49 protein-coding genes and 1 tRNA gene (1 of these 50 running past the window's edge) are annotated in these 57,671 nt (G+C 60.0%); 31 read left to right on the top strand and 19 right to left on the bottom strand.

The annotated features are described in order from the left end of the window. A protein-coding gene (locus ACP7B9_RS00840) for an MFS transporter (protein ID WP_425859892.1) crosses the window boundary here: on the bottom strand, positions 1–8 show its start. It extends 1,543 nt beyond the left edge of the window; only the first 8 of its 1,551 coding nucleotides appear in the window; the start codon lies at positions 6–8; the stop codon falls past the left edge of the window. 78 nt (positions 9–86) lie between these two features. Between ACP7B9_RS00840 and ACP7B9_RS00845 the strand changes: the two genes are divergently transcribed. The 8 genes from ACP7B9_RS00845 (at position 87) to ACP7B9_RS00880 (ending at position 7,741) form a co-directional block, all read left to right on the top strand. Further along, positions 87–653: a TetR/AcrR family transcriptional regulator gene (locus ACP7B9_RS00845; RefSeq protein WP_425859894.1), complete on the top strand. Its 567-nt coding sequence runs from the start codon at positions 87–89 to the stop codon at positions 651–653. Positions 654–691: 38 nt separating this feature from the next. Next, a complete protein-coding gene (locus ACP7B9_RS00850; RefSeq protein WP_425859896.1) occupies positions 692–1,141 on the top strand; it encodes an FAS1-like dehydratase domain-containing protein in 450 nt (149 codons plus the stop codon). Next, complete coding sequence (locus tag ACP7B9_RS00855; protein WP_425859898.1) at positions 1,141–1,581, top strand: MaoC family dehydratase; 441 nt, start codon at positions 1,141–1,143, stop codon at positions 1,579–1,581. The genes ACP7B9_RS00850 and ACP7B9_RS00855 overlap by 1 nt, the downstream gene beginning before the upstream one ends. Beyond that, positions 1,578–2,921: an MFS transporter gene (locus ACP7B9_RS00860; protein ID WP_425859900.1), complete on the top strand. Its 1,344-nt coding sequence runs from the start codon at positions 1,578–1,580 to the stop codon at positions 2,919–2,921. Before ACP7B9_RS00855 ends, ACP7B9_RS00860 begins: the two co-directional genes overlap by 4 nt. 9 nt (positions 2,922–2,930) lie before the next feature. Beyond that, positions 2,931–3,998, top strand: coding sequence for a UDP-N-acetylmuramate dehydrogenase (locus tag ACP7B9_RS00865; protein ID WP_425859902.1), 1,068 nt, complete (start codon positions 2,931–2,933; stop codon positions 3,996–3,998). Between the two features lie 195 nt (positions 3,999–4,193). Beyond that, on the top strand, positions 4,194–5,195 hold the full coding sequence (locus tag ACP7B9_RS00870; RefSeq protein ID WP_425859904.1) for a type IV toxin-antitoxin system AbiEi family antitoxin domain-containing protein: 1,002 nt from the start codon (positions 4,194–4,196) through the stop codon (positions 5,193–5,195). A 248-nt stretch (positions 5,196–5,443) separates the two neighbouring features. After that, positions 5,444–6,568: a fatty acid desaturase family protein gene (locus ACP7B9_RS00875; RefSeq protein WP_425859906.1), complete on the top strand. Its 1,125-nt coding sequence runs from the start codon at positions 5,444–5,446 to the stop codon at positions 6,566–6,568. Between the two features lie 27 nt (positions 6,569–6,595). Next, positions 6,596–7,741, top strand: a complete 1,146-nt coding sequence (locus tag ACP7B9_RS00880) for a winged helix DNA-binding domain-containing protein (protein ID WP_425859908.1) — start codon at positions 6,596–6,598, stop codon at positions 7,739–7,741. A 50-nt stretch (positions 7,742–7,791) separates the two neighbouring features. On the opposite strand, the gene asd is transcribed toward ACP7B9_RS00880, so the two are convergent. The 10 genes from asd to ACP7B9_RS00930 all read right to left on the bottom strand — a co-directional run bounded on the left by asd (position 7,792) and on the right by ACP7B9_RS00930 (position 19,112). Continuing rightward, the gene (gene asd / locus ACP7B9_RS00885; protein WP_425859910.1) at positions 7,792–8,928 is read right to left on the bottom strand and encodes an aspartate-semialdehyde dehydrogenase; all 1,137 of its coding nucleotides are present in this window, start codon (positions 8,926–8,928) and stop codon (positions 7,792–7,794) included. A 66-nt stretch (positions 8,929–8,994) separates the two neighbouring features. Then, positions 8,995–9,570: a dihydrofolate reductase gene (locus tag ACP7B9_RS00890; protein ID WP_425859912.1), complete on the bottom strand. Its 576-nt coding sequence runs from the start codon at positions 9,568–9,570 to the stop codon at positions 8,995–8,997. Continuing rightward, positions 9,567–10,391: a thymidylate synthase gene (locus ACP7B9_RS00895; RefSeq protein ID WP_425859913.1), complete on the bottom strand. Its 825-nt coding sequence runs from the start codon at positions 10,389–10,391 to the stop codon at positions 9,567–9,569. Before ACP7B9_RS00895 ends, ACP7B9_RS00890 begins: the two co-directional genes overlap by 4 nt. 16 nt (positions 10,392–10,407) lie before the next feature. Beyond that, positions 10,408–10,785 (bottom strand): GntR family transcriptional regulator, encoded by a 378-nt coding sequence (locus tag ACP7B9_RS00900; RefSeq protein ID WP_425859915.1) that lies wholly within the window; start codon positions 10,783–10,785, stop codon positions 10,408–10,410. A 6-nt stretch (positions 10,786–10,791) separates the two neighbouring features. After that, positions 10,792–12,402, bottom strand: a complete 1,611-nt coding sequence (locus ACP7B9_RS00905; protein WP_425859917.1) for a hypothetical protein — start codon at positions 12,400–12,402, stop codon at positions 10,792–10,794. A 206-nt stretch (positions 12,403–12,608) separates the two neighbouring features. Beyond that, complete coding sequence (locus tag ACP7B9_RS00910; protein ID WP_425859919.1) at positions 12,609–13,625, bottom strand: isopenicillin N synthase family dioxygenase; 1,017 nt, start codon at positions 13,623–13,625, stop codon at positions 12,609–12,611. 199 nt (positions 13,626–13,824) lie between these two features. After that, on the bottom strand, positions 13,825–14,790 hold the full coding sequence (locus ACP7B9_RS00915) for an NUDIX hydrolase (protein ID WP_425859921.1): 966 nt from the start codon (positions 14,788–14,790) through the stop codon (positions 13,825–13,827). Then, a complete protein-coding gene (locus ACP7B9_RS00920; RefSeq protein ID WP_425859923.1) occupies positions 14,790–17,033 on the bottom strand; it encodes an RNA degradosome polyphosphate kinase in 2,244 nt (747 codons plus the stop codon). The genes ACP7B9_RS00915 and ACP7B9_RS00920 overlap by 1 nt, the downstream gene beginning before the upstream one ends. A gap of 73 nt (positions 17,034–17,106) precedes the next feature. Continuing rightward, entirely contained in the window at positions 17,107–18,090 is a 984-nt protein-coding gene (gene mshD, locus ACP7B9_RS00925; RefSeq protein ID WP_425859924.1) for a mycothiol synthase, read from the bottom strand. 323 nt (positions 18,091–18,413) lie between these two features. Further along, the gene (locus tag ACP7B9_RS00930) at positions 18,414–19,112 is read right to left on the bottom strand and encodes a winged helix-turn-helix transcriptional regulator (RefSeq protein WP_425859926.1); all 699 of its coding nucleotides are present in this window, start codon (positions 19,110–19,112) and stop codon (positions 18,414–18,416) included. A 145-nt stretch (positions 19,113–19,257) separates the two neighbouring features. Here ACP7B9_RS00930 and ACP7B9_RS00935 point away from each other — a divergent pair, with 145 nt between their 5' ends. The 5 genes from ACP7B9_RS00935 to ACP7B9_RS00955 all read left to right on the top strand — a co-directional run bounded on the left by ACP7B9_RS00935 (position 19,258) and on the right by ACP7B9_RS00955 (position 24,225). Further along, on the top strand, positions 19,258–19,992 hold the full coding sequence (locus tag ACP7B9_RS00935; RefSeq protein WP_425859928.1) for a permease: 735 nt from the start codon (positions 19,258–19,260) through the stop codon (positions 19,990–19,992). A gap of 183 nt (positions 19,993–20,175) precedes the next feature. Next, on the top strand, positions 20,176–20,778 hold the full coding sequence (locus tag ACP7B9_RS00940; protein WP_425859930.1) for an FABP family protein: 603 nt from the start codon (positions 20,176–20,178) through the stop codon (positions 20,776–20,778). A gap of 151 nt (positions 20,779–20,929) precedes the next feature. Further along, positions 20,930–22,027, top strand: coding sequence for a YgfZ/GcvT domain-containing protein (locus ACP7B9_RS00945; RefSeq protein WP_425859931.1), 1,098 nt, complete (start codon positions 20,930–20,932; stop codon positions 22,025–22,027). An 88-nt stretch (positions 22,028–22,115) separates the two neighbouring features. Further along, a complete protein-coding gene (locus tag ACP7B9_RS00950) occupies positions 22,116–22,679 on the top strand; it encodes a PadR family transcriptional regulator (RefSeq protein ID WP_425859933.1) in 564 nt (187 codons plus the stop codon). 40 nt (positions 22,680–22,719) lie between these two features. Continuing rightward, positions 22,720–24,225 carry an MFS transporter gene (locus ACP7B9_RS00955; protein ID WP_425859935.1) on the top strand — a complete coding sequence of 502 codons (1,506 nt, stop codon included), beginning with the start codon at positions 22,720–22,722 and terminating at the stop codon, positions 24,223–24,225. Here ACP7B9_RS00955 and ACP7B9_RS00960 read toward each other — a convergent pair. From ACP7B9_RS00960 to ACP7B9_RS00975, 4 genes are all read right to left on the bottom strand, one after another. Continuing rightward, positions 24,164–24,895 (bottom strand): GNAT family N-acetyltransferase, encoded by a 732-nt coding sequence (locus ACP7B9_RS00960; RefSeq protein ID WP_425859937.1) that lies wholly within the window; start codon positions 24,893–24,895, stop codon positions 24,164–24,166. The two genes, ACP7B9_RS00955 and ACP7B9_RS00960, sit on opposite strands and share 62 nt — an antisense overlap. A 57-nt stretch (positions 24,896–24,952) precedes the next feature. Next, complete coding sequence (locus ACP7B9_RS00965) at positions 24,953–25,978, bottom strand: 6-phosphofructokinase (RefSeq protein ID WP_425859939.1); 1,026 nt, start codon at positions 25,976–25,978, stop codon at positions 24,953–24,955. Positions 25,979–26,104: 126 nt separating this feature from the next. Beyond that, positions 26,105–26,353 carry a hypothetical protein gene (locus ACP7B9_RS00970; RefSeq protein ID WP_425859941.1) on the bottom strand — a complete coding sequence of 83 codons (249 nt, stop codon included), beginning with the start codon at positions 26,351–26,353 and terminating at the stop codon, positions 26,105–26,107. Between the two features lie 59 nt (positions 26,354–26,412). Continuing rightward, complete coding sequence (locus ACP7B9_RS00975; RefSeq protein ID WP_425859943.1) at positions 26,413–27,753, bottom strand: PspC domain-containing protein; 1,341 nt, start codon at positions 27,751–27,753, stop codon at positions 26,413–26,415. Positions 27,754–27,867: 114 nt separating this feature from the next. Here ACP7B9_RS00975 and ACP7B9_RS00980 point away from each other — a divergent pair, with 114 nt between their 5' ends. Both ACP7B9_RS00980 and ACP7B9_RS00985 read left to right on the top strand, forming a co-directional pair. Continuing rightward, positions 27,868–29,148 carry a PspC domain-containing protein gene (locus ACP7B9_RS00980; RefSeq protein WP_425859944.1) on the top strand — a complete coding sequence of 427 codons (1,281 nt, stop codon included), beginning with the start codon at positions 27,868–27,870 and terminating at the stop codon, positions 29,146–29,148. Further along, on the top strand, positions 29,145–29,801 hold the full coding sequence (locus tag ACP7B9_RS00985) for a LuxR C-terminal-related transcriptional regulator (RefSeq protein WP_425859945.1): 657 nt from the start codon (positions 29,145–29,147) through the stop codon (positions 29,799–29,801). Before ACP7B9_RS00980 ends, ACP7B9_RS00985 begins: the two co-directional genes overlap by 4 nt. A gap of 156 nt (positions 29,802–29,957) precedes the next feature. Here ACP7B9_RS00985 and ACP7B9_RS00990 read toward each other — a convergent pair whose 3' ends face one another. After that, on the bottom strand, positions 29,958–31,190 hold the full coding sequence (locus tag ACP7B9_RS00990; protein ID WP_425859946.1) for a pyridoxal phosphate-dependent aminotransferase: 1,233 nt from the start codon (positions 31,188–31,190) through the stop codon (positions 29,958–29,960). 255 nt (positions 31,191–31,445) lie between these two features. On the opposite strand from ACP7B9_RS00990, the gene ACP7B9_RS00995 reads away from it, so the two are divergent. The 9 genes from ACP7B9_RS00995 (at position 31,446) to rplL (ending at position 37,499) form a co-directional block, all read left to right on the top strand. Then, positions 31,446–31,518: transfer RNA gene (locus ACP7B9_RS00995), tRNA-Trp, on the top strand. Positions 31,519–31,633: 115 nt separating this feature from the next. Then, complete coding sequence (gene secE / locus ACP7B9_RS01000) at positions 31,634–31,924, top strand: preprotein translocase subunit SecE (RefSeq protein WP_425859947.1); 291 nt, start codon at positions 31,634–31,636, stop codon at positions 31,922–31,924. A gap of 87 nt (positions 31,925–32,011) precedes the next feature. Further along, positions 32,012–32,839, top strand: coding sequence for a transcription termination/antitermination protein NusG (gene nusG / locus ACP7B9_RS01005; RefSeq protein ID WP_425859949.1), 828 nt, complete (start codon positions 32,012–32,014; stop codon positions 32,837–32,839). A gap of 128 nt (positions 32,840–32,967) precedes the next feature. Continuing rightward, positions 32,968–33,399 (top strand): 50S ribosomal protein L11, encoded by a 432-nt coding sequence (gene rplK, locus ACP7B9_RS01010; protein WP_269937587.1) that lies wholly within the window; start codon positions 32,968–32,970, stop codon positions 33,397–33,399. 159 nt (positions 33,400–33,558) lie between these two features. After that, positions 33,559–34,266: a 50S ribosomal protein L1 gene (gene rplA, locus ACP7B9_RS01015; protein WP_425859951.1), complete on the top strand. Its 708-nt coding sequence runs from the start codon at positions 33,559–33,561 to the stop codon at positions 34,264–34,266. A gap of 158 nt (positions 34,267–34,424) precedes the next feature. Continuing rightward, a complete protein-coding gene (locus ACP7B9_RS01020) occupies positions 34,425–34,988 on the top strand; it encodes a GNAT family N-acetyltransferase (protein WP_425859953.1) in 564 nt (187 codons plus the stop codon). Positions 34,989–34,995: 7 nt separating this feature from the next. Continuing rightward, entirely contained in the window at positions 34,996–36,078 is a 1,083-nt protein-coding gene (locus ACP7B9_RS01025) for a GNAT family N-acetyltransferase (RefSeq protein ID WP_425859955.1), read from the top strand. A gap of 355 nt (positions 36,079–36,433) precedes the next feature. Next, positions 36,434–37,021 carry a 50S ribosomal protein L10 gene (rplJ, locus tag ACP7B9_RS01030; protein ID WP_425859957.1) on the top strand — a complete coding sequence of 196 codons (588 nt, stop codon included), beginning with the start codon at positions 36,434–36,436 and terminating at the stop codon, positions 37,019–37,021. Between the two features lie 103 nt (positions 37,022–37,124). Beyond that, positions 37,125–37,499, top strand: a complete 375-nt coding sequence (gene rplL / locus ACP7B9_RS01035) for a 50S ribosomal protein L7/L12 (RefSeq protein ID WP_110483661.1) — start codon at positions 37,125–37,127, stop codon at positions 37,497–37,499. A gap of 107 nt (positions 37,500–37,606) precedes the next feature. On the opposite strand, the gene ACP7B9_RS01040 is transcribed toward rplL, so the two are convergent. Further along, positions 37,607–38,092 (bottom strand): aminoacyl-tRNA deacylase, encoded by a 486-nt coding sequence (locus tag ACP7B9_RS01040; RefSeq protein WP_425859958.1) that lies wholly within the window; start codon positions 38,090–38,092, stop codon positions 37,607–37,609. Further along, a complete protein-coding gene (locus ACP7B9_RS01045) occupies positions 38,089–39,288 on the bottom strand; it encodes an acetyl-CoA C-acetyltransferase (RefSeq protein WP_425859960.1) in 1,200 nt (399 codons plus the stop codon). Before ACP7B9_RS01045 ends, ACP7B9_RS01040 begins: the two co-directional genes overlap by 4 nt. 490 nt (positions 39,289–39,778) lie before the next feature. On the opposite strand from ACP7B9_RS01045, the gene rpoB reads away from it, so the two are divergent. The 7 genes from rpoB (at position 39,779) to ACP7B9_RS01080 (ending at position 56,370) form a co-directional block, all read left to right on the top strand. Then, on the top strand, positions 39,779–43,297 hold the full coding sequence (gene rpoB / locus ACP7B9_RS01050; RefSeq protein WP_425859962.1) for a DNA-directed RNA polymerase subunit beta: 3,519 nt from the start codon (positions 39,779–39,781) through the stop codon (positions 43,295–43,297). Positions 43,298–43,395: 98 nt separating this feature from the next. Continuing rightward, positions 43,396–47,298, top strand: coding sequence for a DNA-directed RNA polymerase subunit beta' (locus tag ACP7B9_RS01055; RefSeq protein WP_425859964.1), 3,903 nt, complete (start codon positions 43,396–43,398; stop codon positions 47,296–47,298). A 457-nt stretch (positions 47,299–47,755) separates the two neighbouring features. After that, the gene (gene rpsL / locus ACP7B9_RS01060; RefSeq protein WP_038464715.1) at positions 47,756–48,130 is read left to right on the top strand and encodes a 30S ribosomal protein S12; all 375 of its coding nucleotides are present in this window, start codon (positions 47,756–47,758) and stop codon (positions 48,128–48,130) included. Between the two features lies 1 nt (position 48,131). Further along, positions 48,132–48,602 carry a 30S ribosomal protein S7 gene (rpsG, locus tag ACP7B9_RS01065; RefSeq protein ID WP_038464713.1) on the top strand — a complete coding sequence of 157 codons (471 nt, stop codon included), beginning with the start codon at positions 48,132–48,134 and terminating at the stop codon, positions 48,600–48,602. Positions 48,603–48,674: 72 nt separating this feature from the next. Then, on the top strand, positions 48,675–50,789 hold the full coding sequence (fusA, locus tag ACP7B9_RS01070; RefSeq protein ID WP_425859967.1) for an elongation factor G: 2,115 nt from the start codon (positions 48,675–48,677) through the stop codon (positions 50,787–50,789). Positions 50,790–50,946: 157 nt separating this feature from the next. Further along, positions 50,947–52,137 (top strand): elongation factor Tu, encoded by a 1,191-nt coding sequence (gene tuf / locus ACP7B9_RS01075; protein ID WP_425859968.1) that lies wholly within the window; start codon positions 50,947–50,949, stop codon positions 52,135–52,137. A 201-nt stretch (positions 52,138–52,338) separates the two neighbouring features. Then, positions 52,339–56,370, top strand: a complete 4,032-nt coding sequence (locus ACP7B9_RS01080) for a hypothetical protein (RefSeq protein WP_425859970.1) — start codon at positions 52,339–52,341, stop codon at positions 56,368–56,370. Between the two features lie 30 nt (positions 56,371–56,400). Here the strand turns inward: ACP7B9_RS01080 and ACP7B9_RS01085 are convergent, their stop codons facing one another. Continuing rightward, positions 56,401–57,657, bottom strand: coding sequence for an MFS transporter (locus ACP7B9_RS01085; protein WP_425859972.1), 1,257 nt, complete (start codon positions 57,655–57,657; stop codon positions 56,401–56,403). Between the last annotated feature and the right edge of the window lie 14 nt (positions 57,658–57,671).

The raw sequence follows: 57,671 nt of genomic DNA on the forward strand, positions 1-57,671 counted from the left end.
GACGCCATGCTCATAGCCTATACCGTCCAGCCGGTACAGTAAACCGTCTGGACGGTGCAGTTCATCACCTCTTGTAGGGTGGATACATGACTACACTGACGTCCACACGCGAGCGAATCCTTGGTGCTTATGAGGATCTGCTCATTGACGACGGCCCCCGGGCCGCCACCTTGGATGCGGTGGCGGCGGCGGCCGGCGTCTCGAAAGGTGGATTGCTGTACCACTTCAAGAGCAAGGAAGCGCTGACAGAGGGATTGCTGGTCAAGCTGCGAGAATACGCCGAGCTGGATTTCGCAGCGATGGCCTTGGACCCGGAGGGGTGCGCCAGCTACTACGTGCGCACCAGCGTCTTTGGCGATACGCCCTTTGACCGGGCCATCGTGGCCGCCCACCGCCTCATTCAAAGCGACGAAGATGTGGTGCGGCTCGTCTTTTCCGAAATTCACTCCCGCTGGTTTGAGCTGATCCAAAGCGACATCGCCGATCCCGCCGTTGCTCGGGCCGTCATGCTGTTGGGGGACGGGCTGTACTTCAACGCAACACTTTTCGGCTTCCAAACGGGGGTGGGAAACGCCGCGAACCCGCAAGAACGTGTTGACGTTGCCTCGCTCCTTGAAGTTGTCGCCAGAATGAAGTCCGGCACACGGTCGTAGTATGCGCCGGGCCCCGTCCGGGCTATAGGCTTGAAGGTATGAGTATCAATCCCGAACTGCAGGGGCGCAGCTACCAATCAAGCGACATTTACAGCGTGGGCAGAGAGTCCATCCGTGAGTTCGCCCGGGCCGTCAAGGCCAGTCACGCGGCCCACTTTGATGTTGCCGCCGCACAGGCCCTGGGCCACGCCGATCTGGTGGCTCCGCCTACCTACGCCATCATCGTGGCCCAGCGTGCGGACGCGTTGCTGATCAACGATCCCGAATCCGGCATCGACTTTTCCCGTGTGGTCCACGCAGAGCAGCGGTTCACCCACCACAAGGCCATCGTGGCCGGCGACGAGCTCGTTGCGGAACTGCACGTGGACACCGTCCGCGGAATGGGAGGCGGGGCCATGATTACCACTCGCGCAGAAATTTCAACGGTCGACGGCGCTGCTGTCGCCACCACCGTCTCGGCCATCCTGGTCCGCGGGGAGGGACAGTAATGAACGCTCCAACCATAAATATTGCAGATTTGGCTGTGGGCACCGAAATTGGCTCACGCACTATCGAAATCTCCCGCGCCGATCTGGTCAAGTACGCCGGGGCTTCGGGTGACTTCAACCCCATTCACTGGAACGAACGCTTTGCACGTGAGGTGGAACTGCCCGGCGTGATTGCCCACGGCATGTTCACCATGGGAGCGGCAGTGCAGTTGGTGACCGACTGGATTGGCGACCCTGGCGCCGTCGTCTCTTACGGAACGCGTTTCACCAAACCCGTGCCCGTAGCTGATCTTGATGGCGAACCCGGTGCCGTTGTGAACGTCGTTGGCGTTGTCGGCGCCCTTGATTCCGACGCCGGGACCGCCCGAATCGATTTGACGGTCACCTTGGATGGTCAGAAAGTCTTGGTCAAGGCCCAAGCCATGGTTCGCGTGGCGTGAATCAAGTCGCTGCCTGGCGCAACGGGGTAGTCACCGCGTACGCCGGTTCCGGGTTGGTCTTTGCCGCCTGGGTTTCCCGCATTCCGGCCGTCCGTGACGATCTTGGCCTGACCCCGGGCCAGGTGGGACTGATGCTGCTCTGCATGTCGTTGGGGTCGTTCATCTCGGTGGCGGCCTCCGGCCTTATCGTGTTGCGTCTTGGCTCAAAGCTGACGACCCGGCTGGGCAGCGTCATCCAGGCACTTGGCGTGGTCATCATGGGGCTGGGCGCCACCGTTTTTTCGGATTCGCTGGTGGTGGGGATCGGGCTTGTCCTTGTCGGGCTTGGCACCGGCTGCTGGAATACGTCCTCAAATATTGAAGGTGCGGCCGTTGAACGGGCGCTGGGCAGGCACATCATGCCCCGGCTGCACGGCGCCTTTAGCGTTGGCACGGTGGTGGGCGCCGGTGTTGGTGCGTTGGCTGCGTCCGTCCACCTGCCCGTTGCCATTCACCTCTCCATCATTGCCGTAGCCGTGTGCATCGCTGTCATGATCGGCGCGGGCCACTACCAGGCAGACAGGCTCGGCTCTCCCGGGATCATGGTGGATGTGACCGACGCAAGTGCGGTGCCGGGGACCGGTCCCATCCCGATTATTACTAAGCAAACTGGCCAGAACGTAGCTTCCGGAAAAAATGCGGCCGCCAGGGAATCAGCAGTTGGTTCCGCAAAGGCGGCCAAGGCCGCCAAGCGAGATGGCAAGGCGAAGATCGCGGCGGCGTGGCGCGATCCTCGCACGCTGATGCTCGGCGCCTTGGCGCTGGGACTGGGCCTTGCTGAGGGGGCGGCCGGCGACTGGGTGGCCCTGGCCATGGTTGATGGACACCACTCCACGGCGGCACTCGGCGCCGTTGGCTACGGCGTCTTTGTCTCCGCCATGACCATCGGCCGCTTCGCCGGAACGGTCGTCTTGGACAAGTTCGGCCGCGTCATTGTGCTGCGCGTGGGCGCTGCACTGGCTGTCATCGGCCTGGGATTTTTTGTTTTTGCACCATCTCCTGGGATTGCCATGGCAGCCTTGGTCTTCTGGGGCCTTGGCTCGGCGCTGGGCTTCCCCGTGGCAATGTCCGCAGCCTCCGACGATCCCGACCAAGCGGCCGCTCGCGTATCGGTCGTTTCAACTGTCGGATACGGTGCCTTCCTTGGCGGCCCGCCGCTGCTGGGTCTGCTGGCCGAGCACGTGGGCGTGCTGCATTCGCTCCTGGCTGTGCTTGTCATGCTCGTTATCGCTTTCTTCCTGACCCCCGTTGTGCGCAGGCCAGCGTATCTGGACGTCGGGGAGCGCTCGCTCAAGGGATAGTCTGGACTGGTGAATGAGCAAAAATTCCTTAGTTCCCTGACAACCCTTGCCGTGGGCGGTCCTGCCCGGAAATTCATTGTCGCTTCCACCGAGGCGGAAATCATTGCCGCCGTTCGGGAGGCCGACGACGCCGGCGAGCCCCTGCTGATCATCGGCGGTGGTTCCAACTTGATTGTTTCCGATGAGGGCTTTGCCGGAACCGTCTTGCAGATCGCCAGCCAGGGCTATTCCACGGAGTCACAGGACAGCTGCGGGGGCGCCTCCGTTGTGGTTCAGGCCGGTCACAACTGGGATGACTTTGTCCACCAAACCGTGCTTCATGCGTGGAGCGGACTTGAAGCTCTCTCAGGTATTCCGGGTAGCGCCGGGGCCACTCCCGTGCAAAACGTTGGTGCCTACGGTTGCGAAGTCGCCCAGACCATTGCCTCGGTGCGCACCTGGGACCGGGAAAATAATGCCGTGCGCACGTTCACCAATTCCGAGCTCAAGTTCGGGTACCGGGAATCACTCCTCAAAGCCGCCACAGTCAACGGCTCGCCGCGCTACGTGGTCCTCACGGTTGAATTCCAGCTTCTCTTGGGCCGAATGAGCGCCCCCGTGAAGTACGCAGAGTTGGCCCGCCGCCTTGGTGTGGAGCCCGGCCAACGCGCGAACTCGTTGGAACTGCGCCGCACCGTCCTAGCCCTTCGAGCCTCCAAGGGCATGGTCCTGGACCCCGCCGACCGCGACACCTTCTCCACGGGTTCCTTTTTCACCAACCCCATTGTCACGGCCGAAACCGCTGCGACTTTGCCCGAGGACGCCCCGAGCTGGCCTGCCGGCGAGCTCGTGAAGCTCAGCGCCGCGTGGCTCATTGAACACGCCGGATTTACCAAGGGATATGGCCTTGCCGGAGAGGTGCAGCCCGGAACCCCCACCGCTTCGCTGTCCACCAAGCACACCCTCGCCATCACCAACCGTGGCGGGGCCCGCGCCGAGGACGTCTTGGCGGTTGCGCGGGAGGTGCGGGACGGCGTCGTACGCCAATTCGGCATCACCCTGGTGCCCGAACCGGTGCTGGTGGGCTGCTCCCTGTAACCGCCATAGCCGCCGAATTTGAAGAATGCCGCCGATCCTGATAATTGCCGCCGTTACATGACCGGCGATTCTCAGGATCGGCGGCATTTTTTGGCTGAGGGGACGTGAATTGGCCCCGCATAGCGTCATACGGAGTTATCCACAATCACGAATTTGTGACTTACACGCGGCTCCCGACGGTGCAAGGCTTGAGGGATGAACACTTTGCGACTGATTCAGCCGGCCGACCTAGGGCGTCTGGGGCAGGACACGACGAAGCTTGCAAGGCTCTGCACCAAGGGAGAACTGGTGCGCATTCGCCGTGGCGTCTATGCGAGCTCCGAAGAATGGAAGCAACTGGTGCCGCTGCAACGGTACGGTGCGCACGCCGCCGCGTTCCAGTCGGTGGTGGCGAAACAACCAGTGTTATGCCATGCCACTGCTGCACTCTTGTGGGGTCTGTGGATTGTGGGGGTACCGAGCAAACTGCACGTTGTGACGGAAGTCGTGGCCAGTGGGCGTAGTTCCAAAGATGTTGTCCGCCATGTTGGCTCGAGTATGGACAACACGGTGGGTTGCGGGTCGTTCCTCGTGACCGACAAGCTGCGGACCACGATGGCGCTCATTAGGGAGCTGGCCTTTCCCTATGCGGTGGCAGTCTGCGACTCCGCACTCCGAGAACCCGATGCGCGGCAAGCCGTAAACCGATTTGGGCCCGCCGGTGTCGAGGCCGGTCTTCATGAGCCTTCGTGGGTGACTGATGGTCCGCAAGGGCCCGCCCTCTCCGTTGATGAACTCCGGGCGGCGACTTCCCTGCTGCCCAGCAAAGCCGCCCGTGAACGCACCCTTGCTGTCATCAACTTTGCGTCAGCCCTGTCAGGATCGGCCGGGGAATCCATCAGCCGCGCGAAAATGCATCAGCTGGGATTTCCTGCGCCCGTCCTGCAGAAGAAATACATCCTGCGGGACGGCACAACCGCTTTGGTTGATTTTTGGTTCAAGGAGCAGAACGTTGCCGGTGAATTCGACGGAAAGGCAAAGTACCTGCGTGCCGATTGGGGCGGTGGTTCCATGGAGGAACGCCTATGGAAGGAAAAATGTCGAGAGGACGATATCCGCGGTCAGGGCGTTTCTTTTGTTCGGTGGACGTGGCGTGAATTGCAGGACCGGAGGTTGTTTGCGGCGCTGCTGCGTCGGGCAGGCATACCGCAAGTATGACGTCGGCCGCCCGTCATGCGGAGAATGCCGCCCGTCCTGACAATTGCCGCCGTTGCATGACCGGCGATTGCCAGGATCGGCGGCATTCTTCGAGTGGACGGTTTACTGCTCCCCATACCCGGGTAGGGGGGCAAGACGGCTCCCGGGTGTGATGTGCGCTGCAGCTGCCCTACGTAACGTAGTAGGTAGATTCAGACTTTTTCGTTTACGTGATGATTGGGCATCCGTGAGGCACCAAGAGGAGCACAATGTCATCCGCAACGCTCGACTCGATCGATCTATTGAACGAGACGCCGGCCGAAAAGGCCGCGCGGAAACGTCCTGCCCGTGATCGCCATGTCACAGACTTCATTGCGCTGACCGAGCAGGTCCGTGCAGCTGGCTACATGGAGCGCGACATCAAGTGGTACGTGTTGAGGATCGTCCGCCAGAGCATTGGTTACTTGGCCGTGTTGGCGCTATTCCTGACACTGGGCCAGAGCTGGTGGCAGATGGTCACCGCCGTGTTGTTTGCTTTCATGTGTACCCAGACCGCCTTCATTTCACACGACGCCGCGCACCGTCAGGTGTTCGCTTCCGCAAAGAAGAACGCCTGGCTGGCCCGCATTGCCGGCAATCTCTTCGTCGGCCTGAGCTACGGCTGGTGGATGAACAAGCACGGTAAGCACCACCTCAACCCGAACAAGATCGGCGTGGATGGCGACATCGATCCCGGCGCGCTCGTGTTTGACCCCGAGAATGCCGCCAAGCGGACCGGCTTTGCCAAATGGTTTGCTCGCCGCCAGGGTGCCTTCTTCTTCCCGCTGTTGACCCTCGCCGCGCTTGATCTGCACATCGCCGCCGTGAAGCGCGTGCTGGACCGCAAGCAGGTTGTCCCCGAGCGCGCAGCGGAGATCGGACTTCTCGTAGTCCGCCTAGTGCTGCTCCCCGCTTTCACTGTCTGGTTCCTCGGTTGGGGCATCGGCCTGGCATTCGTTGCCGTGCAGATCATGGGCCTTGGCCTGTACATGGGTTGCGCGTTCGCCCCGAACCACAAGGGCATGCCGCTGGTCCCCAAGGACGTCAAGATCGACTTCATGCGCCGCCAGACGCTCATGAGCCGCAACATCTCAGGCGGTTGGTGGGTTGATGTTGGTATGGGTGGCTTGAACTACCAGATCGAACATCACCTGTTCCCCACCATGTCCTCCAAGAACCTGAAGGCCGTCCAGCCCATGGTCCGCGAGTACTGCGCAGAGCGCAACATCGCGTACACGGAAACCACGCTGGGCCAGTCGTACATGATCGTGATGCGTTACCTGAACCGTGTTGGCTTGGGCCAGCGCGATCCGTTCGAGTGCCCCATCACGGCAAGCATGCGCACCGCCCGCTAACGCTGTCGTTTGGGCTAGATTTGGGGCATGACAACTAGCGTCACCCCACCCGTTCTGGCCAGGCTCCGGCTCGCCGCGCAGCTGATCCTCCCAACGTCCACCAGTCCCACACCGGGACCGGTGGACGTTGTGCGTTGGCTGACGGCGCTGCAGGGCCAGGATTTCCCCGGAGCGTTGTTCTCCATCGGATTGCGGTCACCGGGAAGCACCCGCGCCGACGTTGAGGGGGCGTTTAACCGCGGCGAAATTGTCCGCTCTTGGCCCATGCGCGGGACTTTGCATGTCACGCCGGCCGAGGATCTGGGCTGGATACTCTCACTCACCGCCGAGCGAATGATCGCCGGCATGGCATCCCGTCATCGGCAGTTGGATATTACGACGCCGGACGTCGAGAAGGCGCGAGAGCTTGCCATTGCACTGTTGGAACAGTCGGGCGGCCGCGTCACGCGTGAGGGACTCTTTGCCGCCTTTGAGCAGGAAGGGCAAGCGACAAAGACCCAGCGGGGGATTCATCTCTTGTTTATGCTCTGTCTTCAAGGAACGCTGGTGCAGGGTCCCATCAACGGTGGTGCCGGCAACGGTAATACCCAGTTCTTTGTACTCAGCGAAACATGGACCAAGAACCCGCGGGTGCTTGAACGTGAGGATGCGCTGGCAGAACTGGCCCTGCGCTACTTCCGCAGCCACGGCCCCGCTACGCTCAAGGATTTTCAGTGGTGGTCCAAGCTGACGCTGAAAGACATCAGGACAGGGCTCGAGCGGGTAAAGAACCAGCTGGAATCGGTGGAGTGCAACGGGGAGACCTACTGGCAGGCGCCCGAAACCGCTGAGTTGCTGGGTGGCCAAGGCAACAAGAAAACCGTCAACGGCGCCCGCTCCGTGCTCCTGCTCCCCGGCTTTGACGAGTACCTGCTGGGCTACACAGACCGCAGCGCGGCGCTTGCTCCGGAACACGCACCCTTGACGGTGCCGGGCAACAATGGGATGTTCAAGGCGACAGTTGTTGCAGGCGGCAAGGTGGCCGGGACCTGGCGTAAAGCGCAAAGTACAGCTGAAAAACAAAGGCAACGGGCCGGCGTCGTACTTCCGGAATTCTTCACGGAGCTCAGCCCAACCCAGGACAAGGCGCTGGACTCGGCGGCGAAGAAATATGCCACATTCCTCGGGAAATGACAAAGGACGGGCCCGACCATTGCTGGTCGAGCCCGTCCCATTTGCCGGAGTTAGAGCGTGCCGACGGCTATCTTCAGCATGCGGCGCAGCGGCTCGGCGGCACCCCAGAGGAGCTGATCGCCTACGGTGAAGGCGCTGATGTACTCGGGGCCCATCTCCATCTTGCGGATACGGCCCACGGGAACATCGAGCGTGCCGGAAGCGGCCACGGGGGTGAGGTCAGCCATGGAGGCTTCCTTCGTGTTGGGAACCACCTTGGCCCACTCGTTGTCGTTGGCCAGCAGGGACTCGATCTCGGCCACGGAGAGGTCCTCGCGGAGCTTCAACGTCAGGGCCTGCGAGTGGGAGCGCATGGCGCCGATGCGTACGCACAGGCCGTCCATGATGATTTTGTTCTCGGCGGTGGTGCCGAGGATCTTGTTGGTCTCGACCCCGGCCTTCCACTCTTCCTTGGACTGACCGTTGCCCATGTCCGCGTCAATCCAGGGGATCAAGGAGCCGGCCAGCGGTACGCCGAACTGTGAGGAGTCAACGCCTTCGCGCTGGTGGGCCAGGACCTTGCGGTCAATTTCAAGGATGGCCGACGCCGGGTTGTCCAGTTCGCTGGAGACCTCGGAGTTCAGCGTGCCGAACTGGTTCAGGAGCTCGCGCATGTGGCGCGCGCCGCCGCCGGAGGCAGCCTGGTACGTCATGGACGTGCCCCACTCGACGAGGTTGTTCTTGAACAGTCCGCCCAAGCCCATGAGCATGCAGGAAACGGTGCAGTTGCCGCCCACGAAGTCCTTGACGCCGGACGCCAGGCCCGCATCGATGACGGCCCGGTTGACGGGGTCCAGCACGATGATGGAGTCGTTGTTCATGCGCAGCGTGGAGGCGGCGTCCATCCAGAGGCCGTCCCAGCCGCGGTTACGCAGCTCGGTGTGCACGCGAGAGGTATAGTCGCCGCCCTGGGCGGTCACAATAATGGGAAGTTTGGCCAGAGTGTCAATATCAAAGGCGTCTTCGAGCTTGCCGGCATCGCCAGCGCCGGTAATCGTCGGGGCATTGCCACCGGCGTTCGAGGTCGAGAAGAAGACGGGGTTGATATCGCCGAAGTCGCCTTCGTCCTGCATACGCTGCACCAGGACGGAACCGACCATGCCGCGCCAGCCGACAAGGCCGACGGAAGGAACACTGTTATTGGTCATAAGGCCAGTTTAGGTGCTGGGGCGAATCGGGCGAAGTTAGTGTCACTCAGTGAACAAGTCCGACGGTTACTCGGGCGCCTCAAACTCCGTGTCGCCCTTGGCCCACAAGGTGATCCGGTACTCGGTGCCATTCTTGGCCGTGTGCCAACCCTCCGCAGGTGTTGCCCCGCGGAACGACCACTCCTGGCCCAGCGTGGGCGCCTGCGTATCGCCGGCAACATCCGTGTTGATCACCGTGATGACAGCAACATTGCAGTGCTCCTGGGCCTGCGCGTACACCTGCCCACCGCCGATAACCCACACCTCGTTGCCGCCGGGGGAGAACTGCGCCTCAACTAGCGCCTCCTCTACAGAATCAAGAACGACGGCGCCACTCGCCTCAGGCGTGCTGGCCCACGTGGCCTGGCGGGTCACCACGATGTTGGTGCGGTCCGGCAGTGGACGGAACTTCTCCGGGAAGGATTCCCAGGTGCGCCGCCCCATGACCACGGGGTGGCCTGTCGTGACGCGCTTGAAGTGTGCCATGTCCTCGGGCAGGTGCCAAGGCATACCGCCGTCGGCCCCGATAACGCCTTGGTTGGTCTGTGCCCAGATCATGCCAACGATGGGCTGGCTGAAGCGGTAGCTCGCGGGGGTGCTCATACGGCGATCGGTGCCTTAATCGTCGGGTGGTGCTGGTAATCAACCAGTTCAAAGTCTGCAAAGTCGTAATCGAAGATGGAGTCCGGCTTGCGCGTGAAACGCAGCTTCGGGTACGGGTACGGATCGCGCGTCAGCTGCTCGGCGACCTGTTCCAGGTGGTCGTCGTAGATGTGTACGTCGCCGCCGGTCCAGATGAATTCGCCCGGCTCCATGTCCAGCTGCTGAGCGACCATCATGGTCAGCAGCGCGTAGGAGGCAATGTTGAACGGGACACCCAAGAAGGTGTCGGCCGAGCGCTGGTACAGCTGGCAGCTGAGCTTGCCGCGGCCATCTTCGGTCGGGGCAACGTAGAACTGGAAGAAGGCGTGGCACGGCGGCAGCGCCATGTTCTTGAGCTCGCCAACATTCCAAGCCGAGACAATGTGACGGCGCGAATCCGGGTTGCTCGCCAGCGACTCCATGACGGTGGCAATCTGGTCGATGTGCTCGCCGTCCGGCGTGGGCCACGAGCGCCACTGGACGCCATAGACGGGACCCAGCTCGCCGGCGTCGTCCGCCCATTCATTCCAGATCTTCACGCCATTCTCCTGCAGCCACGCCACGTTCGAATCGCCGCGCAGGAACCACAACAGCTCCATGGCGACCGACTTGAAATGCACGCGCTTGGTGGTGATCAGCGGGAAGCTCTCGCTCAGATCAAAGCGCAGCTGGCGGCCAAAAACGCTGCGCGTGCCGGTGCCGGTGCGGTCCGATTTCGCGGTGCCGTTCGCTTTTACATCCCGCAGTAAATCTTCGTATGGGGTCTGGATCTTAGCAGTCACGCCCAACAGTCTACTTCTAGTTGTCTCGCTGGTTCAGGCGCCCCTCGAGCAATGTGACGATTATCCTGCCGTCCAGCCCGGCCCGTTTGCCCTCTTCTATGAGATGTTCGACGGCGGCCATCACCTCCGCGGGCACGTCGGCGTAGTCGGTGGAATAGGCGATCACGGTTCCCTGTCTGCGGTTGGTGGTGACAAGTCCGGCGGCCTCGAGCTCCTTATAGGCTCGGGCCACGGTGCCGGCGGCAACACCGAGGTCGGCGGCGAGGCTGCGAACGGTGGGCAGGCGCGTCCCGGGGCGCAGCTCACCGATAGCAATCAGTGAGGAGATCTGTTTCTGGACCTGTTCATACGGCGGGGTGGCCGTCGCCAGGTCGATGACGATGTGTGTTTCCACGGTGGTCTACTTGCTCACGCTGTGGTTAGTGGGCGCCGTTGGCATGAAGTCGTTCGGGGTGAATCCCTTGACCGGGTAGAAGCACAATACGGCTGCCGCCACGATGAACGCCGCGCCAACCATGACAAGACTGGAATCTGCCGACGGCCCGCCATAGGTGGGTGCCGTGCCGAGATTGATCAGTACTGCTGCTAAAACGGCGAGTAAGCCTCCGGCCGATGTGCGCATGACACGGAAGAGGGAACGTCGGCGTAGGGTGCGGTCCAGCAGCTCGGCTGCATTATTCAGGCCGGGACGACGAATAACAGCAACTGCGGCTCCGGCGCTGACGCCAAGGATAACGAGGGCGCAGAGCAAGGGAATGAGAAAGCGCGGTGAGGAGCGACTAAATCCGGGCCAGTCGTACATCCCGCCCGTGTTCAGGTTAGTTGCGGCAATGAGGGCCGGGATGAGGGCAAGGATGGCCAGGCCAGCGACTATCAGGAGACCGCGAGGGACTGCCGCCTTGAGCTGGGTGCGTGCGGTTCCAGGCCTGGCGTAGTTGTGCCGCAACAAAAGTTCCAGTCCCCAGTGGGCAAGCAGGATAAACACGACGACAAGCGTGAGCGGACCCAACCACCCGAACCACTTCGTCGTCAACAGGCCGACACATAGGCCGACGAGGCCCGCCAGTGGGGTGATGGAAGTAAAGCTGTCGCTGAGCTTGGCGACAGCGAAGCCGTCACCCGAGGCGAGTTTCGAGGAAGTGCCCGGGACATGCAAAATGTTGTATCCGGCGTCGTCCGTGGGGGAGTCGAGGAACGGCGGCTTCCAGAACAACATGGCGACGAGCACTGCCACGTTGAAGAGTCCTATCCAATTTGTAAAGGACAAGACGTCCGAGCCCGGCATTGGCTGTACGAGGTAGTTCCCGGCAATTGCGGCAAGGCCGGACGCTACCGTGGCGCTTACACGTAAAAGTCGGTTGATGCCGATGATCCGCAGCGTCTTATTTTGCTCAGGAGTCAGTGCTTCGAGGGATCTGCGGGAGGTGATGAGCCGCATGACGAGCAGGGTGCCTGCCGCCAACAGGACCAAGGCGAGAGTTAGGACGAGCGCAAGCGGTCCACCGTTCATGCGGCCTGCAGTCCAGGGGCTCATGCTGTCGGGAGCTGGGCTAGTGATGGCCTCAACGCCGGGACTAGCAGCCACAAGGGGCATGACGGCTGCGCTGAGCAAGAAAACGCCAAGGACAGTCCAGCCAAGGGCGTTGGGCACGTAGTCGCGGATCCTGCGGAATTCTAGAACGGCCGTGCGCTTGGTGGCCTTCGGTGCCGGCCACGTTGCTTGTCCGATGGCATGGACGCTTACGACTGCCACCACGGGAGCGAAGATCGCAAACCAAGGAATGGCGTGCCAGTGACTGGGGTAGAACATGTGGGAATCGTAGATGCCGGCGCGGTTGGCACCGGCCAGGCTGCTGAATGCCCATGCAATGAAACCCGTCCACAGGGCGTGCCTGCGGATGTACTCAAGGGATTTGGATGCGGCGCTGGTCCACACGAACAGGCGTAGAGCCAGGTAGGCCACCACGACGACAACGACGCCGACCGTCCCTATAAGGACGAGACGTTCCATCCAATTGACGCCAAACATATGCTGCCCCCAAAACTCCGGAATCTTTGTACGGAGCGTACGGTACAAAGATTCCAGGGGAAAGGGGGCGAGTGATCGAAACAGCAGATATTGCGAAATGGTGCCCCGATGCAACTCGAGGGTGCAGATCACGGGACTTCCGGGTCTGGAAGTCGCTTGATCTGCACCCTCGGTTTACTCAGGCGCTATTACTTCGACAGGAGATCCGTGTGGTGCGCTTCCACGACGTTCGGGTGGGCGCGGAAGCGGTAGCGGAGGGCGTTGTCACCGTAGGTTTCCAGGATGGGGCTATTTCCGGGATCGGCAGAAACGCCGCGGGCTTTGGCCTGAAACTCCGGGCTGACCGCAAGCTGGGGCATGGTCGCGTCCAGTGCCGGGTTGTAGAAGAACGGCAGGGAGATTCGGTCCGTCCCTCGTAGGGGAGAAATGACGCGGTGCAGGGTGGCCTTGAGGTAGCCATTCGTGGCCAGCTCCAGCATCTCGCCAATATTGACCACAAACGTTCCAGGTACCTGAGGGGCGTCGATCCACTTGCCCTGGTATTCCACCTGAAGCCCACCCTTGTCGGGTTCAACAAGCAGGAGAGTCAGGACGCCGCCGTCACGGTGTGAACCCACGCCCTGTACGGGATCAGGGTTGGACTCACCTGGGTAACGGACAATCTTCAGCATCGGGAAGGCGTGCTCTGCGAAAGCGGCGTCAAAGGTGTTCTCCGGGGCGCCGAGAGAAACAGCAAGCGCTCGCAGGAGGTCGAGGGAGATCGCGCTGAGGCGTTCGGTCCACTCGGAAACAACGGAGCGCATCTCCGGCAGCCCTTCCGGCCAGAGATTGGGTCCTTCAAGGCGCCAGTAGTCCGGAACTCCGTCGCCGGGTGCCACCGTATCGCGCTCTACGCCGATGTCGATCTGTTCGCGCCAGTCAACGCCACCATCGGTGATTTCGCCACCCATACGGGTGTATCCGCGGAACTGCGGGCTGTTTACATTTTCAACGGCCAGCTTGAGATCGTCGGGGAGGTCAAAGAAGCGACGGGAAATTTCCAACATGGAGTCCGTTAGCTCCTGCGGAATGCCATGGCCGCCCAAGTAGAGGAAGCCGACCTCGTGCATGGCGTCGCGCAATTCATTGCGGAATGCGGTGGCTTCTTCAGCTCCGGCGCTGAGGCGGGAGAAATCGAGGACTGGCAGTGAATCTAGTGACGGCATGCTTTATATCCTTTGCGGTAACGTTGGCAAGCTGAATCCCTTATTCAGTCCAACATTACGCAGCTTTTGTCCTCTATGACGAAGAAGATGTCGAAATACTACGGTTGGTGCATGAAAAATGCCCGGAACATCGCACTATGCGATGTTCCGGGCATTGGTCGATAGCCGCGGCTATCTCAGGTCTCAACGAAGTCGATGGCTAATCCTCAAAGGGCTTGTGCTGCTCCAGGGCAACGATCCGTCCTGGATCTGCGAGTGACACGTGGACCAGAAGCACCTCGCCGGGGGCCAAATGCGGATCGTGCAGTGGAAGCGAATCAGCCATATCCCGGGGCATCCGTTTGGCAAGCGTCGCCAGAACGGTGGGCAGCACCGGCCTATGGGTGCACAGGGCCGTTGCGCTGTTACGCGTCAGGAGCTTTTCAACCACAGCCTCAACCTTGGCAGGGTGACGCTTGTGATCTGCCTCGGTCAGCCAGGACACCACCTTCACCTTGGCCTTCGTTGCCTGGGCGTAAGGGGAAATTGTGGAGATGCAGCGCATCCAACCGCTCGTATAGATCCGCCCTGGATGCCACGACATCAGCAACCGCTGCAGGTATAAAGCCTGGCGCTTACCGGTTGCAGCCAGGGGCCGTTCACCTTCGGCGCGGGTCCATGCCGCCCGGGGCTTGGCCTTGGCATGTCTGACAATCAACAGCGGCCACGTGCTCAAGGATTCGGACTCGTAGGCGGCCACCAGTGCATCGAGTGGTTCCACATCGGAGGGGTTGGAAAGCAGGCCCCGGGCCTTGTTGGGGCTGCACCAAATGACGGAGTCCACTTCTTTCCCGTCCGCGATGGCTGGCATGTCATCGGCGGATGAAGCCCAGTAGTGAACTTCCTTCACGCCCGGCTTTACGGCATAGCGAATGGAGGGTAGCGGAATGCCCAAGGTGATGGGCAGGCCAACCTCTTCAAAGACTTCCCGTACAGCGCATTCGGGCAGCGTCTCGCCCTTGTCCAACTTGCCCTTGGGCCATGACCAATCGTCATAGCGTTGGCGATGAATCAGCAGAACTTCCAGCTTCTTCTTCTTGACCCGCCAGCACAGGGCGCCAGCAGCGTAGACGGAGGCAGTGGAGCCTGCGTCGATTTCGTCTTCTAGGTGTTCAGTGGTGCGCATTACCGGAGCAGTGTTGATCGCGGACGTGAACGGTTGGCGAGCAACCACGACTGGACATCAAGCAAGGGATTTCCCTCGGCGTCTTGGTGGTGGCGTTGCCACTCGCCCTCGTTGTCCAGATGCCAACTGGCGGTTCCTGGATCAAGATAGCGGGTGAGCAACGCGTTCACATCGGCAATATCGTCCTTGTTGGAGAGCTTCACGAGCGCCTCAACCCTACGGTCAAGGTTGCGGTGCATCATGTCTGCCGAACCGATGTAGACGATGGGATCTCCGCCATTGGCGAAGGTAAACACACGCGAATGTTCAAGGAAACGGCCAAGGACGGAGCGGACGGTGATGTTCTCGCTCAGCCCGGGAACTCCCGGACGCAGCGAACAAATGCCGCGCACAATCACGCCGACGTCCACACCGGCCTGAGACGCCCGGTAGAGGGAGTCAATGATGGCTTCATCCACCATCGAGTTGACCTTGATGCGAACCTTGGCAGGCAGCCCGGCCTTCTTATTGGCAATCTCGGCGTCAATGCGCTCGATCAAACCCGAACGAACCGAGCGCGGAGCAACCAGCAGCCTGTCAAAGGATGTCTTTGGCGCGTACCCGGAGAGCAGGTTGAACAGCTTCGAGAGGTCCTCACCCACCTGGTTGTCGGCCGTCAGCAGACCCAGATCCTCGTAGTACCTGGCCGTGCGCGGGTGGTAGTTGCCTGTTCCAATATGGCAGTAGCGGCGGAGTCCGTCCTGTTCCTGACGCACCACAAGGGAAAGCTTGCAGTGGGTCTTCAGGCCCACAATGCCGTAGACCACGTGCACTCCGGCCTGCTCAAGCTTGCGCGCCCAGGAGATATTGGCCTGCTCATCAAAGCGGGCCTTGATTTCAACGAGAGCCAGAACCTGCTTGCCAGCCTCCGCGGCATCAACGAGTGCGTCCACGATGGGTGAGTCACCCGAGGTCCGGTAGAGGGTCTGCTTGATGGCGCGGACCTTGGGATCGGCAGCGGCCTGCTCCAAGAATGCCTGAACCGAGGTGGAGAAGGCATCGTAGGGGTGGTGCAGCAGAATGTCCCGACGGCGCATGGCCGCAAAGACGTTGGCCGCCTTGGACGTTTCAGAGGCATTCAGGTCCCGCGATGTGTGCGCTACATGCTTGGGGTAACGCAGATCCGGCCGGTCGATGCCGCCGATGATGGACAATCCGCGCAGGTCAAGGGGCGCAGGGAGGAAATATACTTCGGTTTCTTCAACATCGAGTTCACGCACCAGCAGCTCAAGGATGCTCGGGTTGATGTCGGTAGCCACTTCGAGACGAACGGGAGGCCCAAACTTGCGGCGCAACAGTTCCTTCTCCAGCGCTTGCAGAAGGTTCTCGGCGTCGTCCTCTTCAACCTCGAGGTCTTCGTTGCGGGTTACCCGGAAGGTGTGGTGTTCCACAATCTCCATGCCAGGGAACAGCTGGTCGAGGTGTTCGGCAATGACTTCTTCCAAGGGGATGAAGCGGGCAACCCTGCCGGGGACCGTGCCGGCGCGGGCGCCGTCGAGGGATACAAGGCGCGGCAGCAGGTCCGGGACCTTCAGGCGGGCAAAGAGTTCCTTGTCGCTGACGGGGTTGCGCACCACAACGGCAAGGTTCAGGGACAGCCCGGAGATGTAAGGGAAGGGGTGCGCGGGGTCGACGGCCAGAGGCGTCAGCACCGGGAACATCTTCTCGGCAAACATCTTGGACAACTGGACCTTGGAAGGATCATCCAGCTCGTCCCAGTGCACCAGGTGAATGTGCTCGTAGGCCAAGGCAGGGCGAATCTGGCTGGCAAAAACGTGGGCGTGCCGTGATTGCAGCTCGTGGGCGGCGTCGCTGATCTGCTCCAAAACCTCCAGCGGGCTCAGGCCAGCTGGCGATGGCACAGCCAATCCTGCGGCGATGCGGCGCTTGAGGCCGGCTACGCGCACCATGAAGAACTCATCAAGGTTGGAGGCGAAGATGGACAGGAAGTTCACGCGTTCCAGCAGCTGCAGATCGGGATCTTCAGCCAGCTCAAGCACACGGGAGTTGAATGCGAGCCAGCTCAGCTCGCGGTCAAGGAACCGGTCTGGGCTGATATCGCCCTCGGGAATGAGCGTTGGCTCAAACTCGGGGATCTCAATTCGGTCTTGGGTGGCTCGGGAAGCTGGAACCTCGCCGGCACTAAATCGTTCCCGGCCGTTGGTCACCGCCAGGTTCGCTGTTCCCTTGTAATCGCGCTTCATCAGCAAGTCCTCATAGTTGGTACTGCGTTTGCATCAAAATTTGTATCAACCCTGCAAGCCGCAGGTGCTCAAATTATGCCGACATGGGGCCGTACATGACGTCGGAATCCCACTTGGAGAATCCCAGTTTGCGGTACAGCGCCACAGCAGCTTCATTGTCCGCGTCAACGTAAAGCATAATGGCGCTCAGCCCCGCTTTATGCAGGTGGTCGATTCCCTGACGGGTCAACACCTTGCCCAAGCCCAGTCCCTGCGCAGCCGGGGTCACGCCCACAACATAGACCTCGCCGATAGCCGCCTGTCCTGAACGTGCATGGTGGACCTTGGTCCAGTGGAAGCCCAGGATCTCGTCATCGGCGCCAACGGCGAGGAAGAACCCTGCCGGATCAAACCAGTCCTCGGCCATGCGGGCCTGTAGATCGGCCAAAGTCATGGAGCCCTGTTCCGGGTGGTGCGCGAAAGCCGCCGCATTGGCGGCCAGCCACGCTTCCTCGTCTTGGTGCGGGATGAACGTGCGCAACGTCACGCCGTCGGGCGTTGGGTAGTCAGCCGTGTCGGTGCTCGTGCCAGCGGACGACGGCGTCTGCCGGGCCAAGCGCATGCGCCACAGTTCGCGGATGGCCCGGTACCCGTAGCTGGCCGCCAAATCTGCGGCAGCCTCATGGTCGCCGTGGGACCAAGCCTTGATCCCTTGCAGGCCTCTGACCTCGACAAGCTTGTCGGCGAGGATGGCGCCAACACCTTCGTTGCGGTAGGAGGGGTGCACGGCAATTTCAAGCACGCCTTCGCTGCCGTTCAGCACCACAACGGCCACGCCGGCCAAGTCCTCACCATCTGTAGGTGAGGCGTCTTCAGGTGCGTAGGTGAGCAGTGTGAGGACCGAGTGGGGTCCGGCCACGGTGGCTTTGAGTTCCACCAGTGTCTGCTCTGAGAACGGCGGGTTGCCGTCGGCGTCCTCGGCCGCGTCAATCACCGTCTGGATCTCACGCAGGAGCTCGGGCCCGGGTGCGCCGGGGATCACGGTCACTGGCCAGCTGTCAGTCTTTGCGGGGCTCATAAGCACAGCCTAGTGGGGGTGCATGCGCGAATGCGAGACTCGGCGGGCATCGATCGTGTCTAGGACAAAGTCAAACTTCGGCAAACCTCAGCATCAAGGGCGGCATCAGGGGGTCAATTTGCGTGTCGGTGCGGAGGTGACATACAGTTTGGGAGCAGCATCGCCCAGTTTTAGCGGGTGTTGTTACGAGGGGGATGCACCAGTGGGGTGTGCTCGATACGTTCGACCCGTATGTCCTCCACCAACAAGTAGGGCCCGAATCCGTCACGGATTCGGGCCCTACTTTTTTGCGGCGTTCTTTTTGAGGTGTTCTTGCGGCGCTCTTAGGCGTCGGTGAGCGCGCCGTCGTTCAATTGAGAAACGGTGAGCCGGTAGCCAACGTTGCGCACGGTACTGATCAGGTTCTCATTTTCGGAGCCAAGCTTGGCGCGCAGGCGACGGACGTGAACGTCCACGGTGCGGGTGCCTCCGTAGTAGTCATAGCCCCAGACCTCATTGAGCAGCTGGGCCCTTGTGAAAACACGGCCAGGATGTTGGGCCAGGTACTTGAGAAGTTCGAATTCTTTGTACGTAAGGTTCAGTGCGGTGCCGTGGACGCGAGCCGTGTAGCTGTCCTCATCGATGACGATGCCAGCGGCGTGGATTTCTTGATTGGTTTCGTCATCGGCGTTGGCCGCACGGGTGACCGCCAAGCGGATCCGAGCCTCAACCTCGGCAGGGCCAGCAGATTCAAGAATGACGTCGTCCGCCGCCCAAGATGCGGTCACAGCGGCCATGCCGCCCTCGGTCAGGACCAACACCAAAGGAACATTGACTCCAGTGGCACGCAACAACTGCGTCAAGGAACGGGCGCTGGCCAGATCCTTGCGGGCATCAACCATGATGAGATCCGAGGGCTTTGCGTCAAGCAGGGCGGTCGGGACTGCGGGAAGGATGTGGACGGTGTGGCTTAAAAGTTCCAGGGCAGGCAGAACATCCACGGAACTGCCGTGGTTGTTGGTCAGCATTAAGATCTGCGACATGACTTCCTTACAAAGTACTAAAAACGCGCATCTTTGAGCGACGAACCAACTGCAAACCCTGCAATGGCAGGAATACCAGAAATCAAGACGCCCCGCCCGCAGGGTTGTTCCACAGTGTACCGGCAGAATAGGGCAGGATTGATGTGTGAAGTCATCTACAGCCGGACTTATTGGAATCACCGCACTTGCGCTATTGGTGTCTGGGCACTACTTGGGACTTGGGTACTCGGTGGGTGTAAGCATCGCCCTTTCAGTCATCTTTGGTTACGGGTGGCCCCATTATTTGGGAATTCCAGCCAAGAAAACTCTCGGCACCATCATTGCCCTCGCTGGTGCGGGTGCCTCTCTCAGTGTTGGGCTGACCGCGGGAACCGAATACCTGATGTGGACGCCCATCTACATCGCCTTGGGTTTCGGCGCCATCATGGTTGTTCAGATCATCCGAGGCACGGGTCAAAAGCACAGGTTAGAGTCCACGCTCGGCTCTGGAGCCGGCGTACTCATAGCCGGACTTGCCTGCGGATGGGTGGCATCACTGAGGTATCTGGGCGAACCTGGCCTGACCCTCATTGTGGGAATTAGTGCCGCCGTTGCACTACTTGCCAGCATGCTGCCATGGCCCGACCGGGCCTTGTCTCCGCTGGCCATTGGCCTGGCGGGATTGGCTGGGCCTCTTGCCGCGCTACTTTTTTCCGATGTCCGCGTTCTGCCTGCCATGGTTCTCGGAATCCTTGCCGGTGCCGTGATCGCAGCCTTCCACCGGCTGCGGACTCTGTCCGGTGCACCGGAGCGGTTTATTGGTGTTGTGGCAGCGTCACTCGCCCCGCTTTTGCCGTTGGGCTCCCTGCTGTACCTCGTGGAAAAAATACTTCTGCCCTAGGCCCCGCGTCAGTTGGCGTCGAGTCGTGAAAAAACACCGCCAGAACATTGTTAGGATGGCACCATGAGCGTACTTGCCTTGGAAATTTTCTTCATCTGCCTTCTGGCTGTCGCCGGCGTGACCATGGCATGGTTTGCCGGACTGGTGGTGTGGCGTCTCTTCAAGGGTCAGCAGTAACCTGCCATGCCTATTGAGATACCCACTGACCTGACCCCGGAACTTGTTCCGCTGTCCTGGCTGCTTGGCACCTGGACAGGTGCCGGGCGACTTGGTGCTGGCGAGGACGATTCGGAATACTTCACCCAGACGGTCACCTTTGCCTCCAACGGTTTGCCGTACCTGCAGTACACCGCCGAGTCATGGTTGACCGACGAGCACGGCACAGTCTTGCGCCCGCTGTCTGTCGAGACCGGCTTCTGGCAGCTGGATCGGCCCTTGAATGATTCCGACGGCGGACCCGGCCTAGTCCCGGCCGATATTGTTCCGGCTCTCCGCACCGCGGACGACGTCGAAGCCCTGCGCAATGCCGAGGGTGGCTTCGACATCATGGCGAACATTGTTCACCCCGGAGGCATCTCCGAGCTGTACTACGGAACCATCAAGGGCCCCCAGATTCAGCTCTCCACTGACGCCGTCATGCGCGGAGCCGGAGCCAAGGAATACACCGCAGCAACCCGCATCTTCGGGCTCGTCAACGGCGATCTCTACTGGCGCTGGGACGTTGCCGCGCATGGCAAGGCCCTCTCCGCCCACGCCTCCGCTGCCCTTCGCAAGGCTGCCTCCTAACTTTCATAAGTCCGTTGACCCGTCAGATAAGGCCGCTCTGAACATTCAGAGCGGCCTTATCTGACGGGTCAATGCTGCAGCACGGCTCTACTGCGCTGTATTGAGCTCCATTGCGCGGAATAGGTCACTAGAAGAAGGCGTTGGAACCGTTATGAGCTATTTGAGTCCCTTGTTAAACCGTTCCGGTGCCGTGCAAGCTGGCGGTCTTGATGCGGGTGTGGCCGCTCACTATGGTGACCCCAACCGCGAACAGCGCCTGCTGGCTGGGTACCTCGGGAAGCCGGGGTCCGCCGTCGTCGATCTTTCCCATCGGGGAATTGTCACAGTGACAGGTCAGGATCGGCTGAGCTGGCTCAACACCTTGTCCTCCCAGGCGCTCACGCAGCTGCCGACGGGAGTAGGCACGGAGCTGCTGCTGCTGACGATTCAGGGTCGCATTGAGTTCGATGCCCGTGTTGTCGACGACGGCGAAACCACGTGGTTGATCGTTGAGACCGCCGAGGCGGAGCCGCTCGCAACATGGCTCACCTCCATGAAGTTCATGTTGCGCGTTGAAATTGCTGATGTTTCCGCTGACTGGGCAGTGCTTAGTTCGGTCACCGAGGTTCCGGAGTGGAACGATTTCCTGGTGTGGGTTGATCCGTGGCCGCACGTCGGTGCCGGAGGCTACAGCTATGCGGCAGTCACGGAAGCGGAACACCCAGGTCTTGAACGTCCGTGGCGCGAATATCTGGTCCCGGCAGCCTCGTTGGTCGACGTCGTCGGAGATCGTCCGCTTGCCGGAGTGTGGGCCGCAGAAGCGCTACGGCTGGCTGCCTGGCGTCCGCGCCGGGGCGCCGAGACGGATGAGAAAACCATCCCCCATGAGTTGGACCTGCTCCGTACGGCCGTTCATTTGGCCAAGGGATGCTACAAGGGTCAAGAGACCATAGCTCGAGTGCATAACCTTGGACGGCCCCCGCGCCGCCTTGTGTTCCTACAGTTGGACGGTTCCCTGCATACGCTGCCCGCACCCGGCAGCGAGGTCATATTTGAGGACCGCGTGGTTGGCACCGTCACCTCCGTGGCGCAGCACTTTGAGATGGGTCCCATTGCGCTGGCGTTGATCAAGCGTTCGGTGGACCCGGACGCGGTGCTCAGTGTCAATGACAACGGTGAAATGTACCCGGCCAACCAGGAAATTATCGTAGCCACCGATGCCGGCCAAGTGGTTGGCAGGCAGTCAGGGTTCTTGCGCACTCCGCGCTAACTGCGGTCTACATCACCCAAGAATCCTCTTGTGCGCGCCTATTCCACGTGGAATACTTCTCGTGGAATAGATGAAGGGTTTCTGCGCCATGACACGGAATACGCCGCTGACACCACTGGGCATATCGGCCTTGGGATTGCTCGTTGAACGGCCCATGCATCCATATGAGATGTACCAGGTGCTTATGCAGCGCCACGAAGATCGAATAGTAAAAGTCCGCCCGGGCACGCTCTATCACGCAGTCGGCCGGCTGGCAGCTGACGGTTTAGTGGAGCCGCTTGGAACGGAACGGGACGGCAATAGGCCCGAACGCACCACCTACGCAATCCTTCCCGCAGGCAGGGACGCACTTAAAAGCCGGGTAGAGGATTTACTGTCCACCCCGGTCAATGAATATCCATGCTTCCCACAAGCTCTCGACGCGGCGAATAATCTGCCGGCGGCTGCTGTTATTGGGCTCATGGAACAACGGTTGGATCACCTGCAAGCGCAGGTGACGGCCTTGGAAACGGGCGTCGCACAGGCCGCGGCCAATGGTGTTGAGCCGAGATTATTGATCGATGCCGACTATCAACAGACCTTGCTAAATGCAGAAATAAAGTGGGTCGGCCAACTTTGCTCCGATATTGCCTCAGGTGCTTTGCCTTGGTGAATACACTGCTCCCACGCACGACTCAAGATTAAGGAAATCCATGGAAACCGTGGAAAAACCGTGGCCCGCGTTATGGGCGCTCGTACTGGGATTCTTCATGATTCTTGTCGACTCCACCATCGTCTCGGTGGCCAATCCCAAGATCATGGAGGGCCTGAATACTGACATTAACTCGGTCATCTGGGTCACCAGCGCGTACCTGTTGGCCTACGCCGTACCGTTGCTTGTCACCGGCCGTCTTGGCGACAAGTATGGCCCCAAAAACCTATACCTCATTGGGCTGACGGTCTTTACCCTTGCCTCCCTGTGGTGTGGATTCTCCGACAACATCGGCATGTTGATTGTGGCCCGTGTGGCACAGGGACTCGGTGCGGCGTTGATGACGCCCCAGACCATGGCCGTCATCACCCGCATCTTCGCCCCGGATAAGCGTGGACCCGCCATGGGGCTGTGGGGTGCCACCGCGGGCGTTGCCATGCTGGTTGGCCCCATCCTTGGCGGCGTCTTGGTTGACGGCCTCGGCTGGGAATGGATCTTCTTTGTCAACGTCCCTGTTGGCGTGATCGCGTTTGTTTTGGCTTGGCGCCTGGTCCCCAAGCTCAAAACCCATGCGCACAAGTTTGACCTTCTGGGTGTCCTCTTGAGCTCCCTCGGGCTGTTCCTTCTGGTCTTTGGTATCCAGGAAGGCGCCACCTACGATTGGGGAACCATTAAGGGGCCCGTGACCGTATGGGGCATGATCATCGCCGGGATCGTCTTCCTGGTCGCCTTCGTTTGGTGGCAGGCCGTCAACAAGGGCGAGCCATTGGTGCCCCTGCATCTGTTCAAGGTACGCAATTTCTCCCTTGCCAATACCGCCATCACGGCTATGGGATTCAGTGTCACGGCCATGAGTTTGCCGCTGTTCTTCTACTACCAGTTGGTGCGCGGCATGAGCCCAACGCAGTCCGCGCTGATGATGATCCCCATGGCCCTTGCTTCAGGTGTTTTGGCGCCATTCGTCGGCAAGCTGGTGGACGTGGTCAATCCCCGATACGTAGCTTTCACCGGTTTCATCCTGATGGCTGTATCCCTTGCCTGGACCTCAGCGCTCATGAGCCCGGACACTGCCATTTGGCTCTTCCTGCTTCCCAGCGGCCTGCTCGGCATCGCAAGTTCGGGCATTTGGGCGCCGCTTTCGACGACGGCGACCCGTAACCTTGCCCCGCGCGAAGCCGGCGCGGGTGCTGGCATCTACAACACGACACGTCAGATTGGTGCCGTTCTGGGTAGCGCGGCCATCGCCGCCTTGATCTCAGCCCGGCTGGCCGCCGAGATGCCTGCAGGCGCAGGGTCAGGCATGCAGGATGCCGCAGGCCAGTTGCCGGAGGCCCTGCGGGCAGGTTTCTCGACCGCCATGGCGCAGTCTATATTGCTGCCAGCAGCGGTGGTACTGGTGGGCGCAGCCGTGGCCATCATGTTTGCCAAGCCGCGTCCGATAGATGCTATATATGCCGGTTTTGATGGGGCTGGAGAGAAACCCGAGTCTGCAGGCCAGCAACACTAAGCCCCAAGCCAGTTGCCAAGGCATGGGCCGGGGCGTTGTTGATGTCGGCCTGGAATTGCACAATGAGTCCGGCGGCCAGGGCTTCGTGGGCTGCGATGCTTGTCGCCAACCGGCCCGTTCCCTGCCTCCGGAACTCTGGTGCAACTAGGGTTCCCAAGTGCGCCAGCAGCCCTTGGTACTCGCCGTAGGCGCTACAGGCGAGGGGTCCGGCGTCGGGCTCGCCTGAGGTCATGATCGTGAACTTATGTGCCAGGCGGGCCAAGCCCACATCGTTGACGTCGTCGGGCGGGCAAAGGGCTTCCAGCGCGTCAATGGGGGCCTCATCGGTGGACACATGGACGGTGTGTTCGGGCTGGTGCAGCTCCAGGTCATCGGCGTAGTAGAGGGCCTCTGTGCCAAGGCCCCGGCCACCAAAGTCCCGCGTGAGACGCAGCATGGTGGCGTGGTCGCTGAGTTCGTCGTCGTCCAAACTTTCCGCGGCCTTGAGTAGCGGTGCCGGTCCGGTCAGCACAGACTTGTCCCACAGGCGCAGGAAGGTGAGTGTTTCCGTTTCTGTTGGGTGCGTGATTCTGGTTCCGTCTGCACCGGCAAGAAGAGAATCTGTGGGCAGCTGAAGTCCGCGTTCCCAGGCCAGGAACACGATGGGCGCGGAGGCAAGATCAAAGGTCATGGATTAAACGGTAACGCCCCTACAGCTAGGTTGCTGTAGGGGCGCCTCGATGTGGGCCTAGCCGAAGAGGATAGCGGCTTCTTCGTAGCGGTGCTGCGGAACCGTCTTCAGGTTACCCAGTGCGGCGTCGAAGGGAACATGCTCGATCTCGGTGCCCTTGAGGGAAACCATGGTGCCCCAACGCTCTTCGACAACCGAGTCAACCGCTGCCATGCCAAGACGGGTGGCCAGCACGCGGTCAAAGCTGGAGGGAACGCCTCCGCGCTGGATGTGACCAAGGATGGTGGCACGGGTTTCGATGCCTGTCCGGGCCTCGATCTCCGGGGCAAGCTGCTCCGAGATGCCGCCGAGGCGAGGGCGGCCAAAGGTGTCGAGGCCACGCTCGGAGTGTGCCGAGTCCTGGTGGTCGGGGACAAAGCCCTCAGCAACCACCACCAGCGGCGCACGTCCGCGATCGTGGGCTTCCTTGACCCACTCAACGATCTGATCCATGCTCGTGTTCTGCTCCGGGATCAGGACGGCGTGTGCACCGGTGGCCATACCGGCGTGCAAAGCAATCCAGCCAACGTGGCGGCCCATGACCTCGGCGATCATGCAGCGGTGGTGCGATTCGCCGGTGGTGCGCAGGCGGTCGATTGCCTCGGTGGCGATCTGTACGGCCGTATCAAAACCAAAGGTGTAATCCGTGGCGTCAAGATCATTGTCAACGGTCTTGGGAACGCCGACGATCTTCAGGCCCGCATCCGTCAGCCGGCGGGCAGCGGCGAGGGTTCCTTCGCCACCGATGGCGATCAACGCGTCAACGCCAAGGCGCTCCATGTGGGCCTTGATGACCTCGGGGCCACCATTTCCCTCGAAGGGGTTGGTGCGGGAGGTGCCCAAGATGGTGCCGCCCTGCTTGGAAATACCGCGAACCATCTGGCGGGGGAGGTCCATAACATCGCCCTCCACAACGCCGCGCCAGCCGTCACGGAAGCCAACAAATTCGTGGCCGTAGCTCTTGATGCCTTTGAGAACGATTCCACGGATAACGGCGTTCAGGCCCGGGCAGTCGCCGCCGCTGGTGAGAATTCCAATCTTCATGTGTATCTAGGTCCTTCGAGGGTGTGTCTAATGGGGTTTGAGCGCACCATTGAGCTCCTCATAGAGAACATTCTAGACGCTCATGTGATCCCGGCAACTTTACGCCCAACCCGTGGACTTCCTCTGCTATGGCTGCTTTTTGCCTAGCAGCTTCACGGCGCCACCGGCAACCATGGCCACACCTGCGCCCAGCAGGAGCCACATGGCCGTTTGCCCAGCGTCCAAATCCAGCCCTGCCTGGTTCATGACAATGATCAAAATACCAAGGACAAGCACGACGGCGCCCCAGACTATGGTGCCAACTCTCGCCGGGTGGCTGGTCGGTGAGGTGGCCTCCGGGTTCTGCGACGGCAGCGGGACTGTGGGGTTGTTCATGATTTGCTCCGTGGGGGTAGTTGTTGGTTCTGAGGTTGCGAGGTGCGGGTCCACGGCGGTCACTTCCCGTCCACCGTGATGACGTCGATGCTGCTGGCTGCACCCTCCAGCGTTATGACAATCCCCTTCCCGGTGGCATCCGGATTGATCTCGGTGGTGGACTCTTCGGCGAGTGCACCGCCGTCGTCCTTGCCATTGATGGTCAGGGATGCCGCGGCAAGTTCGCTCTTGATGGTTACGGGGATGTTGGCGGGTACCTTAATGGTGACGCTGGCCGCGACTGCCCTGATGGGAACTTGAAGGTCGTCGCCTAGGAATGAGGTACTGCCGAGCTGGGTGAGGTCAAACGTTCCGTTGCCCATCACCACGGTCCTCCCGGCCTCCGCGGCCGTGCTGGTGGCGGGGGTCCAACTGACGTCGTTGAATGCTGTGAGAGGTCCGGCGTGAGGGGGAACGCTAAACAGGCCGGCGAAGACCAATGCGATGACGGCAAAGGTGCCCAGACCGCCGGCGGAGCGGCCCATGAAACCGGCTATCACGATCGCAATTGCTGCCGTGATGGCGGCTGCCGCGGCGGCGACGCTGGCTTGGTAGCCGTGAAGGTCGATCACGGACGTTGCGTCCATGAGGAGAACTGCGGCACCGACGATTGCGGCCAGGCCCAGCGTCAGCAGGCTGGCGGCGGCCCCCAGCCGCGGCGCGGTCTTTACCGGTTGGCGCTTGACATACATCTGTGGATTCGGCGCAAAGGGCTGTGTGGGAGCGTAGCCGCCCCCGGCAGGGGAGAACGCCGAAGGGGAGAACGCAGGATGGGAGAACGAAGTGGGGGAGTCCGGTGCGGGGGCATTGACGTACGGGCGGGGCTGCTGCGCAGGGCGAGTTCCGTCTATGGACTTGCCGTTGTTGATAGCCCAGTAGATGAGCCACGCAATGCCGCCAATTAAGAACAGCGGCCAGGGGAACCAGCCGTCCTCACCGCCAAAGATGAAGCCTTGGCCGGGGCCAACAAACCCCAGCAGGGTCAGGATGGCCGCGCCCGTCATTCCGGTTGACCAGCGACCACGGCCCACTTCCTCAACATGGATTCGTCCGTCGGGTTCGGGCAGGAGGGCCCAGGCCACGCCGTAGGCGAGAAGTCCGACGCCGAAGAACAGTGTCAGGACTACGGCAAGGCCGCGCACAATCACGGGATCGATGCCCCACTTGTTGGCAAGGCCGCTACAGACACCGCCTATCCAGCGGTTGCTTCCGCGCTGGATGCCGAGGCCGCGAAGCCATTGGAAGAATTTAGCCGAATCCGCATCGCTCGCGGGCCTGTTCTGTTCGGGGAGGGGAGTTTCCGGTTCCGGAGCCGCCGCGGGGCCGGCTGGAAGATCTGGGGTTTCTGGAGAATTGTTCATAGTTCAATAGTGTCGCCCGGCCGGATGCCTTGCCATCGGGGGTGACCCTGAAAGAACCCTGAAGGACCCCCGGGAAGCACTGCGGGTGGGGCATTCTCGTGTTTGGATTGATTCATGAGCGCAAAGATGTACCGATCCCAAGAGCGAATTATTGCCGGGGTATGCGGTGGCCTGGCCGAACACCTTGGAATCAAGGTGGGACTCGTACGCGCCATCTTGATTGGCACCAGCTTCTTCTTCGGAGCTGGGCTGGTGTTCTATGGCTGGTTGTGGCTCCTGGTACCTATGGCGGGTGAGAAGCCGGCAGAGGGCAGTGTTTTGCTCGACGCCGATGGCAATCCGCAGCTCAAGTTGTTCCGCCCAGCTTTGGGAACCGTCACTGAGGGAACACCGGCGGAAGAGAACGGACGCAAGAAACTCTCGATTGGGTTCAAGGATGTGCTCATCGGGGGATGCCTTGTCATAGCGGCCATCATTGTGTTTGGCCAGCAGATGGGCGGGAATCTTCACCTTGGCAACCTGATTCCCTTGCTGGTGATCATCCTTGGTGCCGTGTTGGCCTGGATGCAGTTGGACAATACGCGCAGGGTGGGCCTGCTCAGCGCAGCGAAGATGAACACCCCCATGGCCCTGCTTCGTCTAGGCGGTGGGATCGCGTTGGTGATCACCGGTGTCATTGTGATCGTTGCGGGCTCCGGCTCGTGGCAGCTGATGTGGGCCTCGGTGGTAGCGTCCTTGGCCGTGCTTGCCGGAGTCGCCCTCGTTCTGGCCCCGTGGGCCTTGAAGTTCTGGCGCGAATTTCAAGACGAACGGGCTGGGCACATCCGTGAATCCGAACGGGCCGAAATCGCCGCACACCTGCATGATTCGGTGCTGCAAACGCTGGCTTTGATTCAAAAAAACGCCAACTCCGCCACAGACGTTACGCGGTTGGCCCGGGCCCAGGAACGTGAATTGCGTGAGTGGATTTACCAAGACAATGAACATAGTTCCGGGGCCCTTGTTGAGCGCGTCAAGGCCGTGTGTGCAGAGGCGGAAGATCTCTATGGCCAGGCCGTGGAGGTTGTGGCCGTGGGGGATACCGAGCTGACGGATCGGGGGAACGCCCTGATTCAGGCCGTTCGGGAGGCCGTCATGAACGGCGTGCGGCACGGTGGAACCACTGTTTCGGTTTACGTTGAAGCCGGACCCAAGGGCGTGGACGTGTTCGTCAAGGACCGCGGCCCAGGCTTTGATGTCACCACTGTGCCGGTGGACAGGCTGGGAGTCCGGGAGTCCGTCGTCGGCCGTATGCAGCGCAACGGTGGGACGGCTGAGATCATTAGTTCAGCCGAAGGAACTGAGGTTCGGCTGCACCTGCCTATCGAAACACCAGCAACAGAGGAAGCTAAATGACAATGCCGGCAACGCCCATCAGGGTTGTGATAGTTGACGACCACGCTATCTTCCGGTCGGGACTCAAGGCCGACCTTTCCCCGGATATTTCTGTTCTGGCCGAGGCTGCCACCGTCGAGGAGGCCATCGCGGCGGTCACGACCCAGCAACCCGACGTGGTCTTGCTCGATGTCCACCTGCCAGGCGGCCGCGGACAAGGTGGGCGTGAAGTGATTGCCGGCTGTGCCGCGCTGCTTGGCACCACCAAATTCCTGGCCCTGAGCGTCTCTGATTCTGCCGAAGATGTGGTCTCGGTGATCCGGGCCGGTGCCCGGGGATACGTCACGAAATCCATTTCCGGGGCGGAAATTTCAGATGCTGTCCGCCGGGTTGCAGGCGGTGACGCCGTGTTTTCGCCCAGGCTTGCCGGTTTTGTACTTGATGCCTTCGGCACGGCCGAGGTTGCCGTGGAGGATGAGCTGGACAGGCTTTCCGCACGTGAACTCGAGGTCATGCGCCTGATTGCGCGCGGCTACTCCTACAAGGAGGTAGCGAAGGCGTTGTTCATCTCGATCAAGACCGTGGAAACCCACGTCTCGGCCGTGCTTCGCAAGCTGCAGCTGTCCTCGCGCCACGAACTGACCCGCTGGGCCGCGGACCGCCGCCTGCTTTAGGAGATCCGTGACATTATGCGCCGAACCCGCCGTCAGTTCTGCGCATAGCGTGATTCGACTGCCATTATGCGCGGAACCCACCGCCAGTTCTGCGCATAAACACTTATGCGCACAACCCGAAACGAGTTGTGCGCATAAGGTCAGGACTTGCTTGGTTTACTTGGCGGAGCCCAGGAATTCCTGCAGGCGGCCAACTCCCACAGCGAGATCGTCATCGCCGAGCGCGTAGGACAGGCGCAGGTAGCCGCTGGGGCCAAAGGCTTCGCCCGGAACCACTGCGACTTCAGCCTTTTCTAGGATCAACGCGGCCAGTTCGGCCGAGGTGGCCGGACGGATCCCGCCAATCTCGCGACCCAGCAGGCCACGGACATCCGCGTAAGCGTAAAACGCGCCGTGCGGGGTGGGGCACTCAACGCCGTCGATGGAGTTCAGAGCAGCGACCATGGCCTTACGGCGGCGGTCGAAGGCAACCTTCATCTCATCAACGGCGGTCAGCGGACCGGCCACGGCGGCCAGGGCAGCCATCTGCGAGACGTTGGCCACGTTCGAGGTTGCATGTGACTGCAGGTTGGTAGCGGCCTTGGTCACATCTAGGGGTGCGATCATCCATCCCACACGCCAACCGGTCATGGCGTAGGTCTTGGCAACGCCGTTCAGGATGACCACCTTGTCACCGAGTTCGGGAGCTGCCGTGGCAATCGAGGTGAAGGGCACGCCATCGTAGGTCAGGTGCTCGTAGATTTCATCCGTGATGACCCAAAGGCCCTTGGCTGCAGCCCACAAACCAATCTCGCGGGTCTCCTCGGGGGAGTAGACGGCGCCGGTGGGGTTGGAGGGAGAAACGAACAGCAGCACCTTGGTGCGTGGCGTCACGGCAGCCTCGAGCTGCTCAATGGTGACAAGGTAGCCCTGCTCGGGACCCGCGAAGACCTCGACGGGAACGCCGCCGGCCAGGCGAATTGCCTCCGGGTACGTGGTCCAGAAGGGGGTCGGGACAATGACCTCATCTCCCGGATCCAACAGGGTGGCGAAGGATTCGTAGACTGCCTGCTTGCCACCGTTTGTCACCAGAACCTGGGCGGGGTCGACGGCGTAGCCTGAGTCCCGCAGGGTCTTGGCGGCAATGGCGCTGCGGAGCTCGGGCAACCCGGCCGCGGGGGAGTACCGGTGGAACTTTGGCTGACGGGCCGCGGCGATCGCTGCCTCAACAATGTACTCAGGTGTAGGGAAATCCGGCTCACCGGCTCCGAAGCCAATGACCGGGCGTCCGGCGGCCTTCAAGGCCTTGGCTTTGGCATCAACGGCAAGGGTTGCGGATTCGGCAATGGCGGAGATCCGTGCGGAAACGCGGCGCCCGGAGGCTTGGTCAACTGTCAAGTCGGCAGACATCAGGAATCTTTCTTTGGTGGGAGGCCCAAAATACTTTCATCGTCACCATCTACTTTAGGCGCATACGCTGCTCGGTTCGACTAACAAGGTATTGAATGCGTAGAATGGTTAACCGGTGTTCAAACACCATGATGGTTCACGCCTTCAAGCCGGTTTGGAATCACGGCTTTGAGACTGTAAGTTATTCATGGTTTACAAACACCGAGCGGATCTTTGAGCACAGAGGTTCTCTCGTTTGTGCGTGAATTTCTTCAAAGGGTAGTGGCGCAATTGGTAGCGCAGCGGTCTCCAAAACCGCAGGTTGCAGGTTCGAGTCCTGTCTGCCCTGCGCATAAGCACAGCAGTTTGCACAGTGGTTTGTGCAGTCAATACAGCTTGCTTAAGCGAATAGTTTGCACATCGCACGGTCCGAATCAACGGATCTGCGCGGATTCCAACTAATGATGAGTGAGGCACTGGTGACCGAAACTGCGGCAAGCAGCTCCAAGGGCCCGGCCAAGAAGGCGACGAAACCCGGCAAGCCCGGAATTTTTAGCCGGATTGCACTCTTCCTCCGCCAAGTTATTGGCGAGCTGAAGAAGGTTGTCACCCCCACTCGCAAAGAGTTGATCAACATGACCGCCGTTGTGCTGGTATTCGTTGTAATCATGATGGGCATTGTGACCATTCTGGATCTGGGCTTCGGTAACGCCGTCCTCTGGATCTTCGGTGGAAACATCAACATCGAGCAGTAAAACGCTCAACTTGGCCGACCCCGCCGAACACTTCGGCATTGGGTCGGTTTGAGCCATTTAAGAACGTACAAGGAAAGCAGGAAATTCGTGTCTGAGCTGGAGCCCGAGGCAACATACAGTGAGCAGGACCAGGACACTGTGGTTGCTGATGCTGCCATCAATGCCGACCTTGATGCATCCGATGACAACGTCGAAGCTGAAGAGGCAGTAGCCGCTGAAGCCGAAGTCGCTGACTCCGCGGATGCTGACGTGCAGGAAGAAGCCCCCGAGGCTGACGCCGCCGTCGACGTCGAGGCTGAAGCTGAGCCCGAAGTTGACCCGGCAGAAGAATTCAAGGCAAAGCTGCGCCGCCAGGAGGGTGACTGGTACGTCATTCACTCCTACGCCGGCTACGAAAACCGCGTCAAGGTAAACCTTGAGTCACGCAGCCAGACGCTGAACATGGAAGATTACATCTTCGAAATTCAGGTCCCCATGGAAGAAGTCGTGGAGATCAAGAATGCCCAGCGCAAGGTCGTCAACCGCGTTCGCATTCCCGGCTACGTGCTTGTCCGCATGGACCTGACCGACGCATCATGGGGCGTTGTTCGCCACACCCCCGGTGTTACAGGCTTCGTTGGCAACGCCCACAACCCTGTTCCGCTGCGCTTGGAAGAAGTCTTCTCCATGCTCGCCCCGATCTTCGAGGAGCAGCAGGCTGAAGAGACCGGCGTTCCGCTGCGTCACAACCCGCTCGACGCCGAGATCGACTTTGAAGTTGGCGAAGCCGTCATCGTCAAGGATGGTCCGTTCGAGGGTCTGTCCGCATCGATCTCCGAGATCAAGCCCGAAGCTGCACAGCTCGTGGTCTTGGTTTCCATCTTCGAGCGTGAAACCCCAGTCACCCTCGCATTCAACCAGGTCAGCAAGATCTAGTTGCCCACAATTTTCGTTCCGTAAGTGCGTGCTTAGCACTTGCGAAACGTTCGGCCGGACGCCATTCGGCCACCCACCTTGGACGCGCTCCGTCGTCCAAGAAAAGATATTGAGAGAAGGACCCTACATTGGCTCCCAAGAAGAAGGTCACCGGCCTTATCAAGCTGCAGATCCAGGCAGGCGCCGCTAACCCGGCACCGCCCATCGGTCCGGCACTTGGTCAGCACGGCGTCAACATCATGGAATTCTGCAAGGCGTACAACGCTGCAACGGAATCCCAGCGCGGAAACGTTATCCCCGTTGAAATCACGGTTTACGAAGACCGTTCATTCACGTTCATCACCAAGACCCCGCCGGCTGCAGAGCTCATCAAAAAGGCTGCAGGCGTCGCTAAGGGTTCAGCTACCCCGCACACCGTCAAGGTTGCCCAGCTGACCAAGGCCCAGGTTACCGAGATCGCCACCCAGAAGATGGTTGACCTCAACGCCACGAGCATCGAAGGCGCCGAGAAGATCATCGCCGGTACCGCTCGTTCCATGGGTATCACGGTCGAGGCTTAAGCCTTTTCCGCCCCGGTGGTCGCGCTTGTCGAGACCGCCAGTAACACCAAATTCATCAAGAACGACGCCGGATCACTCACCTTTGGTGGGTTGGCGGCGTACGTAGTGGCAGGGCCCGCGCGGTCCTAACGACCACAACTGCACAAGGAGAAACGCAGCATGGCAAAGCGCAGTAAAGCATATGAGGCAGCTCAGGCAAAGATCGATGCGGATAGCGTTTACGCACCGTTCGACGCCATCAAGCTGGCCAAGGACACCAACCCGTCCAAGTTCGACGCGACCGTTGAGGTTGCCTTCCGCTTGGGTGTAGACCCTCGCAAGGCTGACCAGATGATCCGCGGAACGGTTAACCTGCCTCACGGTACCGGTAAGACCGCCCGCGTCCTGGTTTTCGCAACCGGTGAGCGTGCCGAAGCTGCAATCGCAGCCGGCGCCGACTTCGTTGGCACCGACGACCTGATCGAAAAGATCCAGGGCGGCTGGACCGACTTCGACGCAGCCGTAGCTACACCTGACCTCATGGGTAAGGTTGGCCGCTTGGGTAAGGTATTGGGTCCTCGTAACCTCATGCCTAACCCGAAGACCGGTACCGTCACCAACGACGTTGCCAAGGCTGTTAATGACATCAAGGGTGGAAAGGTTGACTTCCGAGTCGACAAGCACGCCAACCTTCACTTCATCATCGGCAAGGTTTCGTTCGACGCCGTCAAGCTTGGCGAGAACTACGCAGCCGTTCTGGAAGAGGTTCTTCGTTTGAAGCCGTCCTCCTCCAAGGGTCGCTACCTGCAGAAGGCCACCGTCTCCACGACGTTCGGCCCCGGTATCGCTGTAGACGCTGCAGCAACCAAGGTTGTTATCGAAGGCTAGTCCTTAAGGACTGATTCGGGAGGGTCGTTGCAGCGGTTGCTGCAGCGGCCCTCCCTTTTTTGTAAACTGAAGAGTAACGCCCAACCGCGCAGGCTGGCATAACTGGCTGGGCCCGGGCATCGCACTTCCATGAGCATTCGTCATCAAGGAGCAACCGCATGGACGTTAGTATCCGCCGAGCGAGCGCAACTGACGCGTCCGCGTTGGCGCAGTTGGCGGCCATTACGTTTCCGCTCGCGTGTCCTGAAGACAGCCCCGAGGCGGAGGTGGCCGCCTTCGTCGTGGAAAATCTCGGCACACAGTCATTTGCCAAATACTTGGCGGACCCGCAGCGCGTGTTGTTTGTCGCCCAAGAACTCGGTGGCGAAAACAACGGACGTCTGGTTGCCTATACGATGCTCGTCGATGCGCCGCCGTCGGACCAAGACGTGGCCAGCGTGGTGACCCAATCCGATGCTGTGGAACTCAGTAAGTGCTATGCCCATCCGGCCGTCCATGGCGGTGGCGTGGCGGCGCGGCTCATGCAGGAAAGCCTGGAGTGGGTATCCGAGCGCGGCAACAGGCCAACGTGGCTGGGTGTGAATACTGAGAATGTGCGGGCCCAGGCGTTCTACAGCAAGCACGGGTTCAGTATTGCAGGAACCAGAAGTTTTCAATTGGGGACGAGGGTCGAGCATGACTTTGTCATGGTGCGGCCTCCAAGCAAGTTAATCGCGGGGTAATCGAGTTATGACTGAAGCTACCATCGAGCAATTACGGATTCCCGAATCCTTGGACGGCGAATTGGCCCACGATTTCCTTCAGGCCGTTGAGGTGTCTCGTCAGGTTCGCATCCATACGTGGGGGAATGACAAGCTCGCGTACACGGCCGAAGAGTTCTTCGCCCAATGCCACGATCCCTATGAGTGGAACGTGGTGTTGGTGGCCCGCAGCGGCGGTGACATTGTGGGCCGTGCCGGTATCGTCATGCCCCTTGATGACAATACCGAGCTCGCACACGTGACGCTTGACGTACTGCCGTCAGTATCCGGTATGGGTCTGGGACGGAAGCTCCTTGAGGCTGCGGAGATGTTTGTTCGTGGTGAGAACCGTAAGATCGCCATGGTTGAGACCAACCACCCTGCAGCCACGTTGGCTGATGCCAAGAGCGAGCCGATCCCAGCCTCCCAAGGCACCGGGACCCTGCCGCTGAGCAGCAGGGAAGCGCGCTTCGCTTATAGCGCGGGCTATGACCTCGAACGGGTGGAACAGTTCAGCGCCTGTGCACTGCCGCTGGACCCGGCCCTTGTCGCCGAACTAACTGAACACGCTGCGGCAACGCATAAGTCCTCGTACGCTGTGCACCAGTGGTTGGATACCTGTCCGGAGAAGTGGGAGCAGGATTTTGTTCGTCTGGAGCGGGACCTGGTCGATGGCAAGGACGGTGACGCTCAGGAACCCTGGGATGTGGCCCAATTGCGTGAAACCGAGGAACTTTCCGCCCTGACGGGCCGGCGAACTCTCGTTAGCGCTGCCGAAAACCTGGAGACAGGCGCCTTGGTGGGCTTCACCTCCATTTCGGTTCTTGGTAACCGCGAAGACGTAGCCTTCCAAGATGACACTGTGGTTGAGCTGGCGCACAAGGGGAAGGACGTGGGGCTACTCATCAAAGTTGCCAACATGGAACAGTTGATGCGCGAATTCCCGCGGGCCGGAACCATCTTTACGTGGAATGCGCCGGAAAACTCCTACATGCTCTCGGTCAATGCCCAACTCGGCTATGTAAGCGCCGGAATGACGGGGCAGTGGCGCAAGGACTTCAACGCCTTGTAGCCGGCCACATGTAGTCAGCCACACACGCAGTGGATTTGGAATCTGTGCACGCTCTCCTGTAATCTTAAGGAACCAAAGACCGTCGGTCGATGTCTACCTTCCCCCAACGAAGCAAATGCAGCATGCGTTTTCTTGCATTGGAACCGGGTCGGTTTTCATCCGAAAAGTCCTTATAGGGACGACCAGCGCAGGTGCACAAAGCTTATGAGCAGTGTTGAACCGGGAGTAATCCCATGGATCCGCTGCGAAAAACGCCCCGTACATCTGTGCGGGGCGTTTTTATTTGTCTGAAACCAGCTTGCTGAATTAGGGCGAGGACCAGGAAAGATCGGCAACTATTCCCGGAAGGAGTGTTATGGCAACGCCAACAAAGGTGGCTGCAGTTGCAGAAATCAAGCAAGATTTCACTGATTCAACTGCCGCAGTCCTAACCGAATACCGTGGGCTCACCGTAGCTCAGCTCAAGGAGCTGCGCGTTTCTCTCGGCCAGGACACCAAGTTCTCGGTTGTAAAGAACACTCTGACTGCCATTGCGGCCAAGGAAGCTGGTGTTGACGCTTTCGATGGTCAGCTCTCAGGTCCTACCGCTATTGCATTCATCAAGGGTGACGCTGTTGCAGCAGCAAAGAGCCTGACGGATTTTGCAAAGGCCAACAAGCAGCTGGTCATCAAGACCGGTATCTTCGAAGGCAAGGCTCTCGATGCTAGCGGAGTTGCCGCACTGGCTGCTCTCGAGTCTCGTGAACTTCAGCTGGCACGCATTGCTGCCGTTCTCAAGGCTCCGATGGCCGCCGCTGCGCGCACCCTCGAAGCCCTGCGTTTGAAGCTGGCCGAAGGTGCACCCGTTGAGGAAGCACCCGCCGCTGAAGAAGCTCCTGTCGCTGAAGAAGCACCGGTTGCTGAAGAAGCTCCCGTTGCAGAAGCTGAGACCACCGAGGCCTAGTCCTCATCAGGGATTTATCCCTGTTAGTTTTCCCCTAAATCCATGAGGACTTAGGTTTTAGATTTGGCCCTTTTGGGCCAGTAAACAAGAAGGAGCGCCTCTCATGGCTAAGCTCACCAACGACGAGCTCATTGCAGCTTTCAAGGAACTGACCATCATCGAGCTCTCCGAGTTCGTTACCCTCTTCGAGGAGACCTTCGAAGTTACCGCTGCTGCTGTTGCAGTTGCTGGTCCTGCCGGCGGTGCCGCAGAAGACGCTGCTGAGCAGACTGAATTCGACGTTATCCTCGAAGCAGCCGGCGACAAGAAGATTGCCGTTATCAAGGAAGTTCGCGCGATCACTTCCTTGGGTCTGAAGGAAGCCAAGGAGGTCGTTGACTCGGCTCCCAAGGCTGTTCTTGAAGGTGCAACGAAGGAAGCTGCTGAGAAGGCCAAGGAAGCTCTCGAAGCTGCCGGCGCCACGGTTACCCTCAAGTAATCAACTCGCTCTTCAAAAGAAGCCCCGCACCGATTGGTGCGGGGCTTCTTTGCGTCCTGGAGCCGGGATCCGGTGGCGTCGCAACTATTCGGGCCCGTGCAGACCAGCTACTCCGGCACGGAAATGTCCGCCACCGTCGCCTCGAACGCTGCGATGAGGTCGTCGCCCGAGACGAACATGCTGAAGCCGTGTTCGCCGGCGCCCATGGCGACCTTGCGCCCACGGATACCTTCGTCAGCGAACACTGGCCACGCCGTCGTGCTGCCCAGTGGAGTGATGGTGCCGCGCTCGTAACCCGTGGCATCTAGGGCGACGTCGGCCGTAGGCATCTTGAGCTTGTTGACCCCCACAACGGCACGTAGCTTGGGCCATGCAATGGAGCGGCCGCCGGGCACAAGCGCGAACAAGAAGCTGCCATCACTGCGCTTGACCACGAGGGATTTCACGATGTCCGAGGGCTCAATGCCCATGAGCGCTGCGGCCTCAACGAGGGAACCTGCGGCCGGGCGCGGAAAGATCTCCACGGCCAGTCCCCTCGCGGCGGCATCAGCGGCTACACGGGCGTGGCCGCTGGGCTGCGCGTCTTCGCTCACTTGGCCTCCAGCGACAACATCAACGCCTCGCCTTGGCCGCCGCCACCACAAAGAGCGACGGCTGCCTTACCGGATCCGCGACGGTGCAATTCCATTGCGGCGTGCAGCGCAAGGCGTGCACCCGAGGCGCCGATCGGGTGACCCAAGGCAATGGCGCCGCCATGAATATTGCACTTCTCCAAGGGAATATCAAGATCTAAAAGTGACTGAACGGCCACGGAACCAAAGGCCTCGTTGATCTCGATGAAGTCAAGATCACCCACGGTCCACCCGGCAGTCTCCAAGGCGCGGTTGATGGCGTTGGAAGGCTGGGAGTGCAAGGAGTTATCCGGGCCGGCAACCTGGCCGGGGGCGCCAATGACGGCGAGCCATTCCAGCCCGTTCGACTCGGCATAAGCGCGCGAGGAAAGAACCACGGCACTTGCGCCGTCGGATAGGGGAGAGGAGTTGCCTGCGGTGATGGCGCCGTCGGCCGTGAATGCGGGGCGCAGACCGGCCAGCGAGTCCACGGTGGTTTGCGGGCGGATGCCTTCATCCTTGGTCAGCACCAGCGGATCGCCCTTGCGCTGGGGGACTGTCACGGGAACAATTTCGGCCTCAAATAGACCAGCCTCGGCCGCGGCTGCTGCCCTTTGATGGGACGCAGCGGCGACCTCATCCTGGGCTGTGCGGGAGATGTTCAGGCGGATGTTCCCGCGCTCCGTTGACAGGCCCATGGAGTCACCGTCAAAGGCGTCCGTCAGTCCGTCCTGAGCCGCCACGTCCAGGGCCTGAATGGCGCCGTAGGCCCAGCCCTGCCGTGAACCCGGCAGAATATGGGGTGCACGCGTCATGGATTCCTGGCCGCCCGCCACGACCACGGTCGCCTCGCCGCTACGGATGAGCCGCGCCGCGTCGATGATGGCCGTCAGTCCAGATAGGCACACCTTGTTGATAGTCAGGGCAGGAACATTCCAGCCAATACCGGCGGCGACAGCGCTTTGCCGCGCAGGGTTCTGCCCGGCCCCGGCCTGCAATACCTGGCCCATGATCACGTAATCGATGTCCGCGGTATCAACGCCAGCCCTGGCTACCGCTCCTGCGATGGCCTTTGCCCCAAGTTCGACGGCGGCAAAGCCCGCCAACTGCCCGTTGAGCCGACCTTGCGGGGTGCGCGCTCCGGCCAGAAGTACCACATCATTTGCCTGTGTCGTCATGGTATCCGTGCTCCTAAAAACTTCTCCCGTACGGATCCTCTTTGAGCCGTACATGTGCTGTCATAAAACCTAACAGCTTGGGCTGTCGGGAAATTTCTTCGGCGCGCGGTGGACGCCGGAATAGGAGTTTACCCAGGGGTGTGACCAGCCCAATAGGGGCCAAATATTCCCCGAATATTCCCCGCAAATTCAGGGTTTTTGAGCCGCGGAACATTGATACTTGCGGTTTTCTTCTTGGTGGGGTAGACGCGTGGGTGCATTGTGCTGTAATGTAGTTCTTTGCGTATCCCTCTTAACCTTCTGCCTTCATATAGCGGTGGGCTTTGTTTAGGTCAAGAGTTACGGAAAGCATGCATCGCCGGGCGATTAAATCGCCTGTTGGAGCACTATCCGGGACTACTTGGCCAGCGTTCGTCCGGGTTTGATGACCAGGAATGAATCGGGTGAGGGTCCGTAAGAACAAGCCTGCAGGTCTGTGGAAGGATCCCTCTTGGTCGCCTCGAGCACCTCTAATGTAAATAACGCTGCAACCGCTATCGATTCAAACAGCACCGACGGTGCAAAGAGTCGCCTCTCATTCGCAAAGATTCACGAGCCGCTTGACGTGCCGAATCTGCTTGCCCTCCAGACCGAGAGCTTTGACTGGCTCGTAGGTAACGAGCGCTGGCAGAACCGCATGCAGACAGCTGTGGATGCTGGCGATGACAGCGTGGCCGTCACCTCCGGTCTGTCCGACATCTTCGAAGAGATCTCCCCGATTGAGGACTTCCAGGGCACCATGTCCCTGTCCTTCACGGAACCGGAATTCTCTGACCCCAAGTTCACCGTTGACGAGTGCAAGGACCGCGACGCCACGTACGCCGCGCCGCTGTACGTCAAGGCCGAGTTCATGAACAACTTGACCGGTGAAATCAAGCAGCAGACTGTCTTCATGGGCGATTTCCCGCTCATGACCAACAAGGGCACCTTTGTCATCAACGGCACCGAGCGTGTTGTTGTGTCGCAGCTGGTTCGTTCCCCGGGTGCTTACTTTGAGCGCACCGCGGACAAGACCAGTGACAAGGAAATCTTCACCGCCAAGATCATCCCCTCACGTGGTGCATGGTTCGAGTTGGAGATTGACAAGCGCGACCAGGTTGGCGTTCGTCTTGACCGCAAGCGCAAGCAGTCAGTCACCGTACTGCTGAAGGCCTTGGGCTGGACCGAAGGCCAGATCCTTGAGGAGTTCGGCGAGTTCGACTCCATCCGTGCAACCTTGGAAAAGGATGCCACGACCGGTCGCGAAGATGCCTTGCTTGATATCTACCGCAAGCTTCGTCCGGGCGAGCCGCCCACAGTTGACGCCGCCGATGCGTTGCTGAACAACTTGTACTTCAACCCCAAGCGCTACGATCTGGCCAAGGTTGGCCGTTACAAGATCAACCGCAAGCTGGGTATTGACCTGCCGTTGAGCGATGAGAAGGCATCGGTCTTGAGCGTTGACGACATCGTCGCCATGATCAAGTACCTGGTTGCATTGCACGCCGGCAACAAGACCACCAAGGGCCAGCGCGACGGCGCCGAGGTTGACCTCCGTGTCGACGTCGACGACATCGACCACTTTGGTAACCGTCGTATCCGCGCCGTCGGCGAGCTCATCGAGAACCAGGTCCGCACGGGTCTTTCTCGTATGGAGCGCGTTGTTCGCGAGCGTATGACCACTCAGGACGTCGAAGCGATTACGCCGCAGACCCTGATCAACATCCGTCCCGTTGTGGCAGCCATCAAGGAGTTCTTCGGAACTTCTCAGCTCTCACAGTTCATGGATCAGAACAACCCGCTGGCCGGTCTGACGCACAAGCGTCGTCTGTCCGCGCTGGGCCCGGGCGGTTTGTCCCGTGACCGTGCAGGCATGGAAGTTCGAGACGTTCACCCGTCCCACTACGGCCGTATGTGCCCCATTGAAACTCCTGAAGGCCCCAACATTGGTCTGATTGGTTCCTTGGCTTCCTACGGACGCATCAACCCGTTCGGTTTCATTGAGACACCGTACCGTCGCGTCAAGGACGGCTTCGTTTCCGACGAAGTTGATTACCTGACAGCTGATGACGAGATGGATGTTGTTATTGCACAGGCCAACGCGCCTTTGGATGCCAACAGCCACTTCTCCGAGGACTCCGTACTGGTTCGCCAGCGCGGTGGTGGCGGCGAGCCTGTTTTGATCCCGGCAAACGACGTCGAGTACATGGACGTTTCCCCGCGCCAGATGGTGTCTGTGGCTACTGCCTTGATTCCGTTCTTGGAGCACGATGATGCTAACCGCGCACTCATGGGTGCGAACATGCAGCGTCAGGCAGTGCCGTTGGTCCAGTCCGAGGCCCCGTTCGTGGGTACCGGCATGGAGCGCGCCACAGCTGTTGACGCCGGTGACGTTGTCATCGCCAAGAAGGCCGGTGTGGTCTCCGAGGTTTCGGCAGACGTAGTTGTCATGCTGAACGACGACGGCTCGGAGATCAGCTACCCGATCGCCAAGTACCAGCGTTCCAACCAGGGAACGGCCTACAACCAGCGCGTTCTGGCCTCTGAGGGCCAGCGTCTGGAAGTTGGCGGCATCATCGCTGATGGTCCGGCAACTGACATGGGTGAGCTTGCCTTGGGTAAGAACCTCTTGGTTGCGTTCATGTCCTGGGAAGGTCACAACTACGAGGATGCCATCATCCTTTCGCAGCGCATTGTTGCCGAAGATGTGCTCTCCTCCATTCACATCGAAGAGCATGAGATCGATGCTCGCGACACCAAGCTCGGTGCCGAAGAAATCACTCGGGACATCCCGAACGTTTCCGAGGAAATCCTTGCTGGTCTCGACGAGCGCGGCATCATCCACATCGGTGCTGAAGTTGAAGCCGGCGACATCCTGGTCGGAAAGGTCACGCCTAAGGGCGAGACCGAGCTGACCCCGGAAGAGCGTTTGCTGCGCGCCATCTTCGGTGAGAAGAGCCGCGAAGTTCGCGACACTTCCTTGAAGGTTCCCCACGGTGAATCAGGAACCGTCATTGGTGTTCGCGTCTTCGACCGCGACTCCGAAGATGACCTGCCCCCCGGTGTGAACCAGCTGGTTCGCGTTTACGTTGCCAACAAGCGCAAGATCACCGATGGTGACAAGCTTGCAGGCCGTCACGGTAACAAGGGTGTTATTTCCAAGATCCTCCCGATCGAAGATATGCCCTTCCTCGCCGACGGTACTCCGGTGGACATCGTCCTGAACCCCTTGGGTGTTCCGGGTCGAATGAACGTCGGACAGGTCCTGGAAATCCACCTCGGTTGGGTTGCCAAGACTGGTTGGAAGGTTGAAGGTGAGCCTGACTGGATCAAGAACCTGCCGAACCTGCCGCGTGAAATCGGTCAGACGAAGGTTGCCACCCCGGTCTTCGATGGTGCCCGTGACTCTGAAATCACAGGCCTGCTCGATTCCACCAACGTGACTCGCGACGGCGAACGCCTGATCGATTCCTCGGGTAAGACCCGTCTGTTTGACGGCCGCTCCGGCGAGCCGTTCCCGGATCCGGTCTCTGTTGGCTACATGTACATCTTGAAGCTCCACCACTTGGTGGACGACAAGATCCACGCCCGCTCCACGGGTCCGTACTCCATGATCACCCAGCAGCCCTTGGGCGGTAAGGCCCAGTTCGGTGGCCAGCGCTTTGGTGAAATGGAAGTTTGGGCACTTGAGGCTTACGGTGCGGCGTACACGCTGCAGGAACTGTTGACCATCAAGTCCGATGATATTCATGGCCGTGTCAAGGTCTACGAAGCCATCGTCAAGGGAGAGAACATCCCGGAGCCGGGTATCCCGGAATCCTTCAAGGTTCTCATCAAGGAAATGCAGTCGCTGTGCCTGAACGTGGAAGTCCTTTCCACCGACGGAACAACGATTGAGATGCGTGACTCGGATGAAGAAGTCTTCCGGGCCGCGGAAGAGCTGGGCATCGACCTGTCACGGGCCGAGCCGAACTCTGTCGAAGAAGTTTAGTGACTTTGACGGCGGTGGCCAGCCCACCGCCGTCGCACTTCTTCCCGTACCCGACACAGACTTTCAGACTTTAGAGAATTAGAGAGAACAGGACCCATATGTCCAGCGAATCCTCCTTCGGCCTCATGCAGATTGGCCTGGCCACCGCGCAAGATATTCGCGACTGGAGCCACGGCGAAGTCAAGAAGCCGGAAACCATCAACTACCGCACGCTCAAGCCGGAAAAAGACGGACTCTTCTGTGAGAAGATCTTTGGCCCGTCCCGCGACTGGGAGTGCTACTGCGGCAAGTACAAGCGCGTGCGCTTCAAGGGCATCATTTGTGAGCGTTGTGGCGTTGAAGTCACTCGCGCCAAGGTGCGCCGTGAGCGCATGGGCCACATTGAGCTTGCAGCTCCCGTAACCCACATCTGGTACTTCAAGGGCGTTCCCTCGCGCTTGGGCTACCTCTTGGACCTGGCACCGAAGGACCTTGAAAAGGTCATCTACTTCGCTGCCTACATGATCACCAGCGTTGACGCCGATGCTCGTCACGCAGAACTGCCGAACCTCCAGATCGAGCATGACCTGGAAAAGAAGCGCATGGTGGACACCCGTGACGGCGACATCGCCACGATCGCCCGCGATCTTGAGGGTGAATTGCAGCGCCTGGAAGGTGAAGGCGCCAAGGCTGCCGATAAGAAGAAGGCCCGCGACTCTGCGGACCGTCAGATGGCTAACGTGCGTAAGCGCGCCGACGCCGACATCGACCGCCTCGAGCAGGTTTGGGACCGTTTCAAGGCTCTCAAGGTTGCCGACCTCGAAGGTGACGAAGCCCTGTACCGCGAATTGCGTGACCGTTATGGCATGTTCTTCGAAGGTGCCATGGGTGCCGAAGCCATCAAGAGCCGTCTTGAGACCTTTGACATGCCCGGTGAAGCAGAAATTCTGCGCGACATCATCGCCAATGGCAAGGGCCAGCGCAAGACCCGTGCCCTCAAGCGACTGAAGGTTGTCAACGCATTCTTGACCACCAACAACAGCCCGCTTGGCATGGTTCTGGATGCCGTCCCGGTGATCCCGCCGGAACTGCGCCCCATGGTTCAGCTCGATGGTGGCCGTTTCGCCACCTCGGACTTGAACGATCTGTACCGTCGCGTGATCAACCGCAACAACCGTCTCAAGCGCCTGCTTGATCTGGGTGCTCCGGAGATCATCGTCAACAACGAAAAGCGCATGCTGCAGGAAGCTGTTGACTCGCTCTTCGATAACGGTCGTCGTGGCCGCCCCGTCACCGGGCCGGGCAACCGTCCGTTGAAGTCTTTGAGCGACATGCTCAAGGGCAAGCAGGGTCGTTTCCGTCAGAACCTCTTGGGTAAGCGCGTTGACTACTCAGGCCGTTCCGTTATTGTTGTTGGTCCGCAGCTGAAGCTGCACCAGTGTGGTCTGCCTAAGCAGATGGCCCTGGAGCTCTTCAAGCCGTTCGTGATGAAGCGCCTGGTTGACCTTAACCACGCACAGAACATCAAGAGCGCCAAGCGCATGGTTGAGCGTTTCCGCCCCCAGGTCTGGGATGTTCTCGAAGAGATCATCACCGAGCACCCGGTACTGCTGAACCGCGCACCTACCCTGCACCGTTTGGGTATCCAGGCGTTCGAGCCTCAGCTTGTTGAAGGTAAGGCAATCCAGCTTCACCCGCTGGTTTGTGGTGCTTTCAACGCCGACTTCGACGGTGACCAGATGGCAGTCCACCTGCCGCTGAGCCCCGAAGCTCAGGCTGAAGCTCGCATCTTGATGCTGTCCTCGAACAACATCTTGAAGCCGTCAGATGGCCGTCCCGTGACCTTGCCGTCACAGGATATGATCATCGGTCTGTACCACTTGACCACCAAGCGTGAGGGCTCTGCCGGCGAAGGCCGCGTGTTCTCCACCTCCGCCGAGGCCATCATGGCCCACGACGCCGGTGAGCTGCACTTGAACTCCCAGGTGAAGATCCGTTTGGACAACTTCATCCCGGGTGCCGAGCGCAAGGGTCCGGAAGGATTCGTTGCTGGCGGAACCGCCATCATCGATACCTCCTTGGGTCAGGTCATCTTCAACGAGACTCTGCCTGCGGATTACCCGTGGGTTGAGGCTGTTGCCGACAAGGGCCAGCTCTCTGAGATCGTCAACGATCTCGCCGAGCGCTACCCCAAGGTTGTTGTTGCAGCAACTCTGGATAACTTGAAGGATGCCGGTTTCTACTGGGCAACCCGCTCAGGCGTCACCGTTGCTATCTCTGACATCAAGGTGCCCGAAGCTAAGCCAGCCATCTTGGAAAGCTACGAGATCAAGGCAGCCAAGGTCCAGGCTCAGTACGACAAGGGTCTGATCGCTGACGAAGAGCGCCGCCAGGAGCTCATCGACATCTGGAACCAGGCAACCAACGAGATCGCTGATGTGATGCGTGCGTCCTTCGCCGTGTCCAACACGATTAACCGTATGGTTTCCTCCGGAGCTCGTGGTAACTGGATGCAGGTTCGCCAGATTGCCGGTATCCGTGGCTTGGTGGCTAACCCTAAGGGTGAAATTATTCCTCGCCCGATCAAGTCCTCCTACCGTGAGGGCCTGTCGGTTTTGGAGTACTTCATTGCTACTCACGGTGCTCGTAAGGGTCTGGCTGATACCGCTCTGCGTACGGCTAACTCCGGTTACCTGACACGTCGTCTGGTTGACGTTTCACAGGATGTCATCGTTCGCGAAGACGACTGTGGCACCGAGCGCGGATTGACCCTGCCCATCGCAGTGGTTGATTCCAATGGTGAGTTTGTACTGCACGAGGAAGTCGAGAACAGCGTTTACGCTCGTACCTTGGCTGCCGAGGTAGTTGACTCCTCAGGTACCGTTTTGGCCGAGGCCGGAGACGACGTCGGAGATGTCCTCATTGCCAAGCTGTTCGCAGCTGGCATTGAAGAGATCAAGGTCCGTTCAGTACTCACTTGTGAGTCAACTGTTGGTACCTGTGCGCTTTGCTACGGCCGCTCGCTGGCCACGGGTAAGACCGTGGACATCGGTGAGGCTGTCGGTATTATCGCCGCACAGTCCATTGGTGAGCCGGGTACCCAGCTGACCATGCGTACCTTCCACACCGGTGGTGCTGTTTCCGCCAGCCGTGGCGAGGACATCACCCAGGGTCTGCCCCGTATTCAGGAGCTCTTCGAAGCACGTACCCCCAAGGGTGTCGCTCCGATCGCAGAAGCTGCCGGCCGCATCAACATTGATGAGTCCGAGAAGACCATGCGTTTGATCCTGACCCCGGACGACGGCACCGAAGAGATCGCTTACCCGGTCCTCCGCCGTGCACGTCTGACGGTTGCTGACGGCGAGCACGTTGAAGTTGGCCAGAAGCTCATTGTGGGTGCTGTCGACCCCAAGCAGGTTCTGCGTATCCTCGGCCCGCGTGCCGCTCAGAAGCACCTCGTTGAGGAAGTTCAGGGCGTTTACCGCAGCCAGGGTGTGGGTATCCACGACAAGCACGTCGAGGTTATCGTCCGCCAGATGCTCCGTCGCGTCACGGTCATCGAATCCGGTGACTCGAAGCTGCTTCCGGGCGAGCTTGCCGAGCGCGGCCGCTTCGAGACGGAAAACCGTCGCGTCGTGTCCGAGGGCAAGAAGCCTGCATCGGGCCGTAACGAGCTCATGGGTATCACCAAGGCTTCCTTGGCTACCGAATCATGGCTCTCCGCTGCTTCCTTCCAGGAAACCACCCGCGTTCTGACGCAGGCGGCCATGGAAGGCAAGTCTGACCCGCTGTTGGGTCTGAAGGAGAACGTGATCATCGGTAAGTTGATCCCCGCCGGCACCGGTCTTCCGCGCTACACCAACGTCACGGTGGAGCCCACGGAAGAAGCCAAGGCCAACCTGTTCACCGGTCCGAGCGCTTTCAGCGACTTTGACTACGTGGGCGGCGTTGGAGACTTGGGCGCCGAGTTCCGTGCCATCCCCTTGGATGACTACGATCTGGGCACCAACTTCTCCGGCTAGCATTTAGCCAACAGAAGGTCCGACGGCGGTGACTCACCCAATTTGGGTGGGGCACCGCCGTCGCGCTTTAACTACCAAACGCTCGCGCAGTAACGGGGGGATTTTTGGGAACGCTCGCGCAGTAGAGAGAGCGAGCGTTCGGCGGAAATGCCCCGTATCTGAGCGAGGGTCCAGTGGGGGAGCAGGCCGATTTCGGCGCTGGCCTTAACCCGTGGTAATGTAATGAGTAATTGTTAGTGTGGCAGTGGATAAGAGTGTCAGCTTTCTTCGTTTAGGCGAATAAAGTGGATGCGGGTCCGGGTTGTACGGTTCTTGTACAGCGAATGCCACATTTTTGCATGCCTAGGCGCTGTGAAGTCGCCCAGTCTGCGACTACCAGTAAACGGCTTACCCTCAGCGACTGAATCATTCCGGCCGGCGGGGCAAGCAACACGATAAAACAACGGAGAACACGAAAGTGCCTACGATTAACCAGCTGGTCCGAAAGGGCCGGACACCCAAGGTCACGAAGACCAAGGCTCCCGCATTGAAGGGCAGCCCCATGCGTCGCGGCGTTTGCACGCGCGTTTACACGACCACCCCGAAGAAGCCGAACTCGGCTCTCCGTAAGGTTGCACGCGTACGCCTCAACGGCGGCGTGGAAGTTACTGCTTACATCCCCGGTGTAGGCCACAACCTTCAGGAGCACTCCATCGTGCTCGTCCGTGGAGGCCGTGTTAAGGACCTTCCCGGTGTTCGTTACAAGATCGTCCGCGGTGCATTGGATACCCAGGGCGTCAAGAACCGCAAGCAGGCTCGTAGCCGCTACGGTGCAAAGATGGAGAAGAAGTAATATGCCTCGCAAGGGTCCGGCCCCCAAGCGGCCGCTAGTTGTAGATCCCGTATACGGTTCCCCTTTGGTCACTCAGCTGATCAACAAGGTTCTGGTTGACGGTAAGAAGTCCACCGCAGAGCGCATCGTTTACGGCGCACTCGAGGGTGTACGCGAGAAGACCGGTGCTGATCCCGTTGTTGCCTTGAAGAAGGCCATGGAGAACATCAAGCCGAGCCTCGAGGTTAAGTCCCGCCGTGTTGGTGGTGCCACCTACCAGGTTCCGGTTGAAGTCAAGCCGGGTCGTCAGACCGCACTTGCCCTTCGCTGGTTGGTTGGTTACTCGAAGGCTCGCCGCGAGAAGACCATGACCGAGCGTTTGCGCAACGAAGTTTTGGATGCCTCCAATGGTCTTGGTGCCGCTGTCAAGCGTCGCGAAGACACGCACAAGATGGCTGAGTCCAACAAGGCCTTCGCCCATTACCGCTGGTAACTAGAGCTTAGAAGTTGCCGGTGGTGAACCCGCCGGCAACTTTCCAGCTCATCTTTAGATAAGGGAGACACCGTGGCACAGGACGTGCTTACAGACCTTAACCAGGTTCGCAACATTGGCATCATGGCCCATATTGATGCTGGCAAGACCACTACGACTGAGCGCATTCTGTTCTACACGGGTGTGAACCACAAGATCGGCGAAACGCACGACGGTGCTTCGACGACTGACTGGATGGAACAGGAAAAGGAACGCGGCATTACTATCACGTCTGCCGCCGTGACCTGCTACTGGAACAAGAACCAGATCAACATCATCGACACCCCCGGCCACGTTGACTTCACGGTGGAAGTTGAGCGCTCATTGCGAGTTCTCGATGGCGCCGTTGCTGTCTTCGATGGCAAGGAAGGCGTTGAGCCTCAGTCTGAGACCGTTTGGCGTCAGGCTGACAAGTACAACGTTCCGCGTATCTGCTTTGTCAACAAGATGGACAAGCTCGGTGCTGACTTCTACTTCACCGTAGACACCATCATCAACCGCTTGGGTGCCAAGCCGTTGGTTATGCAGCTGCCGATCGGCGTCGAGAGCGAATTCACCGGCGTCGTCGACTTGCTGACCATGAAGGCCTTCGTTTGGGCCGGTGACTCCAAGGGTGACGTCACCATGGGTGCCGCCTACGAAATCCAGGAGATCCCCGCGGATCTTCAGGAAAAGGCTGAAGAGTACCGCGCAGCCCTCGTTGAGGCAGCTGCCGAGTCCTCCGAAGAGCTCATGGAGAAGTACCTCGAAGGCGAAGAGCCTTCCATCGAGGAACTGAAGGCTGGCATTCGCAAGCTGACGGTTAACTCCGAGATCTACCCGGTCTTCTGTGGTTCCGCATTCAAGAACCGCGGCGTGCAGCCTATGCTCGACGCTGTTATTGACTTCCTGCCGAACCCGTTGGATGTTGGCGCTATGATCGGTCACGATCCTCGCGACGAGTCCATCGAGATCAAGCGCGAGCCGAGTGAGACGGAGCCGTTCTCGGCTCTGGCCTTCAAGATCGCAACGCACCCCTTCTTCGGCCAGTTGAACTTCATTCGCGTGTACTCCGGTCGAGCAGTCTCCGGTACGCAGCTGATGAACTCGACCAAGGGCAAGAAGGAACGCATTGGCAAGCTCTTCCAGATGCACGCCAACAAGGAAATGCCCGTTGATGAGATCCATGCAGGTCACATCTACGCAGTGATCGGCCTCAAGGACACCACCACCGGTGATACCTTGTGCGATCCGGCTAACCCGATCGTTCTTGAGTCGATGACCTTCCCCGCTCCCGTGATCTTCGTTGCAATTGAACCGAAGACCAAGGGTGACCAGGAGAAGCTCTCCACGGCTATCCAGAAGCTCTCCGCTGAGGACCCGACGTTCACCGTCAACCTCAACGAAGACACCGGCCAGACCGAAATTGGCGGCATGGGCGAGCTCCACTTGGACATCCTTGTGGACCGCATGCGTCGCGAATTCAACGTTGAAGCCAACGTTGGCAAGCCGCAGGTTGCATACCGTGAAACCATCAAGCGCGCTGTTGCTAAGCACGATTACACTCACAAGAAGCAGACCGGTGGTTCCGGTCAGTTCGCTAAGATCCAGATTGCCATTGAGCCGTTGGATACTGCCGAAGGTGAAATGTACGAGTTCAGCAACAAGGTCTCCGGTGGCCGTGTTCCTCGCGAATACATCCCCAGCGTTGACCAGGGCATCCAGTCCGCACTGCCTGACGGCGTGTTGGCCGGTTACCCGATGGTTGGCATCAAGGCCACACTGCTTGACGGTGCGTCCCACGATGTTGACTCTTCCGAAATGGCCTTCAAGATCGCCGGTCGAATGGCGTTCAAGGAAGCTGCTCGGATGGCTAACCCGATTCTGCTTGAACCGTTGATGGAAGTTGAAGTCCGCACCCCTGAGGAATACATGGGTGAAGTAATCGGTGACATCAACTCTCGTCGTGGCCAGATGCAGTCCATGGAAGATGCAAGCGGTGTCAAGGTCATCAAGGCTCTTGTTCCCTTGTCCGGCATGTTTGGTTACATCGGTGACCTGCGGTCCAAGACCCAGGGTCGTGCCGTGTACTCGATGAAGTTCGACAGCTACTCTGAGGTTCCGAAGGCAGTAGCCGACGAGATCATCCAGAAGGCCCGCGGCGAGTAGTCGCTCTTTTTGACTGGGTCTGTTCCGGCATTAGGCTGGAACAGACCCAATCTGAAGCAATTTCTTAAATATCAAAAGCCCCCAGTAGACTTATTTTGATTTCAGTGGCGAACAGCGCTACTGAGAGTAAGTTTTCTCAAAGTTCTAGGAGGAACCCGTGGCAAAGGCAAAGTTCGAGCGGACCAAGCCGCACGTTAACATCGGCACCATCGGTCACGTTGACCATGGTAAGACCACGTTGACGGCTGCCATTTCCAAGGTACTGTACGACAAGTACCCGACACTCAACGAGAAGCGTGACTTCGCGTCCATTGACTCTGCTCCCGAAGAGCGTCAGCGCGGCATTACCATTAACATCTCGCACGTTGAGTACCAGACCGAGAAGCGCCACTACGCACACGTAGACGCCCCCGGTCACGCTGACTACATCAAGAACATGATCACCGGTGCTGCTCAGATGGACGGCGCTATCTTGGTAGTTGCCGCCACTGACGGCCCGATGGCTCAGACTCGCGAGCACGTTCTGTTGGCCCGCCAGGTTGGTGTTCCCTACCTGTTGGTTGCACTGAACAAGTCCGACATGGTTGATGACGAAGAACTCCTCGACCTGGTCGAAATGGAAGTTCGTGAACTCCTGTCTGCACAGGGCTTCGACGGCGACGAGGCACCTGTTGTGCGCGTTTCCGGCCTGAAGGCTCTGGAAGGCGACCCCGTATGGGTCAAGTCCGTTGAGGACTTGATGGATGCCGTTGACAACAACGTTCCTGACCCGATCCGCGACAAGGACAAGCCGTTCTTGATGCCGGTTGAAGATGTCTTCACCATCACCGGTCGTGGAACCGTTGTTACGGGCCGCGCCGAGCGTGGAACGCTTCAGATCAACTCTGAGGTTGAAATCGTTGGTATCCGCCCGGTCCAGAAGACCACGGTTACCGGTATCGAGATGTTCCACAAGCAGCTCGACGAGGCTTGGGCCGGCGAGAACTGTGGTCTGCTGCTCCGCGGTATCAAGCGCGAAGACGTAGAGCGTGGCCAGGTTATCGTGAAGCCGGGTTCCATTACCCCGCACACCGATTTCGAAGCCAACGTCTACATCTTGGCCAAGGATGAGGGCGGTCGTCACAACCCGTTCTACTCCAACTACCGCCCGCAGTTCTACTTCCGCACCACGGATGTTACCGGCGTTATCACCTTGCCTGAGGGCACGGAAATGGTTATGCCTGGCGACAACACCGAAATGACTGTCGCGCTGATCCAGCCGATCGCCATGGAAGAGGGCCTCGGCTTCGCTATCCGCGAAGGCGGCCGCACCGTTGGTTCAGGTCGTGTCACCAAGATCATCAAGTAATTAATTACTTAGATCTTTAGAGAAGGTCCCCAGCTTCGGCTGGGGGCCTTCTTTTTTCTGTATTCATGCGCGCGCACCCTCCGCTGTTCCCCGGAGCAGTTGCTCCGCAAGCGGAATTGTTATCCACAATCGATGGACTAACTGATTCTTTTCTGATTCAGGTGCCCTAAACTGGGAGTTCACCGTGAGTAGGGGAAGCGCATGAGTCAGCAACAGCAGCCCGGTCGGTCTGTTCAGCAACCGGGGATCTCAGATCAGGCCTACCGTCAGGGCTATTTGGATGGACACCTGGCCGGTTGGAAAGACGCGCTGGCGGCTCAGGCCACAGGCCCGGCGGTTTCTGCTCCGGCTCAGCGACCCCCGAATGTTATGCCAAGAACTCCGGTTTTCGGATCGGTTCCGGTTCCATTGAACGTTGGCCAGGCCTTCGCGCCACAACAGGCACCTCACCTCACGAAGCAGGATCAACTCAGTCCAGAGGCAGCCGTTGTAAAGAAGGCCAAGCGGGAAACCCAGAACATCAACATCACCCTGTATGTGGCGAGCCTGCTGATGGTGGCTGCCGCTGCACTCTTTGTTGGTAGCAACGTTCCGGTCCCTGTTCGGCTTATTGGAGTTTGGGCCGGCACAGCACTGTTCTACGTGGCCGGGCTGCTGCTTCACAAGAAGATTTCCCGGCTCAAACCCGCGGCGGTGGCCTTTACCGGTACGGCGTTGGCCATCATTCCGTTCGCCGGTCTTGCCACCTACAACCTAGGCTTCCCGGAAGCACCGGCCGTGTGGCTGGCTACCTCACTGATCGGAACTGTGGCGTACGTTATCGCAGCTGTTCAACTCAACAGTCGCCTCGTGGTTTACCTTTCCCTAGCGTTCCTATTGTCCACGGCATGGTCCTCCGTTGCTGTGCTTGGCGCCGCGCTGGCGTGGTACTTTACGGCCCTTATTGTCTTCTCCGCGTTACTGTCACTCGCCGGTTATCTCTTGAAGCGACGCGCACTCAAGGGCGGCGGTGGACTGGGACTGTACGCGAAGCCACTCTCAGATCTTGGCCCCTGGGTTGCCCCCGTTGGGCTGGCTGGTTCACTGGCATTCGGCCTGGCCCTCAACGCTGCTGATCACGCCCTTGTACTTGTTGCAGGCGGTATCTTTTACGCCGTTATGACGTTCATTTCAGTGCCGTCGCTGAAGCGGTTCAACTACATTGGGTTGCGACTTTCACTGACGCTGGCTGCTCCCTTCCTCGGCTGGATGATTCAATCGGATCTTGCATGGGCAGCTGGCGCATTTACTGTGGTGCTCGCCGTTCAGCTAGTGCTCATTGCATACGTCCAGCAACGCATTTCTGCCTTTCTGGGCCACGCCGACTGGGCTCGGTGGGACGTGAGTTTGAGCCTTCCGATCATGGCCGCCGCTTCACTCCTGTGGAGCCTTGGCTGGTTTTGGGCCCACGAGGGTAACGGGGGAGACGTGCCCCTCGCCGCCGTAGGAGTTGGCATGGCGTTGCTTGCCTCGATGGCCGCCGTCCCGGCGTTCCTTCCTCGCGGTGAGTGGTTCCCGCTGCCGGCTCTGGGTGCTGTCTTGCTGTTTTCGCCGTTTCTGGCGGCCAGCGGATGGACAGGGATCCTGGCGATCGCCGCGTGCTACTCCGTGCTGAGACACCTCACTGCAGACAACGTTGTGGTCAAGCATGGAATGTTGGTGGCCGCGAGATTCCTAGCGACGGCGCTCGTGGCCGCAGCCATGGCCACATCGATCCCGGCCTATCCGGGAAAAACCCATCTCATCATCGCCGTGACTGCTGTTGTCTCTGCTCTGCAGTTGCTCATGGACACACTTCTGGTGAAGACGGACAGAGGAAATTTCTTCACAAAATACTCCGGGGCCGCTTGGGCTCTGGTAGGTACGTTTCTCATTGGCGGGTTGTCGGTTCTCTACGCTGCCGAGAAGTTTTCCAGAGCCCCCGACCCTACAGTTCTGGAAACGCTCCGGCCTGAGTTCCTCATTGCAGCTGTCGCCATGGCAGTTGCTGCTGCCGCATATTCCCTGAGTACCTTGCCGAGGCGAGGCGGTTGGTCCGGTGCGGAGTTGGTGGCGCCGTCGTACTTTGTTGTCGTTGCACTTTTTACGGGATCTGTCTTCGCAGCGACCGGTACAAGCCTTGCTTGGGCTGTGGCGGTTGCCTACATGATTTGCGCCGGGATGCGGCTCCTCGGTTCGGCAGAAGCACACCACCGGTGGGTTTACTGGTGGGGTGCGCGGATTGCATCGATGGTGTTGGCCGTGGCGCTATTCCAGCTGTGGGTCGAGAAGGATCCGCTGACCGAAATCAATCGAACGCCGGTTGGCCTTGGACTGATACTTTTGCTGGCGCTGGTTCCGCAGATATTGATCCTTGCCGGAACTGTCCGTAGAGGGCGGAGAATCCCGGGGCTGTCTGTGGATATTTACCTGACGCTGTCCGCGGTGGTCGTGGTGGGTGCCGTCAGCGTCATTGTGCAGCCGGCCGGTCTTTGGACCACGATGGTTGTCTTCGCGCTTGCGACCGCAGCCGTAGCCACTCTCGCTCTGGCCGCGACCTTGCCTCAGGAACCTGTGGCATCGGCCGCATGGGCCGCGCCTGTTGGCATGCTGGCTTTGGCGCTGTGCAGCATTGGCCACAGGCCACAGCTGGCGATCGTTTTGGCCATCGTGCTCATAGTCTCAACGATGCTCGCCGCCAAGAGCTCGGGTGCGCTGGCCAGAGGATTGCACTTCCTCGTGGCCCGCATGACAGCAACCGTTTTGGTGGGCGTCCTTGTACGCGAGTTGACGGCCGACTTGGGCGTCGTGTCCCTTGCCGTGACGGGTGCCTTGATTGCCCAGGTGGCCCTGCAGTATCTGGCCGTTCGGGACGGGCGTGTCCATGCGACCGTAGGGGAGCCGAATTGCCTGTGGGCCAGCGGCTGGCTGTTGCTCACCGCACAAGTCTTGGTACCGGTGTTTTACCACCTTGCCTCCGACGGCTTTACTCCATCGGGAACGGCATTGCACTGGGTGGTGGCCGCTGAATTCCTCGCGTTGGCGGTAACGTCCGTTGTTGCCCAGACTTACCTGAAACTGAGAGGGGCTTCCTACCTGGCCCTCGTTGCCGTTGCGGGAGGGGCTGCTGTCATAGCTCCCGTGGTGTGGTCTGGTGCCACGGCATTGATCCTCCTTGCCCTGAGCGTTGCCGTCATTGCCTGGCGTTGTGTGTATGCACCCAAGACGCTTGAAATGCGCTGGTACTGGATTGCTGCCACCGCCTGTTTCCTCGTCACGGCCTGCGTCGTGGATGGCGATGCGGCAACAGGAATCTTTGCCGGCATGTGGATGGTGGCCGGGTTGGCCTTGATTGTAGGCGCCCACCTGATGAAGCTACCGTGGCTGACCCTGCCCGGATCATTGATGGTGCTCTTGGCAGCTGTGCTGTTCCGGGCTCAGGTACTTGAGCTGACGTCACGCCACGGCTACTCGGCTTTGGCTGGTTTCGCGGTAGTTCTCGGAACGCTGTACGTGGTGCGCCTGTTGTCCATGGATTTGCCGGGCGAGAGGCAGATCCAGCGCGGCAGCGTTGTCGGCACGGCGCTTGGGGGAGGGGCATTCTTTGCCCTGTGGTCCATGCTCGACGACGACGCCGTTCTCCTCGGGGCGGTGGCGTTCACGGTTGTTGCCGTGTTGGCCTGTGTCGAAGCGCCCCCGGTGCGGCGCCGACTCGTGGTCGATGTCGCAGTGGTCACGTGTGCCGCGGTCTGGTTCGCGGCGTGCTCCACCTATGTTGACCTGGGCTTGTTCTGGGCAGTTCAGTGGTGCGCCCTTGCCTTGGGCGGATTGGCCGTGATTCGTTACGTCGGCAAGCAGGCCGCAGCAGGGAAGGGTCTGCTGATTGGCGCCGCCAGCGTTGCGAGTTTTGGGGCCTTGCTGACCATCTTCAGTGGTGACACACTCCAGCAGCTCATCTCGCTCCTGGTCTTTGTTGCGCTGCTGGCTGTCGGTATGAGCCTTGACGAGCGCATCTTCACCATCTGGGGCGCCATCGGGGTGGCGACTGCCGTGCTCTGGTACCTGCGGGGCTTCACCTATGTCTTGTTGGCGCTGCTGGCACTGACATTGATCGGTATTGTCATCTGGCGTCTGAATCGCAAGAAGCCGGCCGACGGCGCTGTGCCGCCGGTCCCGGTGGCGGCCAGCTACCCGCCGGCACCGCCCGAGGTATAGGCGACTGCCGCCGTCGAGCTTGGAGAATTGCTACCTGACGCCCCTGACTTTGCCAACGGCCAAGGCGCCAGCCAAAGCCGTGATTCCGGAAGCCAGAAAGAGCAGGGTGAAGCCGCCCGAGAGGCTGACCAGCACTGCGCCGAGCATGGGAGCGAAGGCTTGTGGCACGGTCAAGGCAATGTTCATGATGCCAAGGTCCTTGCCGCGCGAGAGCTGGTCGGGCAGGACCTCGGTCGCCAGCGCCTGATCCACGGAGAGGAAACAACCGTAGCCCAAGCCGAGAAGGGCCGCGGCAAGGGTGGCCGCCTCGATGGTGGGGACAAACGCAAGGATCAGTGCTGCTACTGCCTGCAGGACGGACGCCACAAAGACGAACGCCCGACGTCGTCCGAGTTTGTCTGAGAGGCGGCCAAGCCACAGGGATGCGACGATGACAAACACCATGTATACCAACGTCAGCAAGATAAGCGAGCCCTCGGCGTCGGGCACCGCCAGGCCATACATGAGGAAGTAGAGCAGCAGGCTGGTGCCAAACGCATTGCCGAGATTGACCAAGACCCGGCTCAGGAGGGTCCAGCCGAAGTCGGGAAATGCTCGCGGGCTGATCCACATGCCTTCGAGTAGGGAACGCCATGTAAGCAGAGGTACCAGCCCTCGAGGCAGGACCGCATCCGGGATCAGTAACAGGAACGGCAGCGTCAGAATCACGAGGAGGGCGGCCATGAGGGCGTAGCCGCCAAACGTTCTGAGCCCCAGAGTAGTCACAAGGACCAGCCCGGCAATGATGCCCATCGCCTGGGGCGCGGAGATCCAGCCCGAGACGTAGCCGCGCTGATTGCTTGGAACCTGATCGGAGATTGCGGCAGTGAGAGCTGCCGTGAGGACGCAGAAGAAGATGCTCGCGGCCACCCAACAAATTCCGATCCCCACCAAAGAACGCTGCAGGCCCAGGAACAGCAATGCGCCTGCGAATCCGGCCGTACCAGCCGCGATCCAGGGTCGGCGGCGGCCAAAGCGTGAGGTGGTGCGGTCGGATAGCGCACCCGTCAAAGGGTAAGCAATGAGCGCAAATGCACCTGCAATCCCCGAGATGACGCCAAACCCGAGCACGTTTTGCACCCAATCCGTGGTGTCCAGCAACTCCTCAAGCTGGAGGGGGAGGAGTAATTGTACGGGTGTCAGCTGAGCAATCCAGACGCCAAACCAACTCAGGGCGAAGCATGTAACCCATCGCCCGCCCACCCTCCGCGTCGGGAGAGCAGCGATCGCCGCCGTTGAAGAAGGCACTGGACCCCTGGTAT

It is taken from the genome of Arthrobacter sp. TWP1-1, assembly GCF_049897845.1.
Lineage (GTDB): Bacteria > Actinomycetota > Actinomycetes > Actinomycetales > Micrococcaceae > Specibacter.

Bases quoted from the DNA above. Each gene is read 5' to 3' on its own strand.
- rpsG (WP_038464713.1), top strand. From the start codon at position 48,132: ATGCCTCGCAAGGGTCCGGCCCCCAAGCGGCCGCTAGTTGTAGATCCC.
- ACP7B9_RS00850 (WP_425859896.1), top strand. From the start codon at position 692: ATGAGTATCAATCCCGAACTGCAGGGGCGCAGCTACCAATCAAGCGAC.
- ACP7B9_RS01055 (WP_425859964.1), top strand. From the start codon at position 43,396: ATGTCCAGCGAATCCTCCTTCGGCCTCATGCAGATTGGCCTGGCCACC.
- rplL (WP_110483661.1), top strand. From the start codon at position 37,125: ATGGCTAAGCTCACCAACGACGAGCTCATTGCAGCTTTCAAGGAACTG.
- ACP7B9_RS00890 (WP_425859912.1), bottom strand. From the start codon at position 9,570: ATGAGCACCCCCGCGAGCTACCGCTTCAGCCAGCCCATCGTTGGCATG.
- ACP7B9_RS00855 (WP_425859898.1), top strand. From the start codon at position 1,141: ATGAACGCTCCAACCATAAATATTGCAGATTTGGCTGTGGGCACCGAA.
- ACP7B9_RS00965 (WP_425859939.1), bottom strand. From the start codon at position 25,978: ATGAAGATTGGAATTCTCACCAGCGGCGGCGACTGCCCGGGCCTGAAC.
- ACP7B9_RS00920 (WP_425859923.1), bottom strand. From the start codon at position 17,033: ATGAAGCGCGATTACAAGGGAACAGCGAACCTGGCGGTGACCAACGGC.
- rplA (WP_425859951.1), top strand. From the start codon at position 33,559: ATGGCAAAGCGCAGTAAAGCATATGAGGCAGCTCAGGCAAAGATCGAT.
- ACP7B9_RS00975 (WP_425859943.1), bottom strand. From the start codon at position 27,753: ATGAACAATTCTCCAGAAACCCCAGATCTTCCAGCCGGCCCCGCGGCG.
- mshD (WP_425859924.1), bottom strand. From the start codon at position 18,090: ATGAGCCCCGCAAAGACTGACAGCTGGCCAGTGACCGTGATCCCCGGC.
- ACP7B9_RS00990 (WP_425859946.1), bottom strand. From the start codon at position 31,190: ATGTCTGCCGACTTGACAGTTGACCAAGCCTCCGGGCGCCGCGTTTCC.
- ACP7B9_RS00875 (WP_425859906.1), top strand. From the start codon at position 5,444: ATGTCATCCGCAACGCTCGACTCGATCGATCTATTGAACGAGACGCCG.
- ACP7B9_RS00905 (WP_425859917.1), bottom strand. From the start codon at position 12,402: ATGGAACGTCTCGTCCTTATAGGGACGGTCGGCGTCGTTGTCGTCGTG.
- ACP7B9_RS00910 (WP_425859919.1), bottom strand. From the start codon at position 13,625: ATGCCGTCACTAGATTCACTGCCAGTCCTCGATTTCTCCCGCCTCAGC.
- ACP7B9_RS01020 (WP_425859953.1), top strand. From the start codon at position 34,425: ATGGACGTTAGTATCCGCCGAGCGAGCGCAACTGACGCGTCCGCGTTG.
- ACP7B9_RS00940 (WP_425859930.1), top strand. From the start codon at position 20,176: ATGCCTATTGAGATACCCACTGACCTGACCCCGGAACTTGTTCCGCTG.
- ACP7B9_RS00930 (WP_425859926.1), bottom strand. From the start codon at position 19,112: ATGTCGCAGATCTTAATGCTGACCAACAACCACGGCAGTTCCGTGGAT.
- ACP7B9_RS00950 (WP_425859933.1), top strand. From the start codon at position 22,116: ATGACACGGAATACGCCGCTGACACCACTGGGCATATCGGCCTTGGGA.
- ACP7B9_RS01080 (WP_425859970.1), top strand. From the start codon at position 52,339: ATGAGTCAGCAACAGCAGCCCGGTCGGTCTGTTCAGCAACCGGGGATC.
- ACP7B9_RS00980 (WP_425859944.1), top strand. From the start codon at position 27,868: ATGAGCGCAAAGATGTACCGATCCCAAGAGCGAATTATTGCCGGGGTA.
- ACP7B9_RS00970 (WP_425859941.1), bottom strand. From the start codon at position 26,353: ATGAACAACCCCACAGTCCCGCTGCCGTCGCAGAACCCGGAGGCCACC.
- ACP7B9_RS00880 (WP_425859908.1), top strand. From the start codon at position 6,596: ATGACAACTAGCGTCACCCCACCCGTTCTGGCCAGGCTCCGGCTCGCC.
- ACP7B9_RS00960 (WP_425859937.1), bottom strand. From the start codon at position 24,895: ATGACCTTTGATCTTGCCTCCGCGCCCATCGTGTTCCTGGCCTGGGAA.
- ACP7B9_RS00915 (WP_425859921.1), bottom strand. From the start codon at position 14,790: ATGCGCACCACTGAACACCTAGAAGACGAAATCGACGCAGGCTCCACT.
- ACP7B9_RS00845 (WP_425859894.1), top strand. From the start codon at position 87: ATGACTACACTGACGTCCACACGCGAGCGAATCCTTGGTGCTTATGAG.
- ACP7B9_RS01025 (WP_425859955.1), top strand. From the start codon at position 34,996: ATGACTGAAGCTACCATCGAGCAATTACGGATTCCCGAATCCTTGGAC.
- secE (WP_425859947.1), top strand. From the start codon at position 31,634: ATGAGTGAGGCACTGGTGACCGAAACTGCGGCAAGCAGCTCCAAGGGC.
- ACP7B9_RS00955 (WP_425859935.1), top strand. From the start codon at position 22,720: ATGGAAACCGTGGAAAAACCGTGGCCCGCGTTATGGGCGCTCGTACTG.
- rplJ (WP_425859957.1), top strand. From the start codon at position 36,434: ATGGCAACGCCAACAAAGGTGGCTGCAGTTGCAGAAATCAAGCAAGAT.
- asd (WP_425859910.1), bottom strand. From the start codon at position 8,928: ATGACCAATAACAGTGTTCCTTCCGTCGGCCTTGTCGGCTGGCGCGGC.
- ACP7B9_RS00945 (WP_425859931.1), top strand. From the start codon at position 20,930: ATGAGCTATTTGAGTCCCTTGTTAAACCGTTCCGGTGCCGTGCAAGCT.
- ACP7B9_RS00985 (WP_425859945.1), top strand. From the start codon at position 29,145: ATGACAATGCCGGCAACGCCCATCAGGGTTGTGATAGTTGACGACCAC.
- ACP7B9_RS00870 (WP_425859904.1), top strand. From the start codon at position 4,194: ATGAACACTTTGCGACTGATTCAGCCGGCCGACCTAGGGCGTCTGGGG.
- ACP7B9_RS01045 (WP_425859960.1), bottom strand. From the start codon at position 39,288: ATGACGACACAGGCAAATGATGTGGTACTTCTGGCCGGAGCGCGCACC.